This is a genomic window from Pseudomonas sp. IT-P294 (assembly GCF_949767865.1).
Lineage (GTDB): Bacteria > Pseudomonadota > Gammaproteobacteria > Pseudomonadales > Pseudomonadaceae > Aquipseudomonas.
The window spans coordinates 1-55,261 of the sequence record NZ_CATKQW010000012.1 but is presented as its reverse complement, the minus strand read 5'-3'; the positions used below and the strand labels follow the sequence as shown (position 1 = coordinate 55,261).

The 55,261-nt window shown below is 57.6% G+C and carries 60 protein-coding genes (1 of these 60 cut by a window edge); 43 read left to right on the top strand and 17 right to left on the bottom strand.

From position 1 onward, the window contains the following. From rpoC to bfr, 35 genes are all read left to right on the top strand, one after another. Positions 1-3,140: the 3' portion of a DNA-directed RNA polymerase subunit beta' gene (rpoC, locus tag ACM6I0_RS13905; RefSeq protein ID WP_007896632.1), read on the top strand. The gene continues 1,060 nt to the left of window position 1, outside the view; only the last 3,140 of its 4,200 coding nucleotides appear in the window; the start codon falls outside the window, past its left edge; the stop codon is at positions 3,138-3,140. A gap of 216 nt (positions 3,141-3,356) precedes the next feature. Beyond that, on the top strand, positions 3,357-3,728 hold the full coding sequence (rpsL, locus tag ACM6I0_RS13900) for a 30S ribosomal protein S12 (protein WP_002555494.1): 372 nt from the start codon (positions 3,357-3,359) through the stop codon (positions 3,726-3,728). Positions 3,729-3,846: 118 nt separating this feature from the next. Continuing rightward, complete coding sequence (gene rpsG, locus ACM6I0_RS13895) at positions 3,847-4,317, top strand: 30S ribosomal protein S7 (protein ID WP_002555493.1); 471 nt, start codon at positions 3,847-3,849, stop codon at positions 4,315-4,317. 30 nt (positions 4,318-4,347) lie between these two features. Continuing rightward, complete coding sequence (fusA, locus tag ACM6I0_RS13890) at positions 4,348-6,453, top strand: elongation factor G (protein WP_090179220.1); 2,106 nt, start codon at positions 4,348-4,350, stop codon at positions 6,451-6,453. Between the two features lie 31 nt (positions 6,454-6,484). Continuing rightward, on the top strand, positions 6,485-7,678 hold the full coding sequence (gene tuf / locus ACM6I0_RS13885) for an elongation factor Tu (RefSeq protein ID WP_027924378.1): 1,194 nt from the start codon (positions 6,485-6,487) through the stop codon (positions 7,676-7,678). Between the two features lie 156 nt (positions 7,679-7,834). After that, the gene (gene rpsJ, locus ACM6I0_RS13880; RefSeq protein ID WP_003186070.1) at positions 7,835-8,146 is read left to right on the top strand and encodes a 30S ribosomal protein S10; all 312 of its coding nucleotides are present in this window, start codon (positions 7,835-7,837) and stop codon (positions 8,144-8,146) included. Between the two features lie 80 nt (positions 8,147-8,226). After that, positions 8,227-8,862 (top strand): 50S ribosomal protein L3, encoded by a 636-nt coding sequence (gene rplC, locus ACM6I0_RS13875; RefSeq protein ID WP_003186059.1) that lies wholly within the window; start codon positions 8,227-8,229, stop codon positions 8,860-8,862. 12 nt (positions 8,863-8,874) lie between these two features. Further along, positions 8,875-9,477: a 50S ribosomal protein L4 gene (gene rplD, locus ACM6I0_RS13870; RefSeq protein WP_095630591.1), complete on the top strand. Its 603-nt coding sequence runs from the start codon at positions 8,875-8,877 to the stop codon at positions 9,475-9,477. Continuing rightward, entirely contained in the window at positions 9,474-9,773 is a 300-nt protein-coding gene (rplW, locus tag ACM6I0_RS13865) for a 50S ribosomal protein L23 (protein WP_002555488.1), read from the top strand. The genes rplD and rplW overlap by 4 nt, the downstream gene beginning before the upstream one ends. A 14-nt stretch (positions 9,774-9,787) precedes the next feature. Then, entirely contained in the window at positions 9,788-10,612 is an 825-nt protein-coding gene (rplB, locus tag ACM6I0_RS13860) for a 50S ribosomal protein L2 (RefSeq protein WP_003176423.1), read from the top strand. 16 nt (positions 10,613-10,628) lie between these two features. Next, entirely contained in the window at positions 10,629-10,904 is a 276-nt protein-coding gene (gene rpsS / locus ACM6I0_RS13855) for a 30S ribosomal protein S19 (protein WP_002555486.1), read from the top strand. A gap of 13 nt (positions 10,905-10,917) precedes the next feature. Then, a complete protein-coding gene (rplV, locus tag ACM6I0_RS13850; protein WP_003103908.1) occupies positions 10,918-11,250 on the top strand; it encodes a 50S ribosomal protein L22 in 333 nt (110 codons plus the stop codon). Between the two features lie 13 nt (positions 11,251-11,263). After that, a complete protein-coding gene (gene rpsC, locus ACM6I0_RS13845) occupies positions 11,264-11,950 on the top strand; it encodes a 30S ribosomal protein S3 (protein ID WP_003176422.1) in 687 nt (228 codons plus the stop codon). 12 nt (positions 11,951-11,962) lie between these two features. Continuing rightward, entirely contained in the window at positions 11,963-12,376 is a 414-nt protein-coding gene (rplP, locus tag ACM6I0_RS13840; RefSeq protein ID WP_008145497.1) for a 50S ribosomal protein L16, read from the top strand. Beyond that, positions 12,376-12,567, top strand: a complete 192-nt coding sequence (rpmC, locus tag ACM6I0_RS13835; protein WP_008030901.1) for a 50S ribosomal protein L29 — start codon at positions 12,376-12,378, stop codon at positions 12,565-12,567. Before rplP ends, rpmC begins: the two co-directional genes overlap by 1 nt. A 2-nt stretch (positions 12,568-12,569) precedes the next feature. Further along, a complete protein-coding gene (gene rpsQ / locus ACM6I0_RS13830; RefSeq protein WP_003176419.1) occupies positions 12,570-12,836 on the top strand; it encodes a 30S ribosomal protein S17 in 267 nt (88 codons plus the stop codon). Between the two features lie 23 nt (positions 12,837-12,859). Further along, entirely contained in the window at positions 12,860-13,228 is a 369-nt protein-coding gene (gene rplN, locus ACM6I0_RS13825) for a 50S ribosomal protein L14 (protein WP_002555479.1), read from the top strand. An 11-nt stretch (positions 13,229-13,239) separates the two neighbouring features. Further along, positions 13,240-13,554: a 50S ribosomal protein L24 gene (rplX, locus tag ACM6I0_RS13820; protein ID WP_003176416.1), complete on the top strand. Its 315-nt coding sequence runs from the start codon at positions 13,240-13,242 to the stop codon at positions 13,552-13,554. 20 nt (positions 13,555-13,574) lie between these two features. Continuing rightward, complete coding sequence (rplE, locus tag ACM6I0_RS13815) at positions 13,575-14,114, top strand: 50S ribosomal protein L5 (protein WP_003176415.1); 540 nt, start codon at positions 13,575-13,577, stop codon at positions 14,112-14,114. A 13-nt stretch (positions 14,115-14,127) separates the two neighbouring features. Further along, the gene (gene rpsN, locus ACM6I0_RS13810; RefSeq protein WP_003176414.1) at positions 14,128-14,433 is read left to right on the top strand and encodes a 30S ribosomal protein S14; all 306 of its coding nucleotides are present in this window, start codon (positions 14,128-14,130) and stop codon (positions 14,431-14,433) included. 209 nt (positions 14,434-14,642) lie between these two features. Further along, entirely contained in the window at positions 14,643-15,035 is a 393-nt protein-coding gene (gene rpsH, locus ACM6I0_RS13805) for a 30S ribosomal protein S8 (RefSeq protein WP_003186040.1), read from the top strand. 12 nt (positions 15,036-15,047) lie between these two features. Next, a complete protein-coding gene (gene rplF, locus ACM6I0_RS13800; protein WP_007896774.1) occupies positions 15,048-15,581 on the top strand; it encodes a 50S ribosomal protein L6 in 534 nt (177 codons plus the stop codon). A gap of 10 nt (positions 15,582-15,591) precedes the next feature. After that, a complete protein-coding gene (gene rplR, locus ACM6I0_RS13795) occupies positions 15,592-15,942 on the top strand; it encodes a 50S ribosomal protein L18 (RefSeq protein ID WP_003186037.1) in 351 nt (116 codons plus the stop codon). Between the two features lie 3 nt (positions 15,943-15,945). Further along, positions 15,946-16,446 carry a 30S ribosomal protein S5 gene (gene rpsE / locus ACM6I0_RS13790; RefSeq protein ID WP_007943782.1) on the top strand — a complete coding sequence of 167 codons (501 nt, stop codon included), beginning with the start codon at positions 15,946-15,948 and terminating at the stop codon, positions 16,444-16,446. Between the two features lie 2 nt (positions 16,447-16,448). Continuing rightward, entirely contained in the window at positions 16,449-16,625 is a 177-nt protein-coding gene (gene rpmD, locus ACM6I0_RS13785; RefSeq protein ID WP_003186033.1) for a 50S ribosomal protein L30, read from the top strand. Between the two features lie 3 nt (positions 16,626-16,628). Next, on the top strand, positions 16,629-17,066 hold the full coding sequence (gene rplO, locus ACM6I0_RS13780) for a 50S ribosomal protein L15 (RefSeq protein WP_007896782.1): 438 nt from the start codon (positions 16,629-16,631) through the stop codon (positions 17,064-17,066). Then, a complete protein-coding gene (secY, locus tag ACM6I0_RS13775; protein WP_003228718.1) occupies positions 17,067-18,395 on the top strand; it encodes a preprotein translocase subunit SecY in 1,329 nt (442 codons plus the stop codon). A gap of 27 nt (positions 18,396-18,422) precedes the next feature. Further along, positions 18,423-18,539, top strand: a complete 117-nt coding sequence (gene rpmJ, locus ACM6I0_RS13770) for a 50S ribosomal protein L36 (RefSeq protein ID WP_002555468.1) — start codon at positions 18,423-18,425, stop codon at positions 18,537-18,539. Between the two features lie 130 nt (positions 18,540-18,669). Then, the gene (rpsM, locus tag ACM6I0_RS13765) at positions 18,670-19,026 is read left to right on the top strand and encodes a 30S ribosomal protein S13 (RefSeq protein ID WP_003186020.1); all 357 of its coding nucleotides are present in this window, start codon (positions 18,670-18,672) and stop codon (positions 19,024-19,026) included. A 30-nt stretch (positions 19,027-19,056) separates the two neighbouring features. Further along, positions 19,057-19,446 carry a 30S ribosomal protein S11 gene (rpsK, locus tag ACM6I0_RS13760; protein ID WP_002555466.1) on the top strand — a complete coding sequence of 130 codons (390 nt, stop codon included), beginning with the start codon at positions 19,057-19,059 and terminating at the stop codon, positions 19,444-19,446. Positions 19,447-19,464: 18 nt separating this feature from the next. Next, complete coding sequence (rpsD, locus tag ACM6I0_RS13755) at positions 19,465-20,085, top strand: 30S ribosomal protein S4 (RefSeq protein WP_003210056.1); 621 nt, start codon at positions 19,465-19,467, stop codon at positions 20,083-20,085. A gap of 22 nt (positions 20,086-20,107) precedes the next feature. Continuing rightward, a complete protein-coding gene (locus tag ACM6I0_RS13750; protein WP_003186012.1) occupies positions 20,108-21,109 on the top strand; it encodes a DNA-directed RNA polymerase subunit alpha in 1,002 nt (333 codons plus the stop codon). 42 nt (positions 21,110-21,151) lie between these two features. After that, entirely contained in the window at positions 21,152-21,538 is a 387-nt protein-coding gene (gene rplQ / locus ACM6I0_RS13745) for a 50S ribosomal protein L17 (RefSeq protein ID WP_007943777.1), read from the top strand. A gap of 209 nt (positions 21,539-21,747) precedes the next feature. After that, positions 21,748-23,202, top strand: a complete 1,455-nt coding sequence (locus tag ACM6I0_RS13740) for a catalase (protein WP_285432367.1) — start codon at positions 21,748-21,750, stop codon at positions 23,200-23,202. A gap of 149 nt (positions 23,203-23,351) precedes the next feature. Then, the gene (bfr, locus tag ACM6I0_RS13735; protein WP_008030905.1) at positions 23,352-23,816 is read left to right on the top strand and encodes a bacterioferritin; all 465 of its coding nucleotides are present in this window, start codon (positions 23,352-23,354) and stop codon (positions 23,814-23,816) included. A gap of 65 nt (positions 23,817-23,881) precedes the next feature. On the opposite strand, the gene uvrA is transcribed toward bfr, so the two are convergent. Then, complete coding sequence (gene uvrA, locus ACM6I0_RS13730; protein ID WP_285432368.1) at positions 23,882-26,716, bottom strand: excinuclease ABC subunit UvrA; 2,835 nt, start codon at positions 26,714-26,716, stop codon at positions 23,882-23,884. A gap of 191 nt (positions 26,717-26,907) precedes the next feature. Here uvrA and ACM6I0_RS13725 point away from each other — a divergent pair, with 191 nt between their 5' ends. Together ACM6I0_RS13725 and ACM6I0_RS13720 are read left to right on the top strand one after the other, a co-directional pair. Continuing rightward, positions 26,908-28,305: an MFS transporter gene (locus tag ACM6I0_RS13725; protein WP_046053254.1), complete on the top strand. Its 1,398-nt coding sequence runs from the start codon at positions 26,908-26,910 to the stop codon at positions 28,303-28,305. A 9-nt stretch (positions 28,306-28,314) separates the two neighbouring features. Then, positions 28,315-28,842, top strand: a complete 528-nt coding sequence (locus tag ACM6I0_RS13720; protein WP_010467282.1) for a single-stranded DNA-binding protein — start codon at positions 28,315-28,317, stop codon at positions 28,840-28,842. A 65-nt stretch (positions 28,843-28,907) separates the two neighbouring features. On the opposite strand, the gene ACM6I0_RS13715 is transcribed toward ACM6I0_RS13720, so the two are convergent. The 10 genes from ACM6I0_RS13715 to ACM6I0_RS13670 all read right to left on the bottom strand — a co-directional run bounded on the left by ACM6I0_RS13715 (position 28,908) and on the right by ACM6I0_RS13670 (position 37,401). After that, the gene (locus ACM6I0_RS13715) at positions 28,908-31,118 is read right to left on the bottom strand and encodes an OsmC domain/YcaO domain-containing protein (protein ID WP_414922571.1); all 2,211 of its coding nucleotides are present in this window, start codon (positions 31,116-31,118) and stop codon (positions 28,908-28,910) included. Positions 31,119-31,238: 120 nt separating this feature from the next. After that, positions 31,239-32,396, bottom strand: a complete 1,158-nt coding sequence (locus tag ACM6I0_RS13710; RefSeq protein ID WP_414922570.1) for a glutathionylspermidine synthase family protein — start codon at positions 32,394-32,396, stop codon at positions 31,239-31,241. Between the two features lie 12 nt (positions 32,397-32,408). After that, on the bottom strand, positions 32,409-33,128 hold the full coding sequence (locus tag ACM6I0_RS13705; RefSeq protein WP_414922569.1) for a DUF1190 domain-containing protein: 720 nt from the start codon (positions 33,126-33,128) through the stop codon (positions 32,409-32,411). Between the two features lie 19 nt (positions 33,129-33,147). After that, entirely contained in the window at positions 33,148-33,576 is a 429-nt protein-coding gene (locus ACM6I0_RS13700; protein ID WP_285432375.1) for a DUF350 domain-containing protein, read from the bottom strand. Between the two features lie 14 nt (positions 33,577-33,590). Beyond that, entirely contained in the window at positions 33,591-34,268 is a 678-nt protein-coding gene (locus tag ACM6I0_RS13695) for a DUF2491 family protein (RefSeq protein ID WP_414922568.1), read from the bottom strand. Next, positions 34,255-34,467: a hypothetical protein gene (locus tag ACM6I0_RS13690; RefSeq protein ID WP_414922573.1), complete on the bottom strand. Its 213-nt coding sequence runs from the start codon at positions 34,465-34,467 to the stop codon at positions 34,255-34,257. The genes ACM6I0_RS13695 and ACM6I0_RS13690 overlap by 14 nt, the downstream gene beginning before the upstream one ends. Before the next feature lie 71 nt (positions 34,468-34,538). Continuing rightward, the gene (locus ACM6I0_RS13685) at positions 34,539-35,102 is read right to left on the bottom strand and encodes a rhomboid family intramembrane serine protease (protein ID WP_414922567.1); all 564 of its coding nucleotides are present in this window, start codon (positions 35,100-35,102) and stop codon (positions 34,539-34,541) included. A 157-nt stretch (positions 35,103-35,259) separates the two neighbouring features. Next, the gene (locus tag ACM6I0_RS13680) at positions 35,260-35,958 is read right to left on the bottom strand and encodes a PspA/IM30 family protein (RefSeq protein WP_208671235.1); all 699 of its coding nucleotides are present in this window, start codon (positions 35,956-35,958) and stop codon (positions 35,260-35,262) included. 24 nt (positions 35,959-35,982) lie between these two features. After that, entirely contained in the window at positions 35,983-36,564 is a 582-nt protein-coding gene (locus tag ACM6I0_RS13675) for a YjfI family protein (protein WP_285432382.1), read from the bottom strand. A gap of 282 nt (positions 36,565-36,846) precedes the next feature. Further along, a complete protein-coding gene (locus ACM6I0_RS13670) occupies positions 36,847-37,401 on the bottom strand; it encodes a cysteine hydrolase family protein (protein ID WP_414922566.1) in 555 nt (184 codons plus the stop codon). Positions 37,402-37,502: 101 nt separating this feature from the next. On the opposite strand from ACM6I0_RS13670, the gene ACM6I0_RS13665 reads away from it, so the two are divergent. The 3 genes from ACM6I0_RS13665 (at position 37,503) to ACM6I0_RS13655 (ending at position 40,653) form a co-directional block, all read left to right on the top strand. Beyond that, positions 37,503-38,495, top strand: coding sequence for a GlxA family transcriptional regulator (locus ACM6I0_RS13665; RefSeq protein ID WP_414922565.1), 993 nt, complete (start codon positions 37,503-37,505; stop codon positions 38,493-38,495). A gap of 300 nt (positions 38,496-38,795) precedes the next feature. Continuing rightward, entirely contained in the window at positions 38,796-39,905 is a 1,110-nt protein-coding gene (locus tag ACM6I0_RS13660) for a DUF3182 family protein (protein WP_414922564.1), read from the top strand. After that, positions 39,895-40,653, top strand: a complete 759-nt coding sequence (locus ACM6I0_RS13655; RefSeq protein ID WP_414922563.1) for an alpha/beta hydrolase family protein — start codon at positions 39,895-39,897, stop codon at positions 40,651-40,653. The genes ACM6I0_RS13660 and ACM6I0_RS13655 overlap by 11 nt, the downstream gene beginning before the upstream one ends. A 111-nt stretch (positions 40,654-40,764) precedes the next feature. On the opposite strand, the gene ACM6I0_RS13650 is transcribed toward ACM6I0_RS13655, so the two are convergent. From ACM6I0_RS13650 to ACM6I0_RS13630, 5 genes are all read right to left on the bottom strand, one after another. After that, positions 40,765-41,751: a lysylphosphatidylglycerol synthase domain-containing protein gene (locus ACM6I0_RS13650; RefSeq protein WP_414922562.1), complete on the bottom strand. Its 987-nt coding sequence runs from the start codon at positions 41,749-41,751 to the stop codon at positions 40,765-40,767. After that, the gene (gene clsB / locus ACM6I0_RS13645; RefSeq protein WP_414922561.1) at positions 41,738-43,030 is read right to left on the bottom strand and encodes a cardiolipin synthase ClsB; all 1,293 of its coding nucleotides are present in this window, start codon (positions 43,028-43,030) and stop codon (positions 41,738-41,740) included. The genes ACM6I0_RS13650 and clsB overlap by 14 nt, the downstream gene beginning before the upstream one ends. Beyond that, the gene (locus ACM6I0_RS13640; protein WP_414922560.1) at positions 43,027-43,824 is read right to left on the bottom strand and encodes an endonuclease/exonuclease/phosphatase family protein; all 798 of its coding nucleotides are present in this window, start codon (positions 43,822-43,824) and stop codon (positions 43,027-43,029) included. Before ACM6I0_RS13640 ends, clsB begins: the two co-directional genes overlap by 4 nt. Further along, a complete protein-coding gene (locus ACM6I0_RS13635; RefSeq protein ID WP_414922559.1) occupies positions 43,821-44,747 on the bottom strand; it encodes a DUF72 domain-containing protein in 927 nt (308 codons plus the stop codon). The genes ACM6I0_RS13640 and ACM6I0_RS13635 overlap by 4 nt, the downstream gene beginning before the upstream one ends. A gap of 213 nt (positions 44,748-44,960) precedes the next feature. After that, positions 44,961-46,172 (bottom strand): MFS transporter, encoded by a 1,212-nt coding sequence (locus ACM6I0_RS13630; protein WP_414922558.1) that lies wholly within the window; start codon positions 46,170-46,172, stop codon positions 44,961-44,963. A gap of 328 nt (positions 46,173-46,500) precedes the next feature. Here ACM6I0_RS13630 and ACM6I0_RS13625 point away from each other — a divergent pair, with 328 nt between their 5' ends. After that, positions 46,501-48,615, top strand: coding sequence for a mechanosensitive ion channel family protein (locus tag ACM6I0_RS13625; RefSeq protein WP_414922557.1), 2,115 nt, complete (start codon positions 46,501-46,503; stop codon positions 48,613-48,615). A 119-nt stretch (positions 48,616-48,734) separates the two neighbouring features. On the opposite strand, the gene ACM6I0_RS13620 is transcribed toward ACM6I0_RS13625, so the two are convergent. Beyond that, positions 48,735-53,051 carry a DEAD/DEAH box helicase gene (locus ACM6I0_RS13620; protein WP_414922556.1) on the bottom strand — a complete coding sequence of 1,439 codons (4,317 nt, stop codon included), beginning with the start codon at positions 53,049-53,051 and terminating at the stop codon, positions 48,735-48,737. Positions 53,052-53,360: 309 nt separating this feature from the next. Between ACM6I0_RS13620 and ACM6I0_RS13615 the strand changes: the two genes are divergently transcribed. Beyond that, positions 53,361-54,245: a sugar nucleotide-binding protein gene (locus ACM6I0_RS13615; RefSeq protein WP_285432396.1), complete on the top strand. Its 885-nt coding sequence runs from the start codon at positions 53,361-53,363 to the stop codon at positions 54,243-54,245. Continuing rightward, positions 54,238-55,167 (top strand): NAD-dependent epimerase/dehydratase family protein, encoded by a 930-nt coding sequence (locus tag ACM6I0_RS13610; RefSeq protein WP_414922555.1) that lies wholly within the window; start codon positions 54,238-54,240, stop codon positions 55,165-55,167. The genes ACM6I0_RS13615 and ACM6I0_RS13610 overlap by 8 nt, the downstream gene beginning before the upstream one ends. Positions 55,168-55,261: the final 94 nt, after the last annotated feature.

Here is a 55,261-nt window from a genome sequence, read left to right as displayed (position 1 = left end):
TAATTACCGTAGGTCCGACCCTGCGTCTGCACCAGTGCGGTCTGCCGAAGAAGATGGCTCTCGAGCTGTTCAAGCCGTTCATTTTCGGCAAGCTGGAAATGCGCGGTCTCGCGACCACCATCAAAGCTGCCAAGAAAATGGTTGAGCGCGAACTGCCAGAGGTTTGGGACGTTCTCGCTGAAGTGATCCGTGAACACCCGGTTCTCCTCAACCGTGCACCGACCCTTCACCGTCTGGGTATCCAGGCGTTTGAACCGGTACTGATCGAAGGTAAGGCTATCCAGCTGCACCCTCTGGTCTGTGCTGCGTACAACGCCGACTTCGACGGCGACCAAATGGCCGTGCACGTACCGCTGACACTGGAAGCCCAGTTGGAAGCGCGTGCGTTGATGATGTCGACCAACAACATTCTGTCGCCAGCCAACGGTGAGCCAATCATCGTTCCGTCGCAGGACGTTGTATTGGGTCTGTATTATATGACTCGTGAAGCGATCAACGCCAAAGGCGAAGGTCGTGTATTCGCGGATCTGCAAGAAGTTGACCGTGTGTTCCGTGCCGGCGAAGCCGCACTGCACGCCAAGGTTAAAGTGCGGATCAACGAAACTGTCAACGATCGTGATGGCGGCAGCGTCAAGAACACCCGTATCGTCGACACCACTGTCGGCCGTGCGCTGTTGTTCCAGGTTGTTCCACCTGGCCTGTCGTACGACGTCGTCAACCAGCCGATGAAGAAAAAGGCGATCTCCAAGCTGATCAACCAGTGCTACCGCGTGGTTGGTTTGAAAGAGACCGTGATCTTCGCTGACCAGTTGATGTACACCGGTTTTGCCTACTCGACCATTTCCGGCGTTTCCATCGGTGTTAACGACTTCGTTATCCCGGATGAAAAAGCCCGCATCATCGGTGCTGCTACCGATGAAGTGAAAGAGATCGAAAGTCAGTACGCCTCCGGCCTGGTAACCCAGGGCGAGAAGTACAACAAAGTGATCGACCTTTGGTCCAAGGCGAACGACGAAGTTTCCAAGGCGATGATGGCCAACCTCTCGAAAGAGAAAGTCATCGACCGTCATGGCGTCGAAGTCGACCAAGAGTCCTTCAACTCGATGTACATGATGGCCGACTCGGGCGCACGGGGTTCTGCTGCGCAGATCCGTCAGCTCGCCGGTATGCGTGGCCTGATGGCCAAGCCGGACGGTTCCATCATCGAAACGCCGATTACTGCGAACTTCCGTGAAGGTTTGAGCGTACTTCAGTACTTCATCTCCACTCACGGTGCTCGTAAAGGTTTGGCGGATACCGCGTTGAAAACTGCGAACTCCGGTTACCTGACTCGTCGTCTGGTAGACGTGGCGCAGGATCTGGTTGTGACCGAGATCGATTGCGGCACCGAGCATGGCCTGGTAATGACTCCGCACATTGAAGGCGGTGACGTTGTTGAGCCGCTGGGTGAGCGCGTATTGGGTCGTGTCATTGCCCGTGACGTGTTCAAGCCAGGTACCGAAGAAATCATCGTTCCTGCCGGTACTCTGGTAGACGAGAAGTGGGTCGAGTTCATCGAGCTGAACAGCATCGATGAAGTGATCGTGCGTTCGCCGATCAGCTGCGAAACCCGCTACGGCATTTGCGCCAAGTGCTACGGCCGTGACTTGGCTCGTGGTCACCAGGTGAACATCGGTGAAGCGGTCGGCGTTATCGCTGCCCAGTCCATCGGTGAGCCGGGTACCCAGCTGACCATGCGTACGTTCCACATCGGTGGTGCGGCAAGCCGGACTTCCGCAGCCGACAGCGTTCAGGTGAAGAACGGCGGTACCGTCCGTCTGCATAACCTGAAGCACGTTGAGCGAGTGGATGGTTGCCTGGTTGCGGTGTCTCGTTCTGGTGAGCTGGCAATCGCTGATGACTTCGGTCGTGAGCGTGAGCGTTACAAGCTGCCGTACGGTGCTGTGATTTCGGTTAAAGAAGGTGACAAGGTCGACGCTGGCGCAATCGTGGCCAAGTGGGATCCGCACACTCACCCAATCGTTACCGAAATGAAAGGTACCGTGACCTACGTGGGCATGGAAGAAGGCATCACGATCAAACGTCAGACTGACGAATTGACCGGTATGACCAACATTGAAGTACTCGACGCCAAAGACCGTCCAGCTGCCGGTAAAGATATCCGTCCTGCTGTGAAGATGGTTGATGACAACGGCAAGGATCTCTTGCTGCCGGGTACTGACGTAATTGCTCAGTACTTCCTGCCTGCCAACGCCCTTGTCGGTGTGGCGGACGGTGCGAAAATCGCGATCGGTGATGTTATCGCTCGTATTCCGCAAGAGACTTCGAAGACCCGTGACATCACCGGTGGTCTGCCGCGTGTTGCCGACTTGTTCGAAGCTCGTCGTCCGAAAGAAGCCTCGATTCTGGCTGAAGTCAGCGGCACAATCGCGTTCGGTAAAGAGACCAAAGGCAAGCGCCGTCTGGTTATCACCCCGAACGACGGTAGCGATCCGTACGAAGAGCTGATTCCGAAGTGGCGTCACCTGAACGTCTTCGAAGGCGAACAGGTAAACCGCGGCGAAGTTATCTCCGACGGCCCGAGCGATCCACACGACATCCTGCGTCTGCTGGGTGTAAGTGCGCTGGCCAAGTACATCGTGAACGAGATCCAGGACGTTTATCGTCTGCAAGGCGTGAAGATCAACGATAAGCACATCGAGACCATCTTGCGTCAGATGCTGCGTAAAGTTGAAATCGCTGAATCCGGCGATTCCAGTTTCATCAAGGGCGACCAGATGGAATTGACTCACGTTCTGGTAGAGAACGAGCGTCTGGCTGGCGACGAGAAATTCGTTTCCAAGTTCACTCGTGTGTTGCTGGGTATCACCAAGGCGTCGTTGTCCACCGAATCGTTCATCTCGGCGGCTTCCTTCCAGGAAACCACTCGTGTACTGACCGAAGCGGCGGTAACCGGCAAGCGCGATTACCTGCGCGGCCTGAAAGAAAACGTGGTCGTGGGTCGTTTGATCCCGGCAGGTACCGGTCTGGCTTATCACAGTGAGCGCAAGCGTCGCCGTGATGCTGACAAACCGTTGCGCGTAAGCGCCAGTGAAGTGGAAGCTGCACTGACCGAAGCGCTGAACTCGAGCGGTAACTGAGTTCTGCGGTAAATGAGTGTGAGGCCCTGATCATCCCGTTCATCGAATCGCGACAATTTGTCGAGGTTGGATGAGTGGGGAGTTCGGGGCCTTGCCTTGACTGGGGGCAAGATCCTCTTTAGACTCTTGTACCCCTAAATTTGGCGGGAATTCGTTCCTGCCATTTTGCTTTTCTTGCAAGACAATAGCGTCGCAAGACAACAGTGGAGCTAGTAGATGGCAACTATCAACCAGCTGGTACGTCAGCCGCGTAAGCGTATCGTCGAGAAATCCGACGTGCCTGCGCTGCAGAACTGCCCGCAACGTCGTGGCGTATGCACCCGTGTGTATACCACCACGCCGAAAAAACCTAACTCGGCACTGCGTAAAGTATGCCGTGTGCGTCTGACCAACGGTTTCGAGGTTTCCTCGTACATCGGCGGTGAAGGCCACAACCTGCAAGAGCACAGCGTGGTACTGATCCGCGGCGGTCGTGTAAAAGACTTGCCAGGTGTTCGTTACCACACCGTTCGCGGTTCGTTGGATACTTCCGGTGTTAAAGGTCGTAACCAGGGTCGTTCGAAGTACGGTACCAAGAAGCCTAAGTAGTAGCGGCTTTTTGTAAAAACTGATTTTCTATTTTTCTGAGTCGATAAGAGTAAGGTCGGAGGCGTCCCGAAAGGGCACCGATTCCGAGCGAACCTGAAGACCGTTTGAGGGCTTATCCATGCCAAGAAGACGCGTAGCAGCCAAGCGCGAAGTGCTTGACGATCCAAAATACGGAAGCCAAATCCTGGCCAAGTTCATGAACCACGTGATGGAAAGCGGCAAGAAAGCCGTTGCCGAGCGTATCGTTTATGGCGCGCTGGAAAAGGTTAAAGAACGCAAGAACAGCGACCCCCTGGAAATCTTCGAGAAAGCTCTCGACGCCATCGCTCCGCTGGTCGAAGTAAAGTCGCGCCGTGTAGGCGGTGCTACTTACCAGGTTCCGGTTGAAGTTCGTCCGTCCCGTCGTAACGCTCTGGCAATGCGCTGGTTGGTAGACTTCGCCCGTAAGCGCGGCGAGAAGTCTATGGCTCTGCGTTTGGCTGGCGAACTGTTGGACGCTGCCGAAGGTAAGGGTGCTGCAGTTAAGAAGCGTGAAGACGTGCACCGTATGGCTGAAGCCAACAAGGCTTTCTCGCACTACCGCTTCTAATTTTAGCGTCACTAATTTTGCGAGGGCTTTATGGCTCGTACAACACCGATTAATCGCTACCGTAACATCGGTATCGTTGCTCACGTGGATGCTGGTAAAACCACCACCACCGAGCGCGTCCTTTTTTACACCGGCAAAAGTCACAAAATGGGCGAGGTGCATGACGGCGCCGCGACCACAGACTGGATGGTGCAGGAGCAGGAGCGTGGTATTACCATTACTTCTGCTGCTATCACCGCCTTCTGGCAGGGTTCCGAGAAGCAGCACAAGGACCAATACCGCTTCAACGTCATCGACACCCCGGGCCACGTTGACTTCACTATTGAAGTTGAGCGTTCCCTGCGTGTTCTCGACGGCGCGGTCGTTGTGTTCTGCGGTACCTCGGGTGTTGAGCCTCAGTCGGAAACCGTATGGCGTCAGGCCAACAAGTACGGCGTTCCACGTCTTGTTTACGTAAACAAGATGGACCGTGCTGGTGCGAACTTCCTGCGCGTGATCGGTCAGATCAAGCAGCGTCTGGGTCACACTCCGGTGCCAATCCAGTTGGCTATCGGTTCCGAAGACAACTTCCAGGGTCAGATCGATCTGATGGCTATGGAAGCTGTTTACTGGAATGACTCTGACAAAGGTATGGTTCCAGTTCGCAAGCCTATCCCTGCTGAACTGCAGGAATTGGCTAACGAATGGCGCGGCAACATGATTGAAGCTGCGGCCGAAGCCAGCGAAGAGCTGATGAACAAGTACCTCGAAGGTGAAGAACTCACCAACGCGGAAATCAAGGCCGCTCTGCGTCAGCGTACTATCGCTGGTGAGATCGTTCTGGCTGTTTGCGGTTCTTCCTTCAAGAACAAGGGTGTTCCCCTGGTTCTCGACGCCGTTATCGACTACCTGCCTGCTCCTACCGACATTCCTGCCATCAAGGGTACTGACCCGGATGACGAGACCAAGGAAATGGAGCGTCACGCAGACGACAGCGAGCCGTTCTCGGCTCTGGCGTTCAAGATCGCTACCGACCCATTCGTGGGTACCTTGACCTTTGTTCGAGTTTACTCGGGCGTGTTGGCCTCCGGCGACGGCGTGATCAACTCGGTTAAAGGCAAGAAAGAGCGTGTGGGTCGTATGGTGCAAATGCACGCAAACGCCCGTGAAGAAATCAAGGAAGTGCGCGCTGGTGACATCGCGGCCTTGATTGGCATGAAGGACGTCACCACTGGTGAGACTTTGTGCAACGCTGACAAGCCAATCATCCTGGTTCGCATGGACTTCCCGGAGCCGGTTATTTCGGTTGCCGTAGAGCCTAAGACCAAGGACGACCAGGAAAAAATGGGTATCGCTCTGGGCAAGCTTGCTCAGGAAGATCCATCTTTCCGCGTCAAGACTGATGAAGAGACTGGTCAAACGATCATCTCCGGCATGGGCGAGTTGCACCTGGACATCCTGGTTGACCGGATGCGCCGTGAGTTCAACGTCGAAGCCAACATCGGTAAGCCTCAGGTTTCGTACCGTGAGCGCATCACGAAGAGTTGCGAAATCGAAGGCAAGTTCGTTCGTCAGTCCGGCGGTCGTGGCCAGTTCGGTCATTGCTGGATTCGTTTTGCTCCTGCTGACGAAGGTCAGGAAGGTCTGCAATTCCTGAACGAAGTAGTGGGTGGTGTGGTTCCTAAGGAATACATCCCGGCTATCCAAAAGGGTATCGAAGAGCAGATGAAGAACGGCGTTGTTGCCGGCTATCCGCTGATCGGCCTGAAGGCTACCGTGTTTGATGGTTCTTACCACGACGTCGACTCGAACGAGATGGCGTTTAAGGTGGCTGCTTCCATGGCGACCAAGCAACTGGCCCAGAAGGGCGGTGGTGAGTTGCTCGAGCCGATCATGGCGGTAGAGGTTGTTACACCTGAAGACTATATGGGTGACGTGATGGGCGACCTTAACCGTCGTCGCGGCATGATCCTGGGTATGGAAGATACGGTTTCCGGTAAAGTAATTCGTGCCGAGGTTCCGTTGGGCGAGATGTTCGGTTATGCGACCGACGTTCGTTCCATGTCCCAAGGTCGCGCAAGCTACTCTATGGAATTCAAAAAATACAATACGGCTCCGTCGCACATCGTCGAAACCGTTACCAAAAAACAAGGCTGATTCAGCCCCTTTAGGCTAGGAGTTAATTGTCGTGGCTAAAGAAAAATTTGATCGTTCCCTTCCGCACGTCAACGTTGGCACCATCGGTCACGTCGACCACGGTAAAACCACTCTGACTGCAGCTCTGACTCGCGTCTGCTCCGAAGTATTCGGTTCGGCCATCGTTGATTTCGATAAAATCGACAGCGCGCCAGAAGAAAAAGCTCGTGGTATCACCATCAACACTGCGCACGTCGAGTACAACTCGAAGATCCGTCACTACGCTCACGTTGACTGCCCAGGTCACGCTGACTATGTGAAGAACATGATCACTGGTGCTGCCCAAATGGACGGCGCTATCCTGGTTTGCTCGGCCGCTGATGGTCCGATGCCACAAACCCGTGAGCACATCCTGCTGTCCCGTCAGGTAGGCGTTCCGTACATCGTGGTTTTCCTGAACAAGGCTGACCTGGTAGACGACGCTGAGCTGCTGGAACTGGTTGAGATGGAAGTGCGCGACCTGCTGAGCACTTACGACTTCCCAGGTGACGACACTCCGATCATCATCGGTTCTGCTCGTATGGCTCTGGAAGGCAAAGACGACAACGAAATGGGCACCACTGCCGTTCGTAAACTGGTTGAAACTCTGGACAGCTACATCCCAGAACCAGTTCGTCTGACTGACAAGCCGTTCCTGATGCCAATCGAAGACGTATTCTCGATCTCCGGTCGCGGTACTGTTGTGACTGGTCGTATCGAGCGCGGTATCGTTCGCGTTCAGGATCCACTGGAAATCGTTGGTCTGCGTGACACTACCGTCACCACCTGCACCGGTGTTGAAATGTTCCGTAAGCTGCTCGACGAAGGTCGTGCTGGCGAGAACTGCGGCGTTCTGCTGCGTGGTACCAAGCGTGACGACGTTGAGCGTGGTCAGGTTCTGGTTAAGCCGGGTTCGGTTAAGCCGCACACCAAGTTCACCGCAGAAGTTTACGTTCTGAGCAAGGAAGAAGGCGGTCGTCACACTCCGTTCTTCAAAGGCTACCGTCCACAGTTCTACTTCCGTACTACTGACGTGACTGGTAACTGCGAGCTGCCAGAAGGCGTTGAAATGGTAATGCCAGGTGACAACATCCAGATGACTGTCACTCTGATCAAAACCATCGCGATGGAAGATGGCCTGCGTTTCGCTATTCGTGAAGGCGGTCGTACCGTCGGCGCTGGCGTCGTAGCCAAAATCATCGAGTAAGCTCTTTTTGAGTAAGCTTTGATGATTTGAAAGAGCCCCCGCTTAGCGGGGGCTTTTTTATTGGGTTGACACCTATATGGGGCGTCTATAGAATTGCGCCTCCTTTTAACGGGCGTATTGCGCTCGGTGGGAATAGCAGCCGGAGTCTGAAATCCAATGCAAAATCAGCAAATCCGTATCAGGTTGAAGGCTTTTGACCATCGCCTGATCGACCAATCCACCCAGGAAATCGTGGAAACCGCGAAACGTACTGGTGCTCAAGTGCGTGGTCCAATTCCACTGCCTACCCGTAAAGAGCGGTTCACCGTTCTGGTCTCCCCGCACGTCAACAAAGACGCGCGTGACCAGTACGAGATCCGTACTCATAAGCGCGTTCTGGACATCGTCCAGCCAACGGATAAAACCGTTGATGCTCTTATGAAGCTTGATCTTGCGGCCGGTGTGGAAGTGCAGATCAGCCTCGGCTAAGACTCGGTCTTAGTCGTGTAACGCTCTGAAATGGGCGGCCATAGCGGGTGAAAGCCCCGTACACTCATGAGGTTTACAACATGACTATTGGTGTAGTCGGTCGTAAATGCGGTATGACCCGTATTTTCACCGAAGAAGGTGTCTCCATTCCGGTCACGGTCATTGAGATCGAGCCGAATCGCGTCACCCAGTTCAAAACTGAAGAGACCGATGGCTATCGTGCAGTGCAAGTCACTGTAGGCGAGCGTCGTGCTTCGCGTGTTACAGCTGCTCAGGCTGGCCACTTCGCTAAAGCGAACGTTGCCGCTGGTCGTACCGTAATGGAATTCCGTCTTGAAGAAGGCGAGTACCAGGCCGGCGATCTGATCAACGCTGAAATCTTCGCCGCTGGTCAACTGGTTGATGTAACCGGTCAGTCCAAAGGTAAAGGCTTCCAGGGTACGATCAAGCGTTGGAACTTCCGCGGGCAAGATAATACCCACGGTAACTCCGTGTCCCACCGCGTTCCAGGCTCTATCGGCCAGTGCCAGACTCCTGGTCGTGTATTCAAGGGCAAAAAAATGTCCGGTCATATGGGCGCTGAGCGCGTGACCGTGCAGTCCCTGGAAGTAGTGCGCGTGGACGCTGAACGCAATCTGTTGTTGGTCAAGGGTGCTGTTCCTGGCGCTACTGGCGGCAACTTGGTTGTACGTCCAGCAGCCAAGGCTCGCGGTTAAGGGGAAGCTGACATGCAATTAAATGTAAATGACGCTCAAGCGATCGAAGTTTCCGAACTGACATTTGGCGGCGAATTCAACGAGACGCTGGTTCACCAAGCAGTCGTGGCCTACATGGCCGGCGGCCGTCAAGGTAGCAAGCAGCAAAAGACCCGTTCCGACGTTCGTGGTGGCGGTAAGCGCCCATGGCGTCAGAAAGGTACTGGCCGTGCTCGTGCCGGTACTATCCGTAGCCCAATCTGGCGTGGCGGCGGTACCACTTTCGCAGCTCGTCCTCAGGATCACACCCAGAAGCTGAACAAGAAGATGTATCGCGCAGCAATGCGTTCCATCCTTGCTGAGCTGGTGCGTACTGATCGTCTGGTTGTGGTTCAGGACTTCGCTGTTGATGCACCGAAGACCAAAGATCTGCTGAGCAAACTGACCGGCATGGGCCTGACTGACGTCTTGATCGTGTCTGAAGTAGTTGATCAGAACCTGTACCTGGCTGCTCGCAACCTGCCACACGTTGATGTACGTGACGTGCAAGGTTCCGATCCAGTTAGTCTGATCGCATACGACAAGGTGTTGATCACCGTGTCGGCCGTGAAGAAATTCGAGGAGCTGCTGGGATGAACCAGGAACGCGTATTTAAAGTTCTGCTTGGCCCGCACGTTTCCGAGAAGGCTACGGTTCTGGCTGACAAGAAAGGCCAGTTCGTTTTCAAGGTTGCAACTGACGCAACCAAGCTGGAAATCAAGAAGGCCGTCGAAAGCCTGTTCAGCGTGAAAGTAGAGCGTGTTACTACCCTGAATGTTCTGGGTAAGAGCAAGCGCACTGCTCGCGGTCTGGGCAAGCGTAATGACTGGAAGAAGGCAGTTATCTCCCTTCAGCCAGGCCAAGATCTCGATTTCAGCAGCAGTGCTGAGTAAGGAAGGGGTGCATCATGGCAATCGTTAAATGCAAACCGACTTCCCCTGGCCGCCGTTTTGTGGTCAAGGTGGTCAACCAGGAGCTGCATAAAGGCGCTCCTCACGCACCGCTGCTCGAGAAAAAATCGAAGACTGGTGGTCGTAACAACAATGGTCGTATTACCACTCGTCACATCGGTGGTGGCCATAAGCAGCATTATCGTCTGGTCGATTTCCGTCGCAACGACAAAGATGGCATCTCTGCCACTGTCGAGCGTATTGAATACGATCCAAACCGTACTGCTCACATCGCTCTGCTGCTGTACGCAGATGGCGAGCGTCGCTACATCATCGCGCCTAAAGGCGTGAGTGCTGGTGACCAGCTGATTGCAGGTGCTTTGGCACCGATCAAGCCGGGCAACGCTCTGCAACTGCGTAACATTCCAGTTGGTAGCACCGTACACGGCATCGAATTGAAGCCAGGTAAAGGCGCGCAAATCGCTCGTTCCGCTGGTGCTTCGGCTCAGCTGATCGCTCGTGAAGGTGTCTACGTGACCCTGCGTCTGCGTTCTGGTGAGATGCGTAAAGTGCTGGCTGAATGCCGCGCGACCTTGGGTGAAGTCTCGAACTCCGAGCACAGCCTGCGTTCGCTGGGTAAAGCTGGTGCCAAACGCTGGCGTGGCGTTCGCCCAACCGTTCGTGGTGTTGCCATGAACCCGGTTGACCACCCACATGGTGGTGGTGAAGGTCGTACCTCTGGTGGTCGTCATCCGGTATCGCCATGGGGCTTCCCGACTAAGGGCGCGAAGACTCGTGGTAATAAGCGTACCGACAAAATGATCGTCCGTCGTCGCAAGTAAATAGAGGGATACGACAGTGCCACGTTCTCTGAAAAAAGGTCCTTTTATTGATCTTCACCTACTGAAGAAGATCGAAGTGGCGGCGGAAAAGAACGATCGCAAACCAGTTAAGACCTGGTCGCGCCGTTCCATGATCCTGCCACAAATGGTCGGTTTGACCATTGCTGTGCATAACGGTCGTCAACATGTTCCAGTTCTCGTGAACGAAGACATGGTCGGCCACAAACTAGGCGAGTTTGCCGGTACCCGCACATATCGTGGGCACGTGGCAGACAAGAAAGCCAAGCGTTAAGGGGTAAGGAACGATGGAAGTAGCCGCTAAGTTGTCGGGCGCTCGAATCTCCGCCCAGAAAGCCCGCTTGGTCGCCGACCAGATCCGCGGGAAGAAGGTGGGCGAAGCGCTCAACCTGTTGGCTTTCAGCAGTAAGAAAGCCGCCGAGATCATGAAGAAAGTGCTGGAGTCGGCCGTAGCCAACGCCGAGCATAACGAAGGCGCAGACGTTGATGACCTTAAAGTCAGCACCGTTTTCGTCAACGAAGGGCGTTCGCTGAAGCGAATCATGCCACGTGCCAAAGGCCGTGCTGATCGCATCGTCAAGCGGTCTTGCCATATCACTGTCAAGGTTGCTGACAAGTAACGGAGTCGAAGAGATGGGTCAGAAAGTACATCCCATTGGCATTCGCCTGGGAATCGTCAAGGAGCACACCTCCGTCTGGTACGCAGACGGTCGGACTTATGCGGACTATTTGTTCGCTGATCTGAAGGTGCGTGAGTATCTCCAAGACAAACTAAAAAGCGCGTCCGTAAGCCGTATCGATATCCATCGTCCGGCTCAAACTGCACGTATCACCATCCACACCGCTCGTCCAGGTATCGTTATCGGGAAGAAAGGTGAAGATGTTGAGAAACTGCGTCAGGACCTGACCAAGCAAATGGGTGTGCCTGTGCACATCAATATCGAAGAAATCCGCAAGCCGGAGCTCGACGGTATGTTGGTTGCGCAGAGCGTAGCTCAGCAGCTGGAGCGCCGCGTAATGTTCCGTCGCGCTATGAAGCGCGCTGTACAGAACGCCATGCGCATTGGTGCCAAAGGCATCAAAATCCAAGTGAGCGGTCGTCTCGGCGGTGCTGAAATCGCACGTACTGAATGGTATCGCGAAGGTCGTGTGCCACTGCACACCCTGCGTGCCGACATCGACTATGCCAACTACGAAGCTCACACCACTTACGGTGTGATCGGTGTAAAGGTTTGGATCTTCAAAGGCGAAGTAATTGGTGGTCGCCAAGAAGAACTGAAACCACAAGCACCAGCGCCTCGTAAAAAAGCTGCTAAGTAAGGGGTACGCCAAATGTTGCAACCAAAGCGTACGAAGTTCCGCAAGCAGATGACAGGCCACAACCGTGGTCTGGCTCAGCGCGGTAGCAAAGTCAGCTTCGGCGAGTTCGCGCTGAAGTCTGTAGCTCGTGGTCGTCTCACCGCTCGTCAGATCGAGTCAGCGCGTCGTGCTCTGACCCGTCACGTTAAACGTGGCGGCAAGATCTGGATCCGTGTATTCCCGGACAAGCCTATTTCCAAAAAGCCACTCGAAGTTCGGATGGGTAAAGGTAAGGGTAGTGTGGAGTACTGGGTTGCCCAGATTCAGCCAGGCAAAGTCCTGTATGAAATCGAGGGCGTTACTGAAGAGCTGGCGCGTGAGGCTTTTGCCCTGGCTGCTGCAAAGCTGCCGCTCGCCACTGCCTTCGTTAAACGGACGGTGATGTGATGAAAGCGAACGAACTTCGTGAAAAAGACGCGCCGCAGCTTAACGAGCAACTGCTCGGCCTGCTGCGCGACCAGTTCAATCTGCGCATGCAGAAAGCAACTGGCCAGTTGGGGCAGTCTCACCTGCTCCGGCAAGTTAAGCGTGACATCGCTCGCGTGAAGACTGTGCTCAAACAGCAGGCAGGTAAGTAATCATGGCTGAAGCCGAAAAAACCGTCCGTACGCTGACTGGCCGTGTTGTCAGCGACAAAATGGACAAGACCATCACCGTTCTGATTGAGCGTCGCGTTAAGCACCCGATCTACGGTAAATACGTTAAGCGTTCGACTAAGCTGCACGCGCACGACGAAACCAATCAGTGCCACATCGGCGACAAAGTCACTATTCGTGAAACTCGTCCGCTGGCCAAGACCAAGTCTTGGGCATTGGTTGATGTTCTCGAACGCGCTGTGGAAGTCTAAGGACTAGGGGTCGGAGAAATTATATGATTCAGACTCAATCCATGCTCGATGTGGCCGATAACAGCGGCGCTCGCCGCGTTATGTGCATCAAGGTGCTGGGTGGCTCCCATCGTCGTTACGCTGGTATCGGTGACATCATCAAAGTTACCGTGAAGGAAGCAATTCCTCGCGGTAAAGTGAAAAAAGGCCAAGTGATGACTGCTGTTGTAGTCCGCACTCGTCACGGCGTACGTCGTGCTGATGGCTCCATTATCCGCTTTGATGGCAACGCTGCTGTTCTTCTGAACAACAAGCAAGAGCCGATCGGCACCCGTATCTTTGGGCCAGTGACCCGTGAACTTCGTACTGAGAAGTTCATGAAGATCGTCTCGCTCGCCCCAGAAGTGCTGTAAGGAGATCCGACATGCAAAAGATTCGTCGTGACGACGAGATCATCGTGATCGCCGGCAAAGACAAAGGTAAGCGCGGTAAGGTGCTTAAGGTTCTCGCTAATAACCGTCTGGTTATTGGTGGTCTGAACCTGGTTAAGCGTCATACCAAGCCTAACCCGATGTCGGGCGTACAAGGCGGTATCGTCGAAAAAGAAGCTCCACTGGACGCTTCTAACGTCGCCATTTTCAACGGCGAAACCAACAAGGCTGACCGCGTTGGTTTCAAAGTAGAAGACGGCAAGAAAATTCGTGTCTTCAAGTCGACCCAAAAAGCGGTTGATGCTTGAACACTGCTAGGTAGAAGACCATGGCACGACTAAAAGAGATTTACTGGAAGGAAATCGCACCGAAGCTTAAGGAAGAACTTAAGCTCTCGAACGTGATGGAAGTTCCACGCGTTACCAAAATCACCCTGAACATGGGTCTGGGCGAAGCTGTCGGCGACAAAAAAGTCATCGAGCACGCTGTTGCTGACCTGGAAAAGATCACCGGCCAGAAAGTCGTTGTGACTTACGCTCGGAAATCCATCGCTGGCTTTAAAGTCCGTGAAGGTTGGCCGATCGGCGTCAAAGTGACTCTGCGTCGTGAACGTATGTATGAATTCCTGGATCGTCTGCTGTCGATCTCCCTGCCTCGGGTTCGCGACTTCCGCGGCCTGAATGCCAAGTCCTTTGATGGTCGTGGTAACTACAGCATGGGCGTTAAAGAGCAGATCATCTTCCCGGAAATCGACTACGACAAGATCGATGCTCTCCGCGGTCTGGACATTACCCTGACCACCACTGCCAAGAACGATGATGAAGGTCGCGCGCTACTGCGTGCTTTCAAATTCCCGTTCCGCAACTGATTGGAGTAGGAAAATGGCCAAGATGAGCATGAAAAACCGCGAGCTGAAGCGTCAGCTCACGGTTGCCAAGTACGCCAAGAAGCGTGCAGCACTGAAAGCTATCATCGTTGATCTGAACGCAAGTCCAGAAGCACGTTGGGAAGCTACAGTAGCTCTGCAGAAGCAGCCACGTGACGCAAGCGCTTCGCGCATGCGTAACCGCTGCCGCCTGACCGGTCGTCCACACGGCGTTTACCGCAAGTTCGGCCTTGGCCGTAACAAACTGCGTGAAGCTGCAATGCGTGGTGACGTACCTGGTCTGGTTAAAGCCAGCTGGTAAGCAATATCGAAGTCTCGATGGTCGGGATCGCAAGATCCTGACCATCGGTGACCTTGAACTTGAATCAAGCCCCTATTGGGGCTTGATTCATTTGTGGGGTGTGTCTAGAATACCCGGCTCGCCTGAGCCCGTGCTTTTTTCGCATGGATGAGCTCGGCGACAAGTAGTAGCCGCAAGGCTAATTTTTTTGTATTAGGAGCGTCTAGCCCATGAGTATGCAGGACCCGTTAGCGGACATGCTAACTCGAATCCGTAATGCCCAGATGGCTGAAAAGTCCGTCGTAAGCATGCCATCTTCTACGTTGAAGGTAGCTGTTGCCAAAGTCCTGAAGGACGAAGGTTACATTGCGGGTTATCAGATCAGCAGCGAAATCAAACCACTGCTGTCCATCGAGCTGAAGTACTTCGAAGGCCGTCCGGTCATCGAGGAAGTGAAGCGCGTTAGCCGTCCAGGCCTGCGTCAGTACAAGTCCGTCGATGATCTGCCAAAAGTTCGTGGCGGTCTCGGTGTGTCTATCGTCTCCACCAACAAAGGTGTGATGACGGATCGTGCTGCGCGCGCTGCCGGTGTCGGCGGCGAAGTTCTTTGCACTGTGTTCTAAGGGGGGATAAGCATGTCACGCGTCGCTAAGAACCCCGTTAAGCTGCCAGCCGGTGTCGAAGTAAAATTCGCAGGCCAACAGCTTTCGGTGAAGGGTGCCAAGGGCACTCTCGAACTGAACATCCATTCGTCCGTTGAGATCGTTGAAGAAGCTGGTGAGCTGCGTTTCGCTGCTCGCAATGGCGATCAACAAACTCGCGCAATGGCTGGTACCACTCGTGCGTTGGTAAACAACATGGTCCAAGGCGTAAGCCAAGGCTTCGAGCGTAAGCTCCAGCTGGTCGGTGTTGGTTATAAAGCGCAAGCAAAAGGCACAGTGCTGAACCTAGCTCTTGGCTTCTCGCACCCAGTGGATTATGAACTGCCGGAAGGCATCACCGCTGAGACTCCTAGCCAAACCGACATCCTGATTCGGGGTATCGATAAGCAGCTGGTAGGTCAAGTGGCCGCCGAGATCCGCGACTTCCGTCCACCAGAGCCGTACAAAGGCAAAGGTGTGCGCTACGCGGACGAAGTCGTCCGTCGTAAAGAAGCCAAGAAGAAGTAGGGCATAGCAAATGACCGACAAAAAAGTTACTCGACTGCGTCGCGCTCGCAAAGCACGCCTGAAAATGCACGAACTCGAAGTCGTGCGTCTCTGCGTGTTCCGCTCGTCGCAGCACATCTACGCCCAGGTCATTTCGGCCGACGGCAACAAAGTCCTGGCATCTGCCTCGACTTTGGATAAAGAACTGCGTGATGGCGCCACTGGCAACATCGACGCGGCCACTAAGGTTGGCCAGCTGGTCGCTACGCGTGCTAAAGCCGCTGGCGTCTCGCAGGTGGCTTTCGACCGCTCTGGCTTCAAGTACCACGGCCGCGTCAAGGCGCTGGCTGATGCTGCTCGTGAAGCTGGGCTGGAGTTCTAAGTTATGTCAAATAACGACCAAAAGCGCGACGAAGGCTACATCGAGAAGCTGGTTCAAGTTAACCGCGTAGCCAAAACCGTAAAAGGCGGCCGTATCTTCACTTTCACCGCGTTGACCGTGGTTGGTGATGGTAAAGGGCGTGTTGGCTTCGGCCGTGGCAAGTCACGTGAAGTGCCTGCCGCGATCCAGAAGGCAATGGAAGCTGCTCGTCGCAACATGATCCAAGTTGATCTGAACGGCACCACTCTGCAGTACGCAATGAAGTCCGGTCACGGCGCTTCGAAGGTGTACATGCAGCCTGCTTCTGAAGGTACCGGTATCATCGCTGGCGGCGCTATGCGTGCTGTCCTCGAAGTTGCTGGCGTTCAGAACGTTCTGGCCAAGTGCTACGGCTCGACTAACCCGGTAAACGTGGTTCACGCCACTTTCAAAGGTTTGAAGGCTATGCAGTCTCCTGAATCCATTGCCGCCAAGCGTGGCAAAAGCGTCAAGGAGATCTTCTGATCATGGCTACCGTTAAAGTTACGCTGATCAAAAGCATGACCGGCCGCATCCCTAACCACAAACTGTGCGTTAAGGGTCTGGGTCTGCGTCGCATCGGTCACACTGTAGAAGTACTTGATACTCCCGAGAATCGCGGGATGATCAACAAGGCTTACTACATGCTGCGTGTCGAGGGTTAATCGATGAAACTCAATGATCTGAGTCCAGCGCCGGGTTCCCGTCGCGAAAAGCATCGTCCGGGCCGTGGTATCGGTAGTGGTTTGGGCAAGACCGGTGGCCGTGGCCACAAAGGTCAGTCCTCCCGCTCCGGTGGCACCATTGCTCCAGGCTTTGAAGGCGGTCAACAGCCGCTGCATCGTCGCCTGCCGAAGTTCGGTTTCGTTTCCCTGAAAGCCATGGATCGCGCAGAAGTGCGTTTGTCCGAGCTGGCTAAAGTGGAAGGCGACATCGTCACCGTGCAGTCCCTGAAAGATGCCAACGTGATCAACGTCAACGTACAGCGTGTGAAAATCATGCTGTCCGGCGAAGTTACTCGCGCTGTCACCATCGGAAAGGGAATCGGCGCCACCAAAGGTGCGCGTGCGGCTATCGAAGCAGCTGGCGGCAAGTTCGAGGAATAAATGGCTAAGCAAGGTGCTCTCTCTGCGCTCGGCAAAGGCGGTATGTCTGAACTCTGGGCTCGTCTGCGTTTTCTGTTCCTGGCGATTATCGTCTACCGAATAGGCGCACACATCCCGGTTCCAGGTATCAACCCGGACCGACTCGCGGACCTGTTTCGACAGAATGAGGGGACCATTCTTAGCTTGTTCAACATGTTTTCCGGCGGCGCGCTGGAACGGATGAGTATCTTTGCGCTGGGGATCATGCCGTACATTTCGGCATCGATCATCATGCAACTGATGACCGCCGTCAGCCCGCAGCTGGAGCAGTTGAAGAAGGAAGGTGAAGCTGGCCGTCGCAAGATCAGCCAGTACACCCGCTACGGCACTGTCGTCCTCGCTCTCGTCCAGGCAATTGGCATGTCCATTGGCTTGGCAGGGCAGGGCGTTGCGTTCACTGGTGACTTTGGCTTCCATTTCGTCGCGGTATCCACTTTTGTGGCTGGTGCGATGTTCATGATGTGGCTGGGTGAGCAGATTACTGAGCGTGGTGTTGGCAACGGTATCTCGATGTTGATTTTTTCGGGTATCGTCGCCGGTCTTCCGAGAGCGATCGGGCAGTCTTTCGAGTCTGCACGTCAGGGTGATATCAACATCTTCGCCCTGGTTGCCATCGGTTTGCTGGCAGTAGCGATTATCGGTTTCGTGGTGTTCATTGAGCGTGGTCAGCGTCGTATTGCTGTTCACTACGCCAAGCGTCAGCAGGGCCGCAAGGTTTTCGCTGCGCAGACTAGCCACTTGCCGCTGAAGGTGAACATGGCCGGTGTTATTCCGGCCATTTTCGCGAGCAGCATTTTGCTGTTTCCGGCTTCGTTGGGTGCCTGGTTCGGTCAGTCTGAAGGTATGGGCTGGTTGCAGGACATCTCGCAGTCGATCGCTCCTGGTCAGCCGTTGAATATTCTGCTGTTTAGTGCAGGGATTATTTTCTTCTGCTTCTTCTATACGGCGTTGATGTTCAATCCGAAAGACGTAGCGGAAAACCTGAAGAAGTCCGGTGCCTTTATTCCGGGCATCCGTCCAGGTGAGCAGTCTGCGCGCTACATTGATGGCGTTCTGACTCGCTTGACCATGTTCGGTGCTCTTTACATGACGGCCGTGTGTCTGTTGCCCCAGTTCCTGGTGGTTGCGGCAAACGTACCGTTCTACCTTGGCGGGACCTCGTTGCTGATCGTCGTCGTGGTTGTGATGGACTTCATGTCCCAAGTACAATCGCACCTCGTTTCGCACCAGTACGAATCCCTGATGAAGAAAGCCAACCTGAAGGGTTACGGCAGCGGCATGTTGCGCTGAGTACCCATAAGGTTCGAGGAGTTGGTGATGAAAGTTCGTGCATCGGTGAAAAAGCTGTGCCGTAACTGCAAGATTATTCGCCGCGAAGGTGTTGTTCGAGTAATTTGCAGCGCGGAACCGCGTCACAAACAGCGCCAAGGCTGAGTGTGATTGTGCTTCAAGCCCGGTAGCTAGTGCGCTACCGGGTTGATTATTTGTTATTACAGCGATATTATCTCGCGCCCTATTTCTTGGCTTCCGGGGCGTAGGTAGCTGTCAATTGGAGTCCCACTGAATGGCCCGTATTGCAGGCGTTAACATTCCAGATAACAAGCATACTGTTATCTCGCTGACCTACATCTATGGTGTTGGTCGCACTACTGCACAGAAGATCTGTGCAGTGACTGGGGTAAACCCAGCCGCAAAGATCAAAGATCTGAGCGACGAGCAGATTGAACAGCTGCGTGGCGAAGTGGCGAAGTTCACCACTGAAGGTGACCTGCGTCGCGAAATCAACATGAAAATCAAGCGTTTGATGGACCTCGGTTGCTATCGCGGTCTGCGTCATCGTCGTGGTCTTCCAGTGCGCGGTCAGCGTACCAAGACTAACGCGCGTACCCGTAAAGGTCCGCGTAAGCCGATCCGCAAGTAATCGCCCCAGCGAATCGACAGGAAATTAATCATGGCTAAACCTGCTGCTCGTCCTCGTAAAAAAGTCAAAAAGACAGTGGTTGATGGCATCGCCCACATCCACGCGTCTTTTAACAACACAATCGTGACCATCACCGACCGTCAAGGCAACGCTCTTTCCTGGGCTACCTCCGGTGGTTCGGGTTTCCGCGGTTCCCGCAAGTCCACTCCGTTTGCTGCTCAAGTAGCTGCTGAACGTGCTGGTCAAGCTGCGCTGGAATACGGTCTGAAAAACCTCGACGTTAACGTCAAAGGTCCAGGCCCAGGTCGTGAATCTGCAGTCCGCGCTTTGAACGGCTGTGGCTACAAGATCGCCAGCATCACCGACGTGACGCCAATCCCGCACAACGGGTGCCGTCCGCCGAAGAAGCGCCGCGTGTAATCCAGGAGATTGTAAAGAATGGCTCGTTACATTGGTCCAAAATGCAAACTCGCTCGTCGCGAAGGCACCGATCTCTTTCTGAAGAGCGGCGTGCGCGCGATCGAATCGAAGTGCAACATCGAAGCAGCACCTGGTATCCACGGCCAACGCCGCGGTCGCCAGTCCGATTACGGCACCCAACTGCGTGAAAAGCAGAAGGTCCGTCGTATCTACGGCGTTCTCGAGCGTCAATTCAGCGGCTACTACAAAGAAGCTGCTGGCAAGAAAGGTGCAACCGGTGAAAACCTGCTGCAACTGCTCGAATGCCGTCTGGACAACGTTGTATACCGTATGGGTTTTGGCTCTACTCGTGCCGAATCCCGTCAGCTGGTATCGCACAAATCCGTCAGCGTTAACGGTCAGACCGTAAACGTGCCGTCGTACCAGGTTCGTGCTGGTGACGTGGTCGCGATTCGCGAGAAAGCAAAGAACCAACTTCGCATTGTCCAAGCTCTCGATCTGTGTGCCCAACGTGGCCGCGTAGAATGGGTAGAAGTAGACACTGAGAAGAAGTCGGGCGTTTTCAAGAACGTTCCTGCTCGCAGTGATCTGTCCGCCGACATCAACGAAAGCCTGATTGTCGAGCTCTACTCCAAGTAAGGGCTAGAAAATAGGTGCATCCATGCAGATTTCGGTAAATGAGTTCCTGACACCCCGCCACATTGATGTGCAGGTTGTCAGTCCAACCCGCGCCAAGATCACTCTCGAGCCTCTCGAGCGTGGTTTCGGCCACACCCTGGGCAACGCGCTGCGCCGCATCCTGTTGTCCTCAATGCCCGGCTGTGCAGTAGTCGAGGCCGAGATTGACGGTGTACTCCATGAGTACAGCGCCATCGAAGGCGTACAGGAAGACGTAATTGAAATCCTGTTGAACCTTAAAGGTCTGGCTATCAAGCTGCACGGTCGTGACGAAGTTACGCTGACCTTGTCGAAGAAGGGTTCGGGGGTGGTTACCGCTGCCGATATTCAGCTGGATCATGATGTCGAGATCGTTAACCCCGATCACGTAATCGCTAACCTGGCGTCTAACGGCGCCCTGAACATGAAGCTCACCGTAGCTCGTGGTCGTGGTTATGAACCGGCAGACTCGCGTCAGAGCGATGAAGACGAAAGCCGCAGCATCGGTCGCTTGCAGCTTGACTCTTCGTTCAGCCCGGTTCGCCGTATCGCATACGTGGTGGAAAACGCCCGTGTCGAGCAGCGTACTAACCTGGACAAGCTGGTTATTGATCTGGAAACCAACGGTACCCTGGATCCTGAAGAGGCTATCCGCCGCGCTGCAACCATTCTGCAACAGCAGTTGGCTGCGTTCGTCGACCTCAAAGGTGATAGTGAGCCAGTGGTTGTTGAGCAGGAAGACGAGATCGATCCGATCCTGCTTCGCCCGGTTGACGATCTGGAACTGACTGTACGTTCGGCTAACTGCCTTAAGGCGGAAAACATCTACTACATCGGTGACCTGATTCAGCGTACCGAAGTAGAGCTGTTGAAGACTCCGAACCTTGGCAAGAAATCCTTGACTGAAATCAAGGACGTTCTGGCCTCCCGCGGTCTGTCCCTCGGCATGCGCCTCGACAACTGGCCGCCTGCAAGTCTTAAGAAGGACGACAAGGCGACTGCCTGATCGTCGTAATCACCGAACGTCGTGTTTGGTAAGGAATGAACCATGCGTCATCGTAAAAGTGGTCGTCACCTGAGCCGCACTAGCTCGCACCGCAAGGCCATGTTTCAAAACATGGCAGTGTCGCTGTTCGAGCACGAGCTGATCAAAACTACACTGCCGAAAGCTAAAGAACTGCGTCGCGTTGCTGAGCCGCTGATCACTTTGGCCAAGACAGACAGCCTGGCTAACCGCCGTCTGGCTTTCGACCGTACTCGTTCGAAAGCTATCGTTGGTAAGCTCTTCAACGACCTGGGCAAGCGTTACGCTACCCGTGAGGGTGGCTACCTGCGCATCCTCAAGTGCGGTTTCCGCACTGGCGACAACGCGCCTATGGCGTACGTCGAGTTGGTTGATCGTGCTACCGGCGGTGAAGCTGTATCCGCTGAGTAAGACGTCAGTCTGAAACGAAGAACCGGGCCTAGTGCCCGGTTTTTTGTGCCTGATCGAAAAGCATCGCGATCGGCATGCACTCCTGAATGTAATTAGTAATTATCTATCGATGGTCGCAAGTTAATGAATTTGTGGCTGTAACGTTCATGATCAATACTCCCTCTCAGCCGATTAGCCGGCAGTTCAAGACTGACAGAGGAAGAGATCGCATGAGCCAAAATAAAACGCTTACCACCGCCAGTGGCGCTCCTGTCGCCGACAACCAGAATTCCCGCTCCGCCGGCCCTCGTGGCCCGCTGCTACTCGACGACTTCCACCTGATCGAGAAGCTTGCCCACTTCAACCGTGAAAACATCCCTGAGCGTCGTGTACACGCCAAAGGCTCGGGCGCCTACGGTACGTTCACCGTGACTCGGGATATCACCGAGTACACCAGCGCCAAACTGTTTGAATCCATCGGTAAGCAAACGCCGACATTCTTGCGCTTCTCTACCGTCGGCGGCGAGCGCGGTTCGGCCGACACCGAGCGCGATCCACGCGGCTTTGCTTTGAAGTTTTATACCGAAGAAGGCAACTGGGACATTGTTGGCAACAACACGCCTGTATTTTTTATCCGCGATCCGCTCAAATTCCCGGATTTTATCCACACCCAAAAGCGTTTGCCGCAAAGCAATCTGAAAAGCGCGCAGATGATGTGGGACTTCTGGTCGCATTCGCCTGAGGCGCTGCACCAGGTCACCATCTTGTTTTCGGACCGGGGCATTCCAGACGGATATCGCCACATGCACGGTTTTGGCAGCCACACCTACAGCCTGATCAGCGCCAAAGGCGAACGGCATTGGGTGAAATGGCACTACAAAACCAAGCAAGGCATCAAGAATCTCGCGCCAGCAGAGGCTGCACGCCTGGCCGGTACCGATCCGGATTACGCACAGCGTGACCTGTTCGAGGCGATTGAGCGTGGTGACTTCCCGAAATGGCGAGTGTGCATCCAGATCATGTCTGAGGCGCAGGCCGCGGCTCACTACGAGAATCCTTTCGACGTGACCAAAACCTGGTCGCAGAAAGAGTTTCCGCTGATCGAAGTGGGTGAACTCGAGCTCAATCGTAATCCGCTGAACTACTTTGCTGAAGTGGAGCAGGCGGCGTTCGGTCCGAGCAACATGGTCCCGGGTGTCGGTCTGTCTCCCGATCGTATGCTCCAGGGGCGCGTGTTCGCTTATGCCGATGCTCACCGCTACCGTATTGGCACCAATCATCAACAACTGCCGGTGAATGCGCCTCGTAGCCCGGTGAACAGCTACCAACGCGATGGTTCGATGGCGTTTGGCAGCAATGGCGGTGCAGCGCCGAACTATGAGCCGAACAGTTACGTCGAGTCGCCAAAACAGGCCCCTCGCTATGCCGAGCCTCCTCTCGCGCTCAGCGGTGCTGCTGATCGATATGATCATCGCGAAGACACCGACTACTACAGCCATGCCGGCGCGCTGTTCCGACTCATGAGCGATGAGCAGAAGGCCCTGTTGGTCAGGAACATTGCCGGTGCCATGGCCGGGGTTTCGGATGACGTAGTCGATCGTCAGCTGCAGCACTTCTACAGCGCAGATCCGGCGTATGGAGAAGCAATCGCGAAGGCGTTGGGCGTACAGCTTAACGAAGTCTAAACGAGAAGCAGAACCGCCCTCATTAGGGCGGTTTTGGCGCTATTTAAACCACTTTTCTCAGAATATCTTCGCTTTTATCGCGCAAACGAAGTGACCAAACAGTCGTGGTGGTTCAAACTACAGACTTTCAAGCAGGGAGATGTAGGGCGATGCAAGGCCACCCAGACGTAATCGATTACCTCAACACGTTGCTGACCGGCGAACTGGCCGCGCGTGATCAATATTTCGTTCACTCGCGGATGTATGAGGACTGGGGATTCACCAAGCTCTACGAACGAATCAACCACGAGATGGAAGAAGAAGCAGGACATGCCGATGCCCTGATGCGCCGTATCCTGATGCTTGAGGGCACGCCGCGCATGCGTCCGGATGACCTGGATGTCGGCACCACCGTGCCGGATATGCTTGCTGCCGACTTGCGACTGGAATACAAGGTCCGCGCTGCACTGTGCAAAGGCATCGAGCTCTGCGAGCAGCACAAAGACTACGTTAGCCGTGAAATGCTGCGTATACAGCTGAACGATACCGAAGAAGATCACACCTACTGGCTTGAGAAGCAGTTGGGTTTGATCAAGCTGATCGGTCTTGAGAACTACCTGCAATCCCACACCTGATTGCACCGGATACAAAAAAGCCCCTGTCACTGATGAAGTGACAGGGGCTTTTTCATGGGCTGGACTCAGGCTTTGTCGCGAGCCAGCAGTGGCTTGAGGTAGAAGCCGGTATGCGACTGCTTCATCTCGGACACTTCTTCCGGTGTACCGACAGCAATGATCTGTCCGCCCTTGGAGCCGCCTTCCGGCCCCAGGTCGACCAGCCAGTCGGCAGTCTTGATGACATCGAGGTTATGCTCGATCACCACCACCGTGTTTCCGTGGTCGCGCAGACGATGCAACACGTCGAGCAGTTGCTGGATATCCGCGAAGTGCAGGCCAGTGGTTGGCTCGTCGAGGATGTACAGCGTCTTGCCGGTATCACGCTTGGACAGTTCCCGAGACAGCTTCACCCGCTGGGCTTCACCGCCTGACAACGTGGTCGCCGATTGTCCCAGCTTGATGTACGACAGGCCCACGTCCATCAACGTCTGAAGCTTACGCGCCAGCGCCGGAACCGCATCGAAGAACACACGGGCTTCCTCGATCGTCATCTCGAGCGTTTCGTGGATGCTCTTGCCTTTGTACTTGATCTCAAGGGTTTCGCGGTTGTAGCGCTTGCTCTTGCAGACATCGCACGGGACATAGATGTCCGGCAGGAAGTGCATCTCGACCTTGATCAGACCGTCGCCCTGACACGCTTCGCAACGTCCGCCCTTCACGTTGAAGGAGAAGCGTCCCGGGCCATAACCGCGTGAACGGGACTCCGGAACACCGGCGAACAGTTCGCGGATCGGCGTGAACAGTCCGGTATAGGTCGCCGGGTTGGAGCGCGGCGTGCGCCCGATCGGGCTCTGGTCGATGTCGACCACCTTATCCAGATGCTCCAGGCCTTTGATGCTGTCGTGAGCGGCGGCCTCAAGCGTGGTTGCGCCGTTGAGTGCAGTAGCGCTCAAGGGAAACAGCGTGTTGTTGATCAGTGTCGACTTGCCCGAACCGGACACGCCGGTCACACAGGTCAACAGTCCGATCGGAATATCCAGGTCGACATTGCGCAAGTTGTTGCCGCGCGCGCCCTTGAGGGACAGCGACAGCTTTTTGTTACGCGGTGTGCGCTTGGCCGGAACGGCGATCTTTACTCGACCCGACAGATACTTGCCAGTCAACGAGTCGGGGTGAGCCATGACCTCGGCCGGCGTTCCTTCGGCGACGATGTGTCCACCGTGGACGCCCGCGCCCGGACCAATATCCACGACATAGTCCGCCAGGCGAATGGCATCTTCATCGTGCTCGACCACAATCACCGTGTTGCCGATGTCGCGCAGGTGCTTGAGCGTTCCCAGCAATCGATCATTGTCTCGTTGGTGCAGACCGATGGACGGTTCGTCGAGGATGTACAGGACGCCCACCAGACCGGCGCCAATCTGGCTGGCCAGGCGAATCCGCTGAGCCTCACCGCCAGACAACGTGTCCGCGCTGCGATCCAGGGACAGATAGTCCAGGCCGACGTTGACCAGAAACTGCAGGCGTTCGCGGATTTCCTTGAGAATCTTGTCGGCAATTTCACCACGACGGCCCGTGAGTTTGAGCACGCCAAAGTATTCACAGGCGTCACCAATCGGCAGATTCGTCACCGCTGGAAGCGTCTTCTCACCCACCCACACGTGTCGCGCTTCGCGACGCAGGCGAGTCCCGCGGCAATCCGGGCAAGGCTGGGTGCTGAGGAACTTGGCCAGCTCTTCACGCACCGATGCCGACTCGGTTTCGCGGTAGCGGCGTTCCAGGTTCGGCACGATGCCTTCGAACGGGTGCGAGCGTTTGACGATATCGCCACGGTCGTTCAGGTATTTGAAGTCGACGTTCTGCGAACCGCTGCCGTGCAGTATGAATTTCTGCTGATCGGCCGACAGGTCGTTGAACGGCACTTCCAGGCTGAACTTGTAGTGCGAGGCTAGCGAGCCAAGCATCTGGAAGTAATAGACGTTACGCCTGTCCCAGCCGCGAATCGCCCCTTCGGCCAGCGTCAACTCGCCATTCACCAGTCGCTTGATGTCGAAGAACTGCTTCACGCCCAGGCCATCGCATGTCGGGCAGGCGCCGGCCGGGTTGTTGAAGGAGAACAGCTTGGGTTCCAGCTCGCTGATGGCATGACCGCAGATCGGGCAGGCGAAGCGTGCGGAGAAGATGATCTCTTCGCCGGGTTCATCGTCCATTGGTGCAACCAGAGCGATGCCATCCGCCAGCTTCAAGGCGGTCTCGAACGACTCGGCCAGACGCTGTTGCAGGTCGGCGCGAACCTTGAAACGGTCGACCACGACATCGATCGAGTGCTTCTTCTGTTTATCGAGCTTTGGCAGTTCGTCGAGTTCGCAAAGCCGTCCGTTGACTCGCGCGCGCACAAAACCCTGGGCGCGCAGTTCTTCGAAGACCGACAGGTGTTCGCCTTTGCGCTCGCGAATCACCGGGGCCAGCAGCATGAGCTTGCTGCCCTCCGGTTGCGCGAGGACCAGGTCGACCATCTGGCTGACGGTCTGCGCTTCCAGTGGAATGTCGTGGTCTGGGCAACGCGGAATACCCACGCGAGCGTAAAGCAGGCGCAGGTAGTCGTAGATTTCGGTGATGGTGCCGACCGTCGAACGCGGGTTGTGCGAGGTCGATTTCTGTTCGATGGAAATGGCTGGCGACAAACCTTCGATGGTGTCGACGTCAGGTTTTTCCATCATCGACAAAAACTGCCGGGCATAGGCCGACAGCGATTCGACGTAGCGGCGTTGGCCTTCGGCATACAGCGTGTCGAACGCCAGGGACGATTTGCCGGATCCGGACAGGCCGGTGATGACGATCAGTTTGTCCCGTGGCAGGGTCAGGTCGATGTTCTTCAGGTTGTGGGTTCGGGCCCCACGAATCAGGATCTTGTCCAAAGTGGCCTCGCTTGGCGGGCGTCGAAAACGTAGGAGTATACGGCCAAATACTGGATGGATGCACACTATCAAACGAGCGGGTTGATGTCTTAGATGAAGAGTCTGTCAGCAGAGCGCGTCAAAGCGTCGCGATATACCCTGTCAATCGATGGGACTGGTAGAATCGCCGCCGGTTCACATGAGGTTTTTCCATGCACGATCCCCACAGCGAACGCATGAGTGGCAGTGAGACCCGCGCAGCAAGCGGTCTGGCCCTGGTGTTCGCCTTCCGTATGCTTGGCATGTTCATGGTGTTGCCGGTACTGGCGACCTATGGGATGGATCTGGCAGGCGCGACCCCGGCCCTCATTGGCCTGGCGATCGGCGCTTACGGCCTGACCCAGGCGATTTTCCAGATTCCTTTCGGCTTCATTTCCGATCGCATCGGGCGACGTCCAGTGATTTACCTGGGATTGATCGTCTTTGCCTTGGGCAGCGTGCTGGCAGCCAATGCCGATTCGATCTGGGGCGTGATCGCCGGACGAATCCTGCAAGGTGCCGGGGCGATTTCCGCCGCCGTGATGGCGCTGCTGTCAGACCTGACCCGGGAACAGCATCGGACCAAAGCCATGGCTATGATCGGCATGACGATTGGTCTGTCGTTTGCTGTCGCCATGGTTGTAGGGCCGCTGCTGACCCGTGCGTTCGGCTTGTCCGGCTTGTTCCTCGCCACTGGCGGCATGGCCCTGTTCGGCATCGTGATCGTGATGTTCATGGTGCCGCGTTCCACCGGGCCGTTGCAGCACCGCGAGTCCGGCGTCGCGCGCCAGGCGCTGATCCCGACGCTCAAGCATCCGGATCTGTTGCGCCTGGACTTGGGTATTTTTGTGTTGCACGCGATGTTGATGTCGAGCTTCGTTGCACTGCCCCTGGCGCTGGTCGAAAAAGCCGGGCTGCCTAAAGAGCAGCACTGGTGGGTCTACCTTACCGCGCTGTTGATCTCTTTCTTCGCCATGATCCCGTTCATTATCTACGGCGAGAAGAAACGCAAAATGAAACGAGTTTTATTGGGCGCAGTGCTGACGCTGATGCTCACTGAGCTATTCTTCTGGCAGTTCGGCGACAGCCTGCGAGCTCTGGTGATTGGTACGGTGGTGTTCTTCACCGCGTTCAATCTGCTGGAAGCTTCGTTGCCATCGCTGATCAGCAAGGTTTCACCAGCAGGCGGCAAAGGCACGGCGATGGGGGTTTATTCCACCAGCCAGTTCCTCGGTTCGGCGCTGGGCGGGATCCTCGGCGGCTGGTTGTTCCAGCATGGCGGTTTGTCGGTTGTATTCCTTGGATGCGCCGGCCTGGCTGCCCTCTGGCTGGCCTTTGCTGTTACCATGCGCGAACCACCTTATGTCACGAGCCTGCGCTTGCCGTTGTCGCCCGAGGCGATCCGCGAAGCGGGTCTGGTTGAGCGCCTGAAGGCCGTCGTAGGGGTAACAGATGCGGTGATCGTTGCTGATGAAGCGGCGATTTACATCAAATTGGACACAGAACTATTGGATCGCACGACCCTTGAGCGCCTGGTGAACAACCCGGCCGAGGCAGCGTGCGTAGCCTAGGAGAACGTTATGGCCCGTGGGGTTAACAAAGTCATATTGGTCGGCACTTGCGGCCAGGATCCCGAAGTTCGCTACTTGCCTAACGGTAACGCCGTGACCAACCTGAGTCTGGCGACCAGCGAACAGTGGACCGACAAGCAAACCGGTCAGAAGGTCGAGAAGACCGAATGGCACCGTGTGTCGATGTTCGGCAAAGTGGCCGAGATCGCCGGCGAATACCTGCGTAAAGGTTCGCAGGTGTACATCGAAGGCAAGCTGCAGACCCGTGAGTGGGAAAAAGACGGTATCAAGCGTTACACCACTGAAATCGTGGTCGACATGCAAGGCACCATGCAGCTGCTGGGCGGCCGTCCACAACAGGGCGACCAACAAGGCGGGGGCAATAACTACCAGCAATCCGCTCCGGCCCCACGCCAGCAGGCTCCACGTCCGCAGCAGTCGGCACCGCAACAGTCGCGTCAGGCTCCGCCTCCACAGCAGGCAGCGCCGCAACCGGCTCCGGATTTCGACAGCTTTGATGACGATATCCCGTTCTAAAAAGCTGCGATCCAGTCAGTAAAAAAAAGCGAAGCCATCTGGCTTCGCTTTTTTTGTGGCCGCTGTTAACGGGATAACGTTGTCACGTTGGTCCGCGCGGTATGCAGTTTTTTGTAGCTCTCGATCAAGCGCAAGTGCCTGTCGAGCCCCTCCAGTTTCATGCTGGTCGGCGTCAAGCCATGGAACCGCACGGTGCCATCTACCGATCCGATCACTGCATCCATCCGCTCGTTGCCAAACATCCGGCGGAAGTTGGCTTCGTAGTCTTCCAGTTCCAGGTCTTCGTCCAGCTTCATCTCCAGCACGGCATTGATCGCCTGATAGAACAAGCCGCGTTCAACGGTGTTGTCGTTGTACTGCAGGAACTGTTCTACCGCCTCTTTCGCCTCTTCGAATTGCTGCAAGGCGAGATAAATCAGCAGCTTCAACTCCAGGATCGTCAGCTGACCCCAGGCGGTGTTGTCGTCAAATTCGATGCCGATCAAGGAGGTGATGTCGGTGTAGTCGTCCAGCTCACTTTCCACCAGGCGCTCAACCAGCGCTTGCAGCTCGTCTTCGTCCAGGCGATGCAGATTCAGGATGTCGGCGCGGAAGAACAGTGCTTTGTTGGTGTTATCCCAGATCAGATCGTCCGCGGGATAGATTTCCGAATAGTCCGGCACCAGGATTCGGCACGCCGTGGCGCCGATATGCTCGTAGACGGCCATGTACGCTTCTTTGCCCATGCCTTTGAGAATGCCGAACAAGGTCGCGGCTTCCTCGGCATTCGAGTTTTCACCCTGGCCGGAGAAATCCCACTCCACGAATTCGTAATCGGACTTCGAGCTGAAGAAGCGCCACGACACCACACCGCTGGAGTCAATAAAGTGCTCGACGAAGTTATTCGGCTCGGTCACCGCATGCCCTTCAAACGTTGGCTGCGGCAAGTCGTTGAGACCTTCAAAACTGCGGCCCTGGAGTAGCTCGGTCAGGCTGCGTTCCAATGCCACTTCCAGGCTCGGGTGCGCGCCGAACGAGGCGAACACACCGCCGGTACGCGGATTCATCAGCGTGACGCACATCACCGGGAATTCACCCCCCAGGGACGCATCCTTGACCAACACCGGGAACCCTTGCTCTTCCAGCGCCTGAATGCCGGCCAGTATCCCAGGGTACTTGGCCAACACGCTGGCCGGCACATCCGGCAGGGCGAATTCACCTTCGATGATTTCGCGTTTTACCGCGCGCTCGAAGATTTCCGACAGGCACTGCACCTGGGCTTCGGCCAAGGTATTGCCGGCGCTCATGCCGTTGCTCAGGAAAAGGTTTTCAATCAGGTTGGACGGGAAATACACCACTTCGCCGTCCGACTGACGCACGAACGGCAGCGAGCAGATGCCGCGCTCTTCATTGCCCGAGTTGGTATCGATCAGATGGGAGCCACGCAGCTCGCCGTCGCGGTTGTAAATCTTCAGGCAGTGCTCATCGAGGATTTCGGTCGGCAGTGCGTCTTTACGGCCAGGCTTGAACCAGCGTTCGTCCGGGTAGTGCACAAACGCTGCATTGGCGATGTCCTCACCCCAGAACTGGTCGTTGTAGAAGAAGTTGCAGTTGAGTCGCTCGATAAACTCGCCCAACGCCGACGCCAGCGCGCCTTCCTTGGTTGCACCCTTGCCGTTGGTAAAGCACATCGGCGAGTGCGCATCGCGGATATGCAGCGACCATACGTTGGGCACGATATTGCGCCACGAAGCGATTTCGATCTTCATGCCCAGGTCCGCCAGAATGGCCGACATGTTGGCGATGGTTTGCTCCAGCGGCAGATCCTTGCCGGCAATGTAAGTGCCCGCCTCGGAAGTCGAGTTAGAAGCGGGCATCAGCAACGCCTGGGCATCGGCGTCGAGGTTTTCCACTTCTTCGATCACAAACTCAGGCCCGGCCTGCACCACTTTCTTCACGGTGCAACGGTCGATGGAGCGCAGAATGCCCTGGCGGTCCTTGTCGGAGATGTCCGCCGGCAACTCGACCTGGATCTTGAAAATCTGGTTGTAGCGGTTTTCCGGGTCAACAATATTGTTCTGCGACAGGCGGATGTTGTCCGTGGGGATATTGCGCGTACTGCAATACAACTTCACAAAATACGCCGCACACAGCGCCGATGAGGCCAGGAAATAGTCGAACGGGCCTGGTGCCGAGCCATCGCCCTTGTAGCGGATAGGTTGGTCGGCCACCACCGTGAAGTCGTCGAACTTGGCTTCAAGTCGAAGGTTGTCGAGAAAGTTGACCTTGATTTCCATGGGGGATTACCAGAATAACGGCTAAACGAATGGCCGCCATTATCCGGCATTTCAGCCATAAGTCTTGTGGGCGTCTGACTATCTGTCCGTTCCTGGTCTTTTTAATGGGCGCTGGGTGGGTCAGTCGAGTATCAGATGCGGCAAGAACCGGCTTGAATCCTTGGTAATCAAACTGTTGTCCTCGCGCACGCCGATGCCGGCCGCCTGATCCCCGATCACCCAGGAACCGATCAACGTAAAGCTGTCACCAAACTGCGGCAGCGGAGCAAACTCCTGAAGGATAAACGGCGCGTCGGTGTAGGGGCCGTCCGCTTTTACGATCAGACCTTCGGCAGTTTGCAGTTCGATGTTGGCGCCTTCCCGAGAGAAGAACGGCTTGCGCACCCAGCCCTTGGGCACCGCTTTGTTCGGCTCGGTATCCAGATGCGCTGCCAGCAGGTTCGGGTGACCTTTGTTGAATTCCCACAGCAGCGGCAGGATGCCTTTGTTGGAAATGATGGATTTCCAGGCCGGCTCGAAAAACTGCGTGTCGCTCTGGGCGATGGCTGCGCCGAAGGGCTCGTGGAAGATGAACTCCCAGGCATGCAGCTTGAACAGATGCGGGATCCAGCGATCTTCGAGATCGACGAAACGACCGTCACTGGTCAGGCCGATGTCTTCGATGTCGATGTGGCGTGATTCGATGCCCACCTTTTTCGCGATCAGGCGCAAGTAATCGGTGGTGCCTTTGTCTTCGACCGAGTCTTTCATCGAGGCGAAATAGAAAGGCTGTTTGAGCTGCAGTTGCGCGAAAGCCTGATGCAGTTTGGTGTCGATACTGTTGAACTGGTCGGCATGCTTGGGCAGCAAACCGCGCTCGATGCATTGCTCCAGCCAGCCCCATTGAAACGCTGCGGCCTCATACAGGCTGGTAGGCGTGTCGTAGTTGAGTTCCAGCAACTTTGCGGGGCCGTTGCCGTTGTAGGAAAAATCCATACGCCCGTACAGGTGCGGGTGGCCTTCGAGCCAAGAGGTGCGAATCAGTTCGAAGAACGGCGCGGGAATGCTCAGGCGCTCCAGCAGCTCCTCGCTTTGGACCACGCGGGCCACCAGGTCCATGCACATTTCATGGATCTCGGTGGTCGGGTCTTCGAGATCGTTTTCGATCTGCTTGAGCGTGAATTGGTAATACGCGCTCTCGTCCCAGTAGGGTTCGTCGTCGATGGTATGGAACAGAAAGCCGAGACTCTCGGCCGTCTGTTTCCAGTCATGACGCTCTGCGCAAAGGATTTTCTTCATGGTCCGGTTTCCTTAACTGCTTGAACCGCCGCCGCCCCAGCCGCTGCGTGCGCTGGCCTTGCTGCCAAAGCCGCCACGTGAGGTGGACGAGGCAACGGAAACCGGCTTGCTGGTGGAAGAACGGACCGAGTCGGCGTAGTTGCTGCTGCCGTACCTGGCCTGGTTGGACCTGGTAAACGTCGAGCCTTTGGAAATCCGCTGGTTGAGCGTTGAAGATCCGTAATTACCGCGATCATCGCGATAACGGTACACCGGCTCGGAGTAGTAGCTGTTGCGGTTGCTGCTCAGCATGTTGCCGATCAGCAGGCCGGTCAGCAGGCTGCTGGTGGAGAACCCCGAGCCACCTGTGTTCGCCGTTTCCGAGGCGGGTAATTGAGCCTTGGCGGCGTCGACCTGGGATTGCGTGACCTGGCCGTCGGCGGTCAGTTCGAAACCACCCAGCTTGGGGATGAACTTGCCAGCGGAATCCTGTTGGCACCAGTCGGCGACAAAGTCGGCATCACAATCGGCCTGGTTGTCGTACACCGGCGCAATACGGCGATGCTCGGCCATGGCGGTCATGTAGGCGTCAGAGCAGACATCCACCGGTAATTTTTCATCGGCGCACTGCTGCACGGACTGGAAGTTGTACTTCTTCTGCACTGCGTAGGTTTTTTCCGTCGGCCCGCAACCGGATATCGCCATGGCGACCGATGCGGCCAGCGAGAGCTGAACGTACTTGCTTCGTTTCATCGGGATCTCCGTTGCGCAATCAGTTCTGGGTAGGGGTCATGCAGGCGGCGTTAAGCATGCCGACGCTGATGGCCACTGCTGCGACGTAGATGCCGGCCGCGATTTCACCTTTCCTGATGCGTTCAGAGGTGCCTTTGAGCACCAGGCTGGTCACCAGGAATGCCAGCAATTGAACGAGGGCTGCAATCACCGCCCAGACAGCGAAGTCCAGAATGCTGATCGAGTAGGCAATCACGTTGCTGGCCGGAATGGCGAAACCGATGATTGCACCGCCCAAGGCGATTGCGGCGGCCACGTTGCCCGAACGGATCAGCTCGAATTCCTTGTGCGGAGTGATGCGGGTGTAGATGAACTGGAACAGGGCGAACAACACCGCGGCGCCGAGCAAGTAGGAAACAAATCCGAGCACGGCGGCTTTGTTCAGGGAGATGGAGAGCGCTTCTAGCATGGACTTGTTCCTTTTTAGAACGTGTTCAGGTCGGTTGTGTACAGCGAGACGCCCAAGGACGTGCTCAAGCTGATGGTGCCTTCAGCGTCTTCTTCAACGGAAAACAGCAGGAATTCCCGGCGATCGGTCAGGCCGGTTTCGCGGGCGTACAGCATCGAACGGTGCTCGATGCTGTAGGACTCGTCCGGATTTTTCAGCTGTTCGCTTAACGCCACCAATTCTGTCTGGCCATTCTCGGTGCCCCATTCGCGGGTGTATTCCACGCCGTTGTGGGTGTAGGTCGGCAGCCCGATCAGACTTTGCGGACCGGCCAGCCGACGCAGTTCCGCTTCACTGCTGATGGTGATGTAGCTGAGGTAATTGAACAGGATCACCGACTCGACCTGCCCGGCGATGTCGCCGGTGGTGTGCACCTGCAGCCAGTAGTCTTCGTCGTTCATGTAATAGCGCGACAGCCAGGTCGACTGCCCGAGGTCAATGGTGCCGTTGCTCCAGATCTGCTGGGAGCCCGGGATGGTCACCGTGGTGTTGCCGTCGAGCAATAATCTCAGGGCCGTGTCGAACATCACGCCCTTGCCCAAGGCCAGACCCAACGGACCGGTGACGGGTGATGCGGTTTCACTGGCCGTCCATTTCGAATCGGTATTCGCGTTCGGGGCCTCAAGCCCCATCAATTGTTTAAACCATCCCATTGGAGATTTCCTTGAGGCGAGTGGAGGCGATTTCACTGTCATTGAAGTGGGCGAGGACTTGCCCGACCGGGCTTAATTGATTGACCGCCAGCACGGTGGTCAGGGTCAGATCGTCTGACGAGGGTTGCAACGGGCCTGCCCAGCCGAATCGGTGGAAGAGGGACGAGGCGTACAGGCGCATTAAAAGGTAAATCGACATTTCGTCCCTGACTCCGTGGGGGCTTATTCCTGGCGACGTAATCGCCTCGGCATATGAAAGCCTGATAGCGGTTACCGGGCGGCATTAAACCTGCTGCGCGGCGCAGAAAAAAGTACCTTGGCCGCAATATATCCGGCGAACGCACCAAAGAGGTGACCTTCGAAGGAAACACCCTGACGAGGCAGGAAGCCAAAAATCAAACCGCCATAGAGCAGCGCCACGACACTGGCTGTAATCAGATTGCCCCAGCTTCTCTGGAACCAGGCACGTGCCAGAAGGTATGCCCACAACCCGAACACCCAGCCGCTGGCGCCGATGTGTACGCCTTTGAAACCGAACAGCCAGACCAGCGAGCCGCCCAGCACAATGATGATGGCGCTGACCGCCAGAAACCGATTAAGCCCTTCGATAATGACCAGCGTGCCCAGAATCAAAAACGGGATCAGGTTGGCGCTCAGGTGCGCAAATGAGGCGTGGAGAAAAGGCGAGGTGAGGATGCCGGGCAGCCCGAAGAGCGTTCTCGGGACCAGGCCAAATGACAAAAGGCTGTAGCCGGTTACGGCGTTGAGCACCTGCAGCGCGACCATGAAAACTGCCACGCCGGCGATTGTCTTGAAACCCTTCAGGGCATCCATCCTTGACCTCGACGTAAAAAAGAAGGGCAATGAATCAGCACCGATCCATGTGGGAGCGAGCTTGCTCGCGATGGCGATGTGTCTGTCAGCATTAATGTCGACTGGCAAACCGCAATCGCGAGCAAGCTCGCTCCCACAGGTTATGCGTCCGGCAACGTTACTCGGCCGACTTCTGCTTCAGGCGTTCCAGGATCGCATTGGCGCTGCCCGAATCCGGTGTGATGCCGGCTTCGCGCAATTTGCGCTCCAGGTCAGTACCGGTCGACGCATCCGCCAGTTCGTCCTGAGCTTGCAGTTCAGCGGCACGTTGCTGCTGCTTGGCTTGCAGACGGTTCAGTGTACCGACGGCCGTTTCCAGCTTGCCGTTGGCGCCGCCACTGGCGATGGACGCGCTGACCTGGGCCTTTTGTACGCTTTCACGCGCCTTGGCCATGTCCACTTGCTGGCGCAGGCTTTTGATGCGGTTTTCGGCCTTGGTGATGTCTTTGCGCATGTTGTCCGCGTAACCACCGAACTCGGTGGCCTGCTTTTGCTCGACGTCCAGCTCGTTGGTCAAAGTCGAAATGGCTTCGGCCACTTCCATTGCCAGGTCTTCACGGTTGGCCTGGATGGCGGCCAGGGCCTTGGATTCCAGGTCCTTGATCTTGGCGTTGTATTCGCTCACGCGATCAGCCGACAGTTTGTGCTTGGCCATGATGGTGACCAGCTCACGCTTGGCGTTGGCCAGGGCGCTGTCAGCATCACGAATTTCCTGATCGAGGATACGCAGGGCCTGTTGGTCGACGATCGATTCGCCGACTTCATTGGCACCGCCGCGCAGCGCGGTGAACAATTTGCTCCAGATGGACTGAGTCATTGGATAATCCCTATTCCTGAAAAATTAATGGAAGAAACGTTCAAAGGCTTCGCTGGCGCGTTGCACATTGTCGACCAGGGTTTTGACCTCGGTCACGACGTTGGTCAGGCTGGAATCGGAGCTCAGCGCGCCGAACATGTTGTAGACGATCTGGCCGTTCGGCATCGACTCGATACCGATCGAGGACAGCGGGAACAGTTCGCGGCTGCGCAGTACGGCATCGTTGAAAGCCGGCACATCCTTGATCGACTCGACGTCTACCAGAACCGTGTCGACGATGATCTGCTCGCCCACCACCGCGATGTAAATCGGCAGGCCACCGAAATCGTTCATTTCCAGCTTGATGCTGGACTCGGAGCCTTGAATCAGAGAAAGCGTGATGTCCTTAGAAACCACTTCGTCCAGTGCCTGAAGGGCGCTGAACAGACGATCGATGTTCCAGTTAGTACCTGCGCTCATGTAATTCTCCGACATGAATGAGCCAGCCAGAATCGGTTGGCGTAGCTGTTTCTCCATCTGCTTGAGCAGGCTTCGGTTTTCGGGAAGCACCCAAGTCTCGTGTTTCACATAACCGGCGCCAGCCAGGCCCGCGCGCATCTGCTTCATATAAAAGCTCGATGGTTTTTTCGCGGACGGTTTCGAGCGCTCTTCCTTCTGGCTCGCTGAATCGGTTACAGGCACGGCAGGCGGACCTGATGGAGAGCGACTTTTCATACTGGTGACTCCGTTGTGAAAATCTCACGCGTGAGAAACACTACAGGCAAATTCCGCCGCTCTCAATAGCTCACGCGTGAGATTTTTTGTCTCACTTTTTTCCGGGCAAACAAAAGACCCGCAGCGCTCAAGCGCGGCGGGTCCATTTCGCAATTCGATCAATCAGTTGAGGCGTTAGTGGCTGGCCGCCAGGAATTCGTCGGTGGAAATCACGCTGGCGTAAGCGAAACCCAGGGCCGACATGAAGGCGGCGTGAACCTGGGCGGCTGGCACGGTGATGCCATTGAATTCCAGGTCACGCGAGGCACAGGCGTCATGGATCACGGTGACGGTGTAGCCGAAATCGGCAGCGGCGCGGGTAATGCCGTCGACGCACATGTGGCTCATGCTGCCAACGATCACCAGTTCCTTGATGCCTTGCTCGTCGAGGATCGATTTGAGCTCGGTTTCGCGGAACGCGTTGACGAAGTGCTTGAGCACCACCGGCTCATCGGCGCGGTTGAGAATCTTGGGATGCAACTTCGCGCCTTCGGAGCCCGGGGTAAAAAATGGCGCCTCGCTGGAGGTGAATTCGTGGCGGATGTACACCACCGAATCACCGGCTTCGCGAAAGGCCTTGAGCAACCGGACGGCGTTGTCCGCTGCGGCGTCGGCTCCGATCAGCGGCCACTTGCCCTGGGGGAAGTAGTCGTTTTGGATATCGACTAGGATGAGTGCTTGCTTGGCCATGACTGTTTCCTCGGCGTGTAGGTTGGTGTGGAATGGAGTATTGGGGCTGGCAGGCCGTCCGGGGATTGGCCGCACCGACAATAGAAGGGGTAAAACTGACAATGGATGCACAAAGGGCAATCGTCGAACTGGGCGTGTTGATGTACCCCGGAGCGCAGATGGCGGCGGTGCATGGGCTGACAGACTTGTTCGGGGTCGCGAACCGGATTGCCGCCGAACATCAGACGGCGCAGTTGCCGTTGCTGCGGGTCAGCCATTGGCAGGTCGAGGGCGATCAGCCGCCCGCGCGTGTTTACGACAGCTATCCGGGGCCCGACAACGCCTTGGTGGCGGTGTTGATTCCGCCGTCGATTGGCGGATTTTCCAAAGGCTTGGCATCGCAGGCGCTGATTCACTGGCTTCGTCAGCAACATGCTGGCGGCGCAACCTTGGGCGGGGTGTGCGTAGGCTCGATCCTGTTGGCCGAAAGTGGCTTGCTCGATGGCCGCAGTGCGACCACTCATTGGACCTCGGCCAAGTCTTTCGCCGAGCGTTACCCGGCGATCAAGCTCAAGGCCGACACACCCATTGTCGACGATGGCGACCTGATCACCACCGCCGGGCTGATGGCCTGGTCCGAGTTGGGTTTGCGCCTGGTTGACCGACTGCTCGGCCCGAGCATCGCCACCGGCACTGCGCGTTTCCTGGTGGTGGAACACAGCGACAGCGCCAGTGAATGCGGCAGCAATTTTTCACCAATCCTGAGCCATGGCGATGCCTCGATTCTCAAGGTTCAGCATTGGCTGCAAAGCACCGGGGCCACCGATGTTTCGCTGACGGCGATGGCGGAGCGGGCGGGGCTGGAAGAGCGCACCTTCCTTCGGCGTTTTCGTTCGGCGACCGGGCTCAAACCGACCGAATACTGCCAGCACCTGCGAGTGGGCAAGGCCCGGGAAATGCTTGAGTTCACCAACGGCACCATCGATCACATTGCCTGGACGGTGGGGTATCAGGACCCCAGTGCGTTTCGCGCGACCTTCAAGAAAATTACCGGGCTGGCGCCAAGTGATTACCGGGCGCGGTTTGGGGTTACGCCGACTGCCGCAATCCGGTAGGCGCAACACCCCAAATCCCCTGTGGGAGCGAGCTTGCTCGCGATGGCGGCGTGTCAGGCGGTATCCATGTTGCGTGTGCTGGCCTTATCGCGAGCAAGCTCGCTCCCACCGGGATTGTGGTTAGCCTTGGTCGTGCAAAATGCAGGAGTCAGATCCTTTGTCGTGCAGAATAATGCAGGCCTGGTGCTATCACTTTCTTCGCAACTGATTGATGTAAAAACTTTTTTACTCAAGCCCCCCATGGCCTGATCCCTGCACCCCTCAAACTACATTCATCAAACGCAGATTGAAGGGGGATGCATGACCCCAACAAACCGCAAAAAACTGGTGGTCGCCCATTCGATCCGCCCCGAAGCGCCCCGGCATGAGGTCGAGACCAATCGCGCGCTGGCCCGCTGGCTGGCGCAGATCCTGGGGCTCAAGTACGGCGGCAGCTACGATCCCGAACGTCATAAAGGCCGAGACCTTTACCTGTTGCCAACCCAGACGCTGGTGGGCGTTGCTGTCGCCCGGCAACTGGGCGTCATGGGGCCGGAGGATTTGTGGGGCGGTTATGTCGACCATGATTTCATCTGCACCAAAGCCATCAGCCACGGCTTGCTCAACAACAAGGCCCACGCCCCGCAAGGCTGGTCATCGCTGTTTTGCGAACGCGTACGCAGCGTGGTGCTCGATGGCCTCAGCGTGTTCGCCCTCGACGATGCGCGCCCGGCGGCGGAGCACTTGCTCGACAGCGGCCCCATCCGCATCAAACCGGTTCATGCCTGCGCCGGACGTGGCCAGGAAGTAATCAAAAGTCTCGATCAGTTCGATGCCGTGCTGGCTCGTCCCGATGCCGAAGCGCTGTTCAGCCAGGGTGTGGTGCTTGAGCAGGACCTCGACAATGTGGTCACCCACAGCGTCGGCCAGAGTTTTATCGGCAACAAAGTGCTGACTTATTGCGGTGATCAATACTTGACCGAAGACGGTCAGGGCGAGCAGGTTTATGGAGGTTCCAACCTGCTGGTGGTGCAAGGCGATTACGACGATCTGCTGGCGCTGCCTCTGCCGGAGGATGTGCAACTGGCAATCCGCCAGGCCCAGGTGTTTGACCGCGCCGCGAACGAAGCCTATCCCGGTTTCTTTGCCTCGCGGCGCAATTACGACATTGCCCAAGGCCAGGACAATGCCGGCAAACAACGCAGTGGCGTGCTGGAGCAATCCTGGCGCATGGGCGGTGCCAGCAGCGCTGAAGTGGCCGCGCTGCAGAGCTTCATCAACGACCCGGGGATGCGTGCGATCCACGTCTCTTCGGTGGAAACCTATATCGATCAACCGCTGCCGGCTGACGCCATCGAGGTTTATCGCGGCCCTGCGGAAAACACTGACTTTCTTCTCAAGTACGTGACGGTCAAATCCTATGACGGCTAGAAGTGAAACCATTCAGATCGACATCGACGATGAACAGATGAGCGGGACGTTTCTGAGCCCCAAATCGAAAGTGCCCGGTGTGTTGTTCGTCCACGGTTGGGGCGGCAGTCAGGAGCGCGACCTTGAGCGGGCCAAAGGCATCGCCGGCCTGGGTTGCGTATGCCTGACATTCGACCTGCGCGGTCACACCGGCGGCACCGGCATTCCGCTGACCCGGGTGACGCGTGAAGACAACCTGCGAGACCTGTTGGCGGCCTACGATCGCCTACTCGCCCATCCGGCGCTCGACACGTCCGCCATCGCGGTGGTCGGCACCAGTTATGGCGGTTATCTGGCATCTATCCTGACCTCGTTGCGACCGGTGCGCTGGCTGGCGCTGCGGGTGCCGGCCCTGTATCGCGACGATCACTGGCACACGCCCAAACGTGATCTGGACAAGGCTGATTTGCGCGATTACCGCAACACGCTGGTGCGTGCCGACAGCAACCGTGCGCTGCACGCCTGCTCGCAATTCACCGGGGATGTGCTGCTGGTCGAATCAGAGACGGACGACTATGTGCCTCACGCAACCATCATGAGCTACCGCGCTGCGTGTCAGCAGACGCATTCGCTGACCCACCGGATCATCGATGGCGCGGATCACGCCTTGAGCGAACCGGTTTCGCAGCAGGCATACACCTCGATCCTGGTGGACTGGATTACCGAGATGGTGGTGGGTGAGCGGTTGAGCATTATTCAATCCAGCTGAGATTTGCAGTGTCTCAGAGATCATCGCGAGCAGGCTCGCTCCCACATTCAGGCAGCGATCACCTGTGGGAGCGAGCCTGCTCGCGATAGCGGCATACGCTCAACGCAAAGCTCAAGATGGTTTTTTCGAGATCCGCAACGACTTCGCCTTGGCCTCCACCACCAGGTACATCACCAGAGTAATCAGCAGCGGCAAAATAAAATAAATCGCCCGATACGCCAGCAATCCCGCCACCAGACTTCCCCGCGAAGCCTCATGTTGCAGCAACGCCACAAACACCGCCTCCAGCACCCCGAGCCCGGCAGGAATGTGCGTGATCACCCCGGCAATGGCGCTGATCAACAAAACCCCCAGCACCAGCGGATAGTCGAGCTTGCTCGGCAGCAGCGTGAAAATCACCGCAGCCATCAACGACCAGTTCAGCGCCCCGAGTGCCAGTTGCAGCACCGCCATGCGCAGCGACGGCAGGTTGATTTCCACCCCGCGTATCGCCCATTCCCGACGTTTGGAAAACCGGCACGCCGCCAGATACCCCGCGCTCACCAGCAGCAACAGCACGCCCACACCCTGCAATGCGTCGCTGCTCAGCTTCCAGCCAGGAGGCATGCGGACCAGCCCACTGCTGAACACCGCGCCGGCAATCAGCATGTAGCCGAACCAGTTCGTCGCCAGACTCAACCCGAGGATTTTCGCGATGTTGCCCTTGCTCACGCCAAGCCGCGAATACAGCCGATAACGCATGGCAATACCGCCGACCCACGCGCTCAGGTTGAGGTTGAAGGCGTAGCTGATAATGCCCACCGGCAGGATCTGCTTCCAGGTCAGGTCCTGGCGGATGTAGGTGCGGCCAATCAGGTCGAAGCAGGCGTAGACCAGAAAACTCACCAGCGTCAGGCCGGACGCGATGATCAGTGTGCGCACCTTGAAATCGGCCAGGGTGTCGAATACTTCGTTCCATTCGATGCGCTGGGCGAGCATCGTGAACAGCACAATCAGCGCCAGGAAAAACAGCATCGTCAGCGGCTTTTTCCAGCGGCTCAAGCGTGATTTCGCTGGCGCGGTGGCGTGGCCGGTCGAGGAGGCTTCAGCGCGGCTCATGGTGGTCGCTCCCTGAATGGGTAAAACGCTTCAAGCGCGGCTTATGCGCTGGCAGCCAACCGGCCCACGCAGGGAAGTGGCGCAAAAAGTGAAACACCAGGAAGCCGACAGTCATGTGCCAGACCCGTCCACGCGGCGCCTTGTCCGGTGACATGGCTTTGCAGTGGTGATTGCTGAGGATGTCGAGGCGTTCGAACAGTTCGCGGTTGAAGGCGCGATCGCGGATCAACACGTTGGCCTCAAGGTTCATCGACAGGCTCAACGGGTCGAGGTTGCTGGAGCCAACCGTGCTCCAGTCTTCGTCGACCAGCGCGACCTTGCCGTGCAGTGGTCGCTCGCAATATTCGTGAATCTGCACGCCGGATTTGAGCAGATAGTCGTAGGTCATGCGCGCCGCAAGTTTGGCCACCAACAAATCCGGCTGGCCTTGCAGGATCAACCGCACATCAACACCACGGCGCGCGGCGTTGCGGATCTCGCGCAGTAGGCGATAACCCGGAAAGAAGTAAGCGTTGGCGATTACCACGCGGCGCTGGGCGCTGCGCAACGCCAGGCGATAAACCTCTTCGATGTCGGTTCGATGGTCACCATTGTCGCGGTACACCAGCCTGACCTGGCCGTCGTGCTCGCTGAACGCCAGTTCGGAGCGTCGTTGCCTGCGCCGCTGCCACCAGTATTTGGCGCGCCTTGGGCGGCCACTCTGCAGCAAGGCGAAATGATGAATATCGGTCACCGCCGGGCCTTGAACTTCAACGGAGTAATCCTGCTTGGCCTCGGGCCCGAAGTCGGCCAGGTGGTCGGCGGAAAAGTTGATCCCGCCGATGAACGCAATCGTGCCGTCCACCACCACAATCTTGCGGTGCAGGCGACGGAACCAGTTGGTGCGAATGCCCAGGCGCTTGGGCGCCGGGTCGAATATTTGCAGGTGCACGCCGGCCTGGCTCAACGCCGCCAAATACGCGGTGCTCAACTCGCCAGAGCCGAAGCCGTCGAGACTGGCAGTGACCCGCACCCCGCGTTGAGCCGCCTCGATCAACACGTGCTGCAGCTCTTTGCCGACCTTGTCCTCGAACACAATGAAGGTTTCCAGGAGGATTTCGCTCTTGGCCTGGCGCATGGCCTCGAATACCCGGGGGAAATACGCTTCGCCGTTCTCCAGCAGTTGCACCCGATTGTTGCCCTGCCAGCCGTATTCAACGTCAACCACGCCGGGTTCACGTACCGGAGGCGTGCTGGATACGTGTTCAACGGTGGCTTGCTCTATTGGCGCGCTGCTCATAACTCGATCTCCACCGATAGCGGTGCGTGGTCGGAAAGGTGTGACCAGGGACGCGCCGTCAGGACTTGCGGGCGGCTGGCCTTGAGGTTGCGCACATAGATGCGGTCCAGACGTAGCGCTGGCAGCCGCGCCGGAAAACTGCGCGCCGGTTTGCCGTGGTGCTCGGCGAAAACTTCTCGCAGCCCACAGGGTTTGAGCAGCGCATCGGCCTGCTGACGCCAATCGTTGAAGTCACCGGCTACGATCACCGGCGCATCGGCCGCAAGCTCTTCGAGGCGTTGCGCCAGCAATTTGAGTTGTGCCGTACGGTGGGTTTCGCGCAGTCCCAGGTGGACGCAAATCGCATGCACCTCAGGCCCGTCGCCCGGCAGGCGCAACACACAATGCAGGAGGCCACGGTTCTCATGGCCGCTGATGGACACGTCGAGGTTGTCGTGACGCACGATCTGGAATTTCGACAGCAGCGCATTACCGTGATCGCCCTCCGGGTAGACCGCGTTGCGGCCATAGGCAAACTGCGGCCACAACGTGTCGGCGAGGAATTCGTACTGAGGCATTGTCGGCCAGTTGCTATAGCGCTGCGGATGATGCTCGTGAGTGCCATGCACTTCCTGCAAAAACACCACATCGGCTGAGACGCTGCGCACCGCTTCGCGCAATTCGGGCAGGATGAAACGCCGGTTGAGTGCAGTGAACCCCTTATGCGTGTTGACCGTCAGCACGGTAAATCGCCGCACGGCGGTGAGGATTTCCGGCTGATCATCGGCATGGCCTAGCGGCTCGGAAATGTTCATGGCAGCACTCCTTCGGCAACCGGTTCACCGGGGGCGGTGGCGAGGCCTTTATCTAGGTGGAAATGCACAAGCAAGCGCCGCGCATCGAAGGGCGCGCGGACTTTGATGTCGTTGTCGAAATAACAGAACACTTCGCGTGACTTGCGCGCCTTGGGTTTTTGCTTTGGCGCGATCAGCTGCGGATCTTTCGGTTGCTGGCCGTGGTTCCAGGCATCGACCCGCTCACCCCAGCGCTCCAGCGCCTCGGGGGTGTAACCGCTGGCATAGAGCTCTTCGGCCCCGTGCAGGCGCAAGTAAACGAAATCACTGGTGAGGTCTTCGCGGTACGGCCATTTACCGGCGGTGTCGGCGATGACCAAGGCAACGTTGTAGCGCTTGAGCAGGTGCACGAACGCCGGATCGACAAAGGTCTCGTTCCTGATTTCGACGGCGTGGCGCAACGGCTTTTTCTTGTAAGTCTTCGTGCTGGCGTGACCGTGCAGGTGCGAATCGTGTTGGCGGGCGAGGGCGGCAGCCTGTTGCGTGTCCTGGGGCAATTGCTTCAAAAAGCTTTCGAACAGTTCGGCGTCGAATTTGAAATTGGGGGGGAACTGCCAGAGGATCGGGCCGAGTTTTTCCTTGAGTTCCAGGATCCCGGAAGCAAAGAAATTCGCCAGCGGTTTATGAATGTCGCGCAGACGTTTGATGTGGGTAATGAAGCGTGGCGCTTTGACACTGAAGACGAAATCGGCCGGGGTTTCGGCGTACCACTGGGCGTAGCGTTCTGGCCGTTGCAGGGCGTAAAACGATCCATTGATTTCAATGCTGTTGACCGCCCGTGACGCAAATTGCAATTCACGTTTCTGGGTCAGTCCCTTTGGGTAGAAACCTCCTCGCCAAGGTGTGTAGCGCCAGCCTGAAATACCGATATGAATCGCCGCCATGTCGCCTCCGTCTAATGGTCTTTGGGCTGCCCCGCTGTCTTTTGATGACTTCGGGGCAGTCGAGAAAGTTTCGACGGGTTTACGGATGGCTTGTACTTTGCCAAACACCACAATCAACTGTGGGAGCGGGCTTGCCCGCGAAAGCGGTTTGTCATTCAGCATTGATGTCGGCTGATAGACCGCATTCGCGGGCAAGCCCGCTCCCACAAGGGTTTAGTGGCTGGCGACGACGCGGGTTGAACCTTCAACCGGCTCGGCATACACCGGACCGAGACGATCCAGGCGACCACTCCAGGCTGTCAACGCCAGCGCCACCAACACCACCAGACCACCAATCCACGCCGTGTGAATCAGGCCCATGTGAGCCACGATCAGGCCACCGCCCCACGCACCACCGGCAATGCCGAGGTTGAACGCGGCGATGTTCAGCCCCGACGCCACGTCGACCGCGTGCGGGGTGTGATGCTCGGCCTGGCGCACCACATACACTTGCAGCCCCGGTACGTTACCGAACGCGACCGCGCCCCAGACCAGCACCGTGGCCAGCGCCAGCCAGGGATTGCCAGCGGTGAAGGTCAGCACGAACAACACAGCCGCCAGCAAGGCGAAGATGATTTTCAGCGCGCTGATCGGACCGCGTTTGTCCGCCAGTTTGCCGCCCCAGATATTCCCCACCGCCACTGACACGCCGTAGACCAGCAACACCAGGCTGACGGTGCTGGCGCTGAAACCGGAAATGTCCTGAAGAATCGGCGCCAGGAACGTGAAGGCAATGAACGAGCCGCCGTAACCGATCGCGGTCATGGCGTACACCAGCAGCAGGCGCGGTTGCTTGAGCACCTGCAATTGCTGCAACAGCGAAGCCGGTTTGCTGTGGGCGATATTTTTCGGCACGTAGAGCAGGCTGCCGATAAAGGCGATCACACCCAGCGCGGACACGGCGAGGAAGGTTTCACGCCAGCCGAAATGCTGCCCGATGAAGGTCCCCAGTGGCACGCCAGTGACCAGCGCCACCGTCAGACCGGTGAACATGATGGCGATCGCGCTGGCGGCTTTTTCCTTCGGCACCAGGCTGGTGGCGATGGTCGAGCCAATCGAGAAAAACACCCCGTGGGCCAGGCCGGTGACGATCCGCGCAATGATCAGCGATTCGTAGCTCGGCGCTTTCCACGCCAGCAGGTTGCCGAGGGTGAACAACACCATCAGCGACAACAGCAGCAATTTGCGCGGGACTTTGCCGGTGAGGGCGGTCAGCACCGGGGCGCCGACTGCAACGCCAAGGGCGTAAAGGCTGACCAGCAGGCCGGCGGACGGCAGGCTGACGCCGAGGTTGGCGCCAATGGTGGGTAACAGGCCAACGATGACGAACTCGGTCGTCCCGATGGCGAAGGCGCTGAGGGTCAGCGCGAGCAAGGCAATGGGCATGACTGCAACTCCGGTGGGTTTGATTGATGGAGCGCAGTGTCGGGGTTTGGGTTGTGCGGAAAAATACAGGGGCGGGCATTTGATATTTGCCTTGTGCGCAAAGATTGTCCTGCCGGTAATGATCGTTCCCACGCTCCGCGTGGGAATGCCTCACCGGACGCTCTGCGTCCGCTCTTGGGACGCAGAGCATCCCTGGCTGCATTCCCACGCGGAGCGTGGGAACGATCAGGCTGGGGAGCATGCTGACTGTTATCTCGCGGGCAAAACCGAACTTGCCCGGCATTTCCCGATCAGTTCCTTACAGACCCTTTCGAAGGAGCTCCCCGTTTTGCTCAAGTTCAAGACCGCGATACTACTGGGGGCGTTGCTGTTCCTTGGCAGCAACGAGCTGGAAGCCGTCACGCTGCCGGGTGTTCCCGCTGCGGTTGCCGAGGAACCGGCAACGCCTGAACCGTTGGTCCAGGGCGGTCTGCTCGGAGCTATCAGTTCCAGCATCGACGATGTCCAGGAAAAGCTCGATCTCAACGAAAACCTCATCGACGCCTGGCGCCTGCGGGCTGATCGAGCCGCCGATGAAGTCGACAAACTGGTCAATCGCCCCTCAAGTCGCTCAGGGTGGAGCGTGATCGGCGACTTCCTGATGTTGTCCGGGGTCTGGCTCGGCAGCTTTGCCTTGCTCACCGTGCTCGGTGGCATCCTGGCCAAGCGCCTGAACCAGGGCCGTTGGTTGCGTACCCGCCAACGCAGCCAGGACCTGCTCAATTATGTGATGCCTTACACGCTACCGGCCGTGATCTGCCTGCCGTTGACCCTCTACGTCAGCCATTTCCTGCCCGCCTCGGTGGGCCGTGCGCTGGCGTTGTGTTTTGCCTACGCCACCAGCAGCGGTATTTTTTCGACCTCGGTGTTGCTGTGTGTGATCGTCATGTTCAACACCGGCCACAAACGCACAGCGGTGCGGATTATCCGCAATTACTGCCCAAAACCGTTGTTCCTGATCGGCTTCCTCGCGGCGCTCAGCGATGCGTTGACCAGCCCGCAAATCGCCCGTCAACTGGGCGGCAACATCACCAGCAGCGCTGCCGTGCTCAGCGGTTTTTTTGTCTCGATCATCTTCGGACTCTTGGTGATTCGTCTAAGGCGCCCGGTGGCGCATCTGATCCGCAACCGGCCGTTGGCCCAACGCCTCAAACAGCCTTCGCTGCAAGAGTCCCTGCGGATTTTTTCCGGGCTCTGGTACTGGCCGATTCTGCTGATGGTCATGGTCTCGGCGATCAACCTGATCGGCGTTGGCGATGACAATCAGAAGGCCCTGCGCTGTGCGCTGTTCACCACCATTTTGCTGATCGCCACGGTGTTTCTCAGCACGATTTTCCAGCACATGTTCAAGTCGCGTCAGATCGAAGCGATCCAGCACAGCAGCGCTTACAAGGAACGTTTCCTCAGTTTGCTGCACGCCTTGCTGCGGATCGTCATGGCCGTGGCCTTCATCGAAATCCTCGGGCGGATCTGGGGCGTGTCGCTGTTCAAATTCGCCGAGCAAAACTCGGTGGGCCGGGCGATCAGTGATTCATTGAGCAGCATGGGGTTGATCTTTCTTGTGACCTGGTTGCTGTGGGTGGTGCTCGATACGGCGATTCAGGAAGCGCTGAAACCGCCAGTCAACAAACGCACGACGCAGCCCAGTACGCGAGTCAAAACCATCCTGCCGCTGCTGCGTAACGCGATCAAAATCATCCTGGTGGTGATCTGCGCGATCACCACCATGGCCAACCTTGGGATCAACGTTGCGCCGCTGCTGGCCGGTGCCGGGGTCGTCGGCCTGGCCATCGGTTTCGGCTCGCAGCAATTGGTGCAGGACGTGATCACCGGGCTGTTCATCATCATCGAAGACACCTTGTCGATTGGCGACTGGGTTGTGCTCGACTCTGGTCACGCAGGCACGGTCGAAGGCCTGACCATTCGCACCTTGCGCTTGCGTGACGGCAAGGGCTTTGTGCACTCGGTGCCGTTCGGCCAGATCAAGGCCGTGACCAACCAATCGCGGCAATTTGCGTATGCGTTTTTCTCGGTGCAGTTCACCTATGACACTGATGTCGACAAGGCCATCGAGTTGATCCGCGAGGCAGGGGATTCGATCCGTGATGACGCCTTTCTCAAGTACAACCTGCAAGGGCCGCTTGATGTCTTCGGCGTCGACAAGATGGACCTCAACGGCGTAGTGCTGACCGCGCAGTTCCGCACGGTGTCGGGCGGGCAATATGCCGTGAGCCGGGCGTTTAACCAGCGTTTGAAAAAGCTTGTGGATAACAGCCCGTGGGTGCATTTCGCGCAGACTTATCCACAGCAGGTTTTGATGCCACATCGGGTGATGGAAGAAGAGGGCGGGCCTGTTGCGGAGAATTCGCCGGTGTTGTTGCCGGATCAGCCGCGTAGCCAGTGATTTTGAGTTGTTGCTGCTGGCCTCATCGCGGGCAAGCCCGCTCCCACAGGGGATCTGCGGCGTTACACAAATTCAATGTGGGAGCGAGCCTGCTCGCGATGGGGCCGGCGAAGAAAACCTCAATGCCGGATCAGCTTGTTGTGAAGCTCGGCAGTCGATTGCTGATCCAGCTCCAGCCAGAACACCTGCTTGCCGGCAATCTCCGCAGCCGCCGGCAACCCATCGCGATACACCAACCGATTACTCGCCAACGCCGGCACTTTCACGCCGGGTAAAAGCGTACCGGCAAGGTTCAGTGGATCAACTCCGCACACCGCGATCAAACTTCCGTCCTGCGGCCGTCGACGCACTTCACGCAGCAGGGGAATGGCCTCTGGCAACGCAAACTGTTCACCAGCCAAGCCACTGACGAAACGCCCGCCACGAATCTCGCCGCGAGCCTCCAGCCGATGGAACGTGCGCAGCAATTCCCGCCAGCTCGGCAGCCAATCTGCTTCGCGCTCCAGCAATCGCCAGAACACTACGCCGTAGCGGCGCAGCAACGTCATGGCGATATGTTCCAGCGTGTCGTTCGGCGTCGCTGCCGCACGTTTGTTATCCACAATCGGCGGCGTTGGCCCGCGACGCAACAAGGCCCAGCGCCCGGCGTCGTCCATCCCGCCGACAAACGCCCCGCGTCCGCGCCGGCTGCTGCGATTCTGCCGTTTGCTGGCCGGGGTAATCAGCGCCCGCAGGCCGGCGAAGCTGTCGGCATTCACCAGCCCGGCGCCGACCAGTTCCTGCAAGGCAATTTCCAGTTCCGCGCGCAGCAGGTGCGCCTCGTGAATCAGCTCATCGAAGAACAGCGCGCCATGTTGGCTCAGCGCCTCATGGACTTTTTGTGTCTTGGCCGAGAGTTCGCTGATCGGCGTCTGCTCGGTCAGGCTGCTCCAGAGCCCGACCTGGCTGCGTGGCAGCAACACAATCGGCGTGCTGCGCAGCGCCGTGCTGGCGGACTTATTGCGCGCGGTCAGGCGCGTCCAGACCAGTTTTCCGCTGCGGCACAGGTCATCCAGCCAACTCGCCGAATAACCTTTGATCCGCGTCGGCAGGATGTCGCTGTCCCAGGCAGACGCGGCGGCGGGGTAACCTTCGAACTGAGCAACGATGGCGGGCAATACCGCGTTGCCCTGGCCTTGGGTGGCGGTGGACAGGTGCTGCCAGTCGAACAGAAATCGCATGAAGTCCTGCAACGCCACCGGCTCGATTTCCCGCCGCAGACGCTTGACCGTGTAGCGATGAATCCGCGCCAGCAAATGCCGTTCGCACCATTCTTCCCCAGCGGCTCCCTGTGTGAATTGGCCGCGCAATACATAACCTTCGCGCTCCAGGCGCGCGAGCGCTTGGGTGACTTGCGACGTGGGCAGTCCCAACGGTTCGGCAATCGCTTCGAGCGGCAGTGGGCCAAAGGCGCTGAGCCGCGCGCGGATCATTTCCAGCACCGCTTCATCCGGCTCCCAGGCTTCATCGAACCCCGGCAACGCCTCAATCGGTGGCAGCAAATCGGCCTGTGGATAAATCGCCCGCAGGCAAGTCAGTCGCTCCAGTGCCAGCCAAAGAGATTGCCCGGCGTCGATCTGCAAACGGCTGGCGCGCCCACTGTTCGCAAGTGCGTTCAGCCAATCGAGCCAATGCGCATTGGCCTGCGCCTCGGTCTCGGTAATGCACGCCAGGCTCATCAACGCTTCATGCATTTCATCGACGCTGGTGGGCGTTGGCCAGGCTTCGTCGCGTACGGCCTGGATCGCTTCGCCATCCAGCGCACCGAGGTCGTCAGTGGACTGCGGGTCGGTCCAGCGCCGGTTGAGCACCGCTTGAGTGCGGCGTTCTTCCAGCGGCGCATCGTCGAGAAAGGTGTAGGGGCGGGCGCTGAGGATTTCTGCCGCCAGTGGCGAGGGCGCCGGCAAATCGCGGCTGATCAACCGCACCTCGCCACGTTCCATGCGTCGTAATAATGCGAGCCAGCCTTCGCTGTCCATAGCCTCGTGCAGGCAATCGTCGAGGGTTTGTTCGATCAGTGGATGCTCGGGGATTTCACGTTCGCCGGCGAGGTTTTCCACACAGGCAATCTGATCGGGGAACACGCTGGCGATCAGGTCTTCACTCTTCATGCGCTGGATCTGCGGCGCGACTTTGCGCCCGCCGGTATAGCGCGGCAATGCCAGCGCGACACCGGCATTCCAGCGCCAGCGCACGCCGAACAGCGGCGCATCGAGCACCGCTTGAATCAGCAGGTGTTCGGCGGTGTTGCTGTGCAGGTAGCGCCAGACATCATTGAGTTCGAAACTGTGGCTGGTGGACAGCGACAGCACGATGGCGTCTTCGCTGGCGGCGGCTTGTAGTTCGAAATTGAAGGTGCGGCAAAAACGCTTGCGCAGGGCCAGACCCCAGGCGCGGTTGATGCGACTGCCAAACGGCGTGTGGATGATCAGTTGCGTGCCGCCGGTCTCGTCGAAAAACCGCTCCATCAGCAGCGTGTCTTGTGACGGCAGCGCGCCCAGGGTCAGGCGCGCACGGGCCAGGTAATCGACCAGTTGTTCGGCGCTGGCGAGGTTCAGGCCGAGGGTGTCGGTCAGCCAGTCGATGGCGGGCTGCAAATCACCGGGCGTGGCGCCGAGCAATTCATCGAGTTGCGCTTGCAGGCGCGCCACGGCAAACGACAGTTCCGCGCTGCGCCCCGGCGCTTCACCGAGCCAGAACGGAATGGTCGGCGGCTGGCCCTGAGCATCCTCGACCCGAACCTTGCCGGTTTCGACGCGCAGGATTCGATACGAGGTATTGCCCAGCTGGAAGACATCTCCGGCGATGCTTTCCACGGCAAAGTCTTCGTTGACGCTGCCGATGTTCAGGCCTTGAGGCTCCAGCAGCACACTGTAATCGGCGTTATCCGGAATGGTCCCGCCGCTGGTGACAGCCGTCAGTTTGGCACCCCGGCGACCGCGCAGGGTTCGGGTCAGGGCATCGCGATGCAGATAAGCGCTGCGCAAACCCTGGCGACCGTTGTAGCCCTCGGCGAGCATCTGCAGCAGCGCCTGGTAATGTTTTTCGTCGAGCTCGGCATAGGGCGAAGCCTTGCGGAACATCTCCAGCAGCGCCTGCTCCTGCCATTCCTGGCAACTGATCTCGGCGATGATCTGCTGGGCCAGGACATCCAGCGGCGCCTTGGGAATCTGCAAGGTGTCGAGTTCGCCACGGCGCACGCAGTCGAGCAGGGCGGCGCATTCGATCAAGTCATCGCGGGTGGTGGCAAACAACCGGCCCTTGGGCGTGCCACCGACCTGGTGCCCGGAGCGGCCAACCCGTTGCAGAAACCCGGAGATCGAGCGCGGCGAAGCGATCTGGCACACCAGGTCGACGTCGCCAATGTCGATCCCCAATTCCAGCGATGCCGTGGCGATCAGCACTTGCAAGTCGCCGCGCTTGAGCCGTTGCTCGGCGTCCAGGCGAAATTCCTTGGCCAGGCTGCCGTGGTGCGCAGCGACGGCGTCTTTGCCCAGGCGCTCGCTCAAGTGCCGGCTCAGGCGTTCGGCCAGGCGCCGGGTGTTGACGAAAATCAGGGTGGTGCGGTGCTCCCGGGCCAGGGCGGCGAGCCGGTCGTACACCCGTTCCCAGACATCATTGGCCATCACCGCCGACAGGGGCACGGGCGGCACTTCGATGCCCAGGTCCCGTGGACGGGCATGGCCGATGTCGATGATTTCGCACTCGCGATCACGGCCAACGAGAAAGCGCGAGACCGCTTCGATGGGTTTTTGCGTGGCTGACAAGCCGATGCGCATCAACGGTTCTGCACACAAGGCCTGCAAGCGTTCGAGGCTCAGGGCCAGATGGCTGCCGCGTTTGCTGGCGGCAATGGCGTGGATCTCATCGACGATCACCGTGCGCGTGGTGCCGAGCATTTTGCGGCCGGAGTCGGAGCCGAGCAGCACGTAAAGGGATTCGGGGGTGGTCACCAGAATGTGCGGCGCGGTTTTGCGCATCGCCGAGCGGTCTTTTTGCGGTGTGTCGCCGGTGCGCACGGCGGTGTTGATCTGCAGTTCGGGCAAGCCCATGACCCGCAATTGCTCGGTGATCCCCGCCAGCGGGGTTTGCAGGTTGATCTGAATGTCGTTGGACAGGGCTTTGAGCGGCGAGACGTAGACCACGAGGGTTTCATCGGGCAACCCGTCTTCGCTTTCCAGGCCACGGTGAACCAGATCATCGATAACAGCGAGAAACGCGGTGAGGGTTTTGCCGGAGCCGGTGGGCGCAGCGATCAGCGTTGAGCGGTGCTGGCGAATGATCGGCCACGCCCGGGCCTGGGCGGCGGTGACCGTCGGGAAGGTACTGCGGAACCAGGCGCTGACGGCGGGGTGAAAGCTAGCCATTGCAGCGTCTGGAGGGATAGGCAGATTCATGGGTTAATTTATGCGGGCGAGGTGGGGAAGATGCAAGTACCGCTGGGGATCTGTGGCATTCCTTATGTCCCCATCGTGAGCAGGCTCGCTCCCACAGGGGATATGTGTACACCCGGGAACCCTTGTGGGAGCGAGCCTGCTCGCGATGAGGCCATCACAGGCACCGCAAATCCAGCGGATCTACACTTTACGGATGACGGTTGCGCACTAAACCCGCAAAATGCAACGATTCCGGTAACTATCGATGGCATTGCCTGCGGGTGGTGTCGATAAACCATTTGTTCCAATCAGACTGGGCCTGCTGACTCTATGCGAATGCGCCTTATGTTACTGGGCGGCGGAAATGCCCTTGGGCAGGCGCTGATTCGCCTCGGTGCAGAGGAAGACATCGGTTTCCTCGCCCCCCGCCCACCGCAAGACGGCTGGGACGCCGCGAGCCTGACGCAGCTGCTCGACGACACCCGTCCAGACGCGCTGATCAACCTCGCCTACTATTTCGACTGGTTCCAGGCGGAGACAGTCAGCGAACAGCGTCTTGCCGGGCAGGAGCGGGCGATCGAGCGCTTGGCCGAACTGTGCCAGCACCACAACATCGTGCTGCTGCAACCTTCGAGCTATCGCGTGTTCGACGGCTCCCGGGCGACCGCTTACAGCGAAAAAGACGAACCGGTTCCCTTGGGACTGCGAGGGCAAGCGCTGTGGCGGATCGAACAAAGCGTGCGCGCCACTTGCCCGCAGCACGTGCTGCTGCGATTCGGCTGGTTGCTCGATGACAGTCCCGAAGGCACCCTCGGCCGATTCCTCGCTCGGGCGGAATTGCCTGAAGAGTTGCTCATGGCCGATGACCGCCGGGGTAACCCGACACCGGTCGACGACGCGGCGCGGGTGATCATTTCAGTGCTCAAGCAACTCGATTGCGCGGCGCCGCTGTGGGGCACCTATCATTACGCTGGACATGAGGCGACGACGCCACTGGCATTGGGACAGGCCATCCTGACCGAAGCGCGCGGCCTGCACCCGCTCGCCATCGAAGCGCCAACCGCCCAGGCTCACGCCGCGCGCCCGGATGCCGCCGAAGAGCCGCAACACGCGGTGCTGGCCTGCAAGAAAATTCTGCACACGTTCGGGATCAAGCCTCGCGCCTGGCGCGCAGCGCTTCCGGGCTTACTGGATAGGTTTTATCGCCATGGCTGACGACCCTGTTCTGATCACCGGCGGCGCCGGATTCATTGGCTCGCACTTGACCGATGCCTTGCTTGCCAAGGGACATTCGGTGCGTATTCTCGATGACCTGTCCACGGGCAAACGCAGCAACCTGCCGCTGGACAATCCGAAGGTCGAGCTGATCGTGGGGGATGTCGCCAATGCGGCGCTGGTGGCTCAGGCCATGGTCGGTTGCAGCGCGGTGGTGCACCTGGCTGCGGTGGCGTCGGTGCAGGCTTCGGTGGATGATCCGGTGAAGACGCACCAAAGCAATTTCATCGGCACGCTGAATGTCTGCGAAGCGATGCGCCAGACCGGGGTCAAACGGGTGTTGTACGCGTCCAGTGCGGCGGTCTACGGCAATAATGGCGAAGGTCAGTCAATCAATGAGGACACACCCAAAGCGCCTCTGACGCCTTACGCTTCGGACAAATTGGCCGGCGAGCATTACTTCGATTTCTACCGCCGTCAGCATGGCCTTGAGCCGGTGATTTTCCGCTTCTTCAATATTTTCGGTCCACGCCAGGACCCGTCTTCGCCGTATTCCGGCGTGATCAGTATTTTCAGCGAGCGTGCGCAGAAAGGCCTACCGATCACCGTGTTCGGCGATGGTGAACAGACGCGCGATTTTGTGTACGTCGAGGATCTGGTCGACCTGCTGGTGCAAGGCATCGAGAAACCGCAGGTCGAAGTCGGGGCGGTCAATGTCGGCTGGAACCAGGCGACCTCGCTCAAGCAGATGCTTGAAGCGCTGGAGGCGGTGGTTGGTGAATTGCCGCCGGTGACGTACGGTCCGGCGCGCTCCGGCGATATCCGCCATTCTCGCGCGAACAACCAGCGTTTACTCGAGCGCTTTACCTACCCGCAGCAGACACCGATGAGTGTCGGGCTGGCGCGGTTGTTGGGGCGCTGACGATCGTTCTTACGCTCTGCGTGGGAATGCCTCAATGGACGCTCCGCGTCCGCTCTTGAGACGCAGAGCGTCTCCGGCTGCATTCCCACGCGTA

What these genes read in the sequence shown, in the direction of transcription:
- rpsL (WP_002555494.1), top strand. Translation starts at nt 3,357, where the DNA reads ATGGCAACTATCAACCAGCTGGTACGTCAGCCGCGTAAGCGTATCGTC.
- rpsG (WP_002555493.1), top strand. Translation starts at nt 3,847, where the DNA reads ATGCCAAGAAGACGCGTAGCAGCCAAGCGCGAAGTGCTTGACGATCCA.
- fusA (WP_090179220.1), top strand. Translation starts at nt 4,348, where the DNA reads ATGGCTCGTACAACACCGATTAATCGCTACCGTAACATCGGTATCGTT.
- rpsJ (WP_003186070.1), top strand. Translation starts at nt 7,835, where the DNA reads ATGCAAAATCAGCAAATCCGTATCAGGTTGAAGGCTTTTGACCATCGC.
- rplC (WP_003186059.1), top strand. Translation starts at nt 8,227, where the DNA reads ATGACTATTGGTGTAGTCGGTCGTAAATGCGGTATGACCCGTATTTTC.
- rplD (WP_095630591.1), top strand. Translation starts at nt 8,875, where the DNA reads ATGCAATTAAATGTAAATGACGCTCAAGCGATCGAAGTTTCCGAACTG.
- rplW (WP_002555488.1), top strand. Translation starts at nt 9,474, where the DNA reads ATGAACCAGGAACGCGTATTTAAAGTTCTGCTTGGCCCGCACGTTTCC.
- rplB (WP_003176423.1), top strand. Translation starts at nt 9,788, where the DNA reads ATGGCAATCGTTAAATGCAAACCGACTTCCCCTGGCCGCCGTTTTGTG.
- rplV (WP_003103908.1), top strand. Translation starts at nt 10,918, where the DNA reads ATGGAAGTAGCCGCTAAGTTGTCGGGCGCTCGAATCTCCGCCCAGAAA.
- rpsC (WP_003176422.1), top strand. Translation starts at nt 11,264, where the DNA reads ATGGGTCAGAAAGTACATCCCATTGGCATTCGCCTGGGAATCGTCAAG.
- rplP (WP_008145497.1), top strand. Translation starts at nt 11,963, where the DNA reads ATGTTGCAACCAAAGCGTACGAAGTTCCGCAAGCAGATGACAGGCCAC.
- rpmC (WP_008030901.1), top strand. Translation starts at nt 12,376, where the DNA reads ATGAAAGCGAACGAACTTCGTGAAAAAGACGCGCCGCAGCTTAACGAG.
- rpsQ (WP_003176419.1), top strand. Translation starts at nt 12,570, where the DNA reads ATGGCTGAAGCCGAAAAAACCGTCCGTACGCTGACTGGCCGTGTTGTC.
- rplN (WP_002555479.1), top strand. Translation starts at nt 12,860, where the DNA reads ATGATTCAGACTCAATCCATGCTCGATGTGGCCGATAACAGCGGCGCT.
- rplX (WP_003176416.1), top strand. Translation starts at nt 13,240, where the DNA reads ATGCAAAAGATTCGTCGTGACGACGAGATCATCGTGATCGCCGGCAAA.
- rplE (WP_003176415.1), top strand. Translation starts at nt 13,575, where the DNA reads ATGGCACGACTAAAAGAGATTTACTGGAAGGAAATCGCACCGAAGCTT.
- rpsN (WP_003176414.1), top strand. Translation starts at nt 14,128, where the DNA reads ATGGCCAAGATGAGCATGAAAAACCGCGAGCTGAAGCGTCAGCTCACG.
- rpsH (WP_003186040.1), top strand. Translation starts at nt 14,643, where the DNA reads ATGAGTATGCAGGACCCGTTAGCGGACATGCTAACTCGAATCCGTAAT.
- rplF (WP_007896774.1), top strand. Translation starts at nt 15,048, where the DNA reads ATGTCACGCGTCGCTAAGAACCCCGTTAAGCTGCCAGCCGGTGTCGAA.
- rplR (WP_003186037.1), top strand. Translation starts at nt 15,592, where the DNA reads ATGACCGACAAAAAAGTTACTCGACTGCGTCGCGCTCGCAAAGCACGC.
- rpsE (WP_007943782.1), top strand. Translation starts at nt 15,946, where the DNA reads ATGTCAAATAACGACCAAAAGCGCGACGAAGGCTACATCGAGAAGCTG.
- rpmD (WP_003186033.1), top strand. Translation starts at nt 16,449, where the DNA reads ATGGCTACCGTTAAAGTTACGCTGATCAAAAGCATGACCGGCCGCATC.
- rplO (WP_007896782.1), top strand. Translation starts at nt 16,629, where the DNA reads ATGAAACTCAATGATCTGAGTCCAGCGCCGGGTTCCCGTCGCGAAAAG.
- secY (WP_003228718.1), top strand. Translation starts at nt 17,067, where the DNA reads ATGGCTAAGCAAGGTGCTCTCTCTGCGCTCGGCAAAGGCGGTATGTCT.
- rpmJ (WP_002555468.1), top strand. Translation starts at nt 18,423, where the DNA reads ATGAAAGTTCGTGCATCGGTGAAAAAGCTGTGCCGTAACTGCAAGATT.
- rpsM (WP_003186020.1), top strand. Translation starts at nt 18,670, where the DNA reads ATGGCCCGTATTGCAGGCGTTAACATTCCAGATAACAAGCATACTGTT.
- rpsK (WP_002555466.1), top strand. Translation starts at nt 19,057, where the DNA reads ATGGCTAAACCTGCTGCTCGTCCTCGTAAAAAAGTCAAAAAGACAGTG.
- rpsD (WP_003210056.1), top strand. Translation starts at nt 19,465, where the DNA reads ATGGCTCGTTACATTGGTCCAAAATGCAAACTCGCTCGTCGCGAAGGC.
- ACM6I0_RS13750 (WP_003186012.1), top strand. Translation starts at nt 20,108, where the DNA reads ATGCAGATTTCGGTAAATGAGTTCCTGACACCCCGCCACATTGATGTG.
- rplQ (WP_007943777.1), top strand. Translation starts at nt 21,152, where the DNA reads ATGCGTCATCGTAAAAGTGGTCGTCACCTGAGCCGCACTAGCTCGCAC.
- ACM6I0_RS13740 (WP_285432367.1), top strand. Translation starts at nt 21,748, where the DNA reads ATGAGCCAAAATAAAACGCTTACCACCGCCAGTGGCGCTCCTGTCGCC.
- bfr (WP_008030905.1), top strand. Translation starts at nt 23,352, where the DNA reads ATGCAAGGCCACCCAGACGTAATCGATTACCTCAACACGTTGCTGACC.
- ACM6I0_RS13725 (WP_046053254.1), top strand. Translation starts at nt 26,908, where the DNA reads ATGCACGATCCCCACAGCGAACGCATGAGTGGCAGTGAGACCCGCGCA.
- ACM6I0_RS13720 (WP_010467282.1), top strand. Translation starts at nt 28,315, where the DNA reads ATGGCCCGTGGGGTTAACAAAGTCATATTGGTCGGCACTTGCGGCCAG.
- ACM6I0_RS13715 (WP_414922571.1), bottom strand. Translation starts at nt 31,118, where the DNA reads ATGGAAATCAAGGTCAACTTTCTCGACAACCTTCGACTTGAAGCCAAG.
- ACM6I0_RS13710 (WP_414922570.1), bottom strand. Translation starts at nt 32,396, where the DNA reads ATGAAGAAAATCCTTTGCGCAGAGCGTCATGACTGGAAACAGACGGCC.
- ACM6I0_RS13705 (WP_414922569.1), bottom strand. Translation starts at nt 33,128, where the DNA reads ATGAAACGAAGCAAGTACGTTCAGCTCTCGCTGGCCGCATCGGTCGCC.
- ACM6I0_RS13700 (WP_285432375.1), bottom strand. Translation starts at nt 33,576, where the DNA reads ATGCTAGAAGCGCTCTCCATCTCCCTGAACAAAGCCGCCGTGCTCGGA.
- ACM6I0_RS13695 (WP_414922568.1), bottom strand. Translation starts at nt 34,268, where the DNA reads ATGGGATGGTTTAAACAATTGATGGGGCTTGAGGCCCCGAACGCGAAT.
- ACM6I0_RS13690 (WP_414922573.1), bottom strand. Translation starts at nt 34,467, where the DNA reads ATGTCGATTTACCTTTTAATGCGCCTGTACGCCTCGTCCCTCTTCCAC.
- ACM6I0_RS13685 (WP_414922567.1), bottom strand. Translation starts at nt 35,102, where the DNA reads ATGGATGCCCTGAAGGGTTTCAAGACAATCGCCGGCGTGGCAGTTTTC.
- ACM6I0_RS13680 (WP_208671235.1), bottom strand. Translation starts at nt 35,958, where the DNA reads ATGACTCAGTCCATCTGGAGCAAATTGTTCACCGCGCTGCGCGGCGGT.
- ACM6I0_RS13675 (WP_285432382.1), bottom strand. Translation starts at nt 36,564, where the DNA reads ATGAAGCAGATGCGCGCGGGCCTGGCTGGCGCCGGTTATGTGAAACAC.
- ACM6I0_RS13670 (WP_414922566.1), bottom strand. Translation starts at nt 37,401, where the DNA reads ATGGCCAAGCAAGCACTCATCCTAGTCGATATCCAAAACGACTACTTC.
- ACM6I0_RS13665 (WP_414922565.1), top strand. Translation starts at nt 37,503, where the DNA reads ATGGATGCACAAAGGGCAATCGTCGAACTGGGCGTGTTGATGTACCCC.
- ACM6I0_RS13660 (WP_414922564.1), top strand. Translation starts at nt 38,796, where the DNA reads ATGACCCCAACAAACCGCAAAAAACTGGTGGTCGCCCATTCGATCCGC.
- ACM6I0_RS13655 (WP_414922563.1), top strand. Translation starts at nt 39,895, where the DNA reads ATGACGGCTAGAAGTGAAACCATTCAGATCGACATCGACGATGAACAG.
- ACM6I0_RS13650 (WP_414922562.1), bottom strand. Translation starts at nt 41,751, where the DNA reads ATGAGCCGCGCTGAAGCCTCCTCGACCGGCCACGCCACCGCGCCAGCG.
- clsB (WP_414922561.1), bottom strand. Translation starts at nt 43,030, where the DNA reads ATGAGCAGCGCGCCAATAGAGCAAGCCACCGTTGAACACGTATCCAGC.
- ACM6I0_RS13640 (WP_414922560.1), bottom strand. Translation starts at nt 43,824, where the DNA reads ATGAACATTTCCGAGCCGCTAGGCCATGCCGATGATCAGCCGGAAATC.
- ACM6I0_RS13635 (WP_414922559.1), bottom strand. Translation starts at nt 44,747, where the DNA reads ATGGCGGCGATTCATATCGGTATTTCAGGCTGGCGCTACACACCTTGG.
- ACM6I0_RS13630 (WP_414922558.1), bottom strand. Translation starts at nt 46,172, where the DNA reads ATGCCCATTGCCTTGCTCGCGCTGACCCTCAGCGCCTTCGCCATCGGG.
- ACM6I0_RS13620 (WP_414922556.1), bottom strand. Translation starts at nt 53,051, where the DNA reads ATGAATCTGCCTATCCCTCCAGACGCTGCAATGGCTAGCTTTCACCCC.
- ACM6I0_RS13615 (WP_285432396.1), top strand. Translation starts at nt 53,361, where the DNA reads ATGCGAATGCGCCTTATGTTACTGGGCGGCGGAAATGCCCTTGGGCAG.
- ACM6I0_RS13610 (WP_414922555.1), top strand. Translation starts at nt 54,238, where the DNA reads ATGGCTGACGACCCTGTTCTGATCACCGGCGGCGCCGGATTCATTGGC.